The sequence below is a fragment of the Agriterribacter sp. genome, assembly GCF_035444585.1.
Taxonomy (GTDB): Bacteria; Bacteroidota; Bacteroidia; order Chitinophagales; family Chitinophagaceae; genus Agriterribacter.
This window is the reverse complement of the sequence record NZ_DAOMOZ010000001.1, coordinates 1-57,671: the sequence shown is the minus strand read 5'-3', so window position 1 is coordinate 57,671 and position 57,671 is coordinate 1. Positions and strand designations below refer to the sequence as shown.

Below are 57,671 nucleotides of genomic sequence, written 5' to 3'. Positions count from 1 at the left end.
CCTGAACACGATCCACCCGGTATAACCAACGGGTAATGTTTCAAGGGAGGCATGATGAACAGGATCAAAATTCAGGAACTTGTTCATCTGGTAACCTGTAGGACACCGGGTATGGGCAGGATCTGCTACCGTGGGCCTTTGAAAGTACGTTGTGTCTGAACCCACGGCCTGGAGCGGAAAACCGGGCGTAAAGATCGTTTGTGTAAACCTCGGATCCCGGTTGGCTGCTGTTTTTTCCAGTGTGCCGTCTCCCTCATACAGCGGGTTTTCGGCACCGTTACTCAAATAAATAGGTCTCCCGTCCTTACAGAGGTAAGCGTCAACAAACGACCTGGTCAACCCTATACCGCCGGATTTTCCCGTGGCGATCTGGAACTGAAAAGCATTTCCTTTTTTGAGGCTCAGGTCAAACTTTTCCCATAATAACACCTCAGGATTTGTGGCATAATCCACCCTGCTGAAAAGGTTAAAATAATCCCATTCAGGCTCACCAGTGGAATAAACAGCGTAGGTTCCCGATTCTATCACTGCCTTAGCCGACTGTGCCGCCAGTTCAAGATATTTCTGCGGCTGGGGATTGTCTACTTTAAATTCATCCTCCACATGGTATTTCTCCCAGGTACCTTCATATAAACAAACCCTCGATTTGAACAACAATGCAATTTCCCTGCTTAGTCTTGTAGCACCTTCCTGCTTACCTGCGGGGAGGAGCTCAATGGCCTCATCCAGGTCTGCAATGATCGAATCAACCACCTGGTTGCGCGGAGCACGGGGCATATACAGCTCTTCCGAATTGGTATTTAACGGGGTGCCAATATAAGGCACATCCCCATATTCTTTCACCAGGTTAAAATAAAAGAATGCCCGGAAGAAATAGGCCTCTCCAACATAATCTTTATAGCTGTTAAAAGGGTCTTCTACTTTATCGTAGTTCGCCATAAAAACATTCAGGGCGCGGATATTGGTATAACCCCATCCCCCCGTTGCAGGCACTACCCTTGAACCCTGCAGCCTGGGATTGGCGATCACGAGGCCTACATCATCGCTCTGGGCATCAGCAGCAAAATCTCCGTTTAGCTGATCACCCATAGGCTGGTTGAATGCGGCAGGATAAAACTGATTGACATATAATTTGAGGTCATTGCCTGTTTTCCAGAAATCCACCGTCGTGATCTGGTCAAGCGGGTACTTGTTCAAAAAATCTTTTTTACATCCAACCCCCACTGAAAGTAAAAGTAAAAGGCTGTATTTCCATATATTTATTTTCATAGCTTCAATTATTTAAAAGTTACATTAATACCTACTGAAAATATCCTGCGTAAGAAGTGCCCTTTGGCAACACCCCATCCTGCATTAAAAAGCGCTTCAGGATCTACCAGCTTCGTTAAAGGAGTGAACGTAAGCAGGTTTTCGCCGGATACATAGATCCTTGCATTTTCCACAGCCACTCTGCGTGTCAGGTCGGAAGGAACCGTGTAGCCGATCGTTAAACTTTTCAACCGGAAATAAGAAGCCTTCTGCATATACCGTGTTTGTATCTCCTTGTTCTTGTAATCCTCCGTTGAGAGATATGGTTTAGGATAATAAGCCCCGGTATTGGGACCAAGCATATTGGTTTCATCTTCCGGGCGCCAGTAGTCAAGCGTGGTATTATTTCCTTTATAGAATGCGTTCATCCCCCACCATTGCTGTCCGTTGAACCCGTAAAACGCATTGTCATTCGTAGTGGCAAATGCATAATCTCTTTTAAGGATGCCCTGCCAGAACATGCTGAAATCAATGTTTTTCCATCTCAATTCACCGTATAATCCTACCGGGTACCGGGAGCTGTTGTTCCCAATGATCGTGTAATCACCCGGGGCATCTGCTGTCCGGCTTCCGCGTGTGATCTTATTATCTCCGTCGAGGTCTTCGTACTGTATATCTCCTGCTTTCCAGGTAGGATAAAACAAGGTCTGGTCGGGGCCTTTGCCTGCGTCCTCCTCCGACTGATAGATCCCCACCGTTTTAAGACCCCATATTTCACCGAGCGTTTGTCCTTCATACCAGGTTGATAAAGATTTGGTTGGGTTATTGTATTCCAATACGGTTGTAACATTATCTGATATTGTTGCTCTTACGCTATATGTTATATTGGTGCCGATATGATCACGCCAGCCCAGGTCAAGATCGAAGCCTCTTGTTTTAATAGTGGCGTTATTGGTTTGAGGAACAGATGTACCAAGCGTAAGCGGCAGCGCTTCAGCGGGTCCAAACATATCGGATGTTATCCTGGTATAAAGATCAAAAGCCGCACTTAACCTGCCATTGAGGAAACCTGCATCGAAGCCGATGTTTTTTGTTGTAATGGTTTCCCACGTCAGATCTGCACTGGTGAGCCCGGGCGCCTGCACAAAGTCAGGTCTCACCGAACCCACGATCCAGTTCAGGTTGGTGCCCATTCCAATCGTGGGCAGGTACAGATAATTCGGCACCTGCTGATTCCCGAGCGAGCCCCATGAACCGCGGATCTTAAAAGTATTGACATACGGTTTCAATGCTTTCCAGAATGATTCCTGCGATAAGTTGTAGCCTACAGAAACAGACGGGAAGAAGCCCCAGCGGGAATCGTCGGCAAATCTGGAACTTCCGTCATACCTGCCGTTTATTTCCAACAGGTACTTTTCCCTGAAGTTGTAGCGGAACCTCCCGAAAAAGCTTTCTGAGGCCCAGTGCGATTTATTGTCGTTCAGGTTGATCGTGCCGGTTGATGTACTGATAGACGGCACACTGGAGGTGAGCATATCATTTTTACTTCCTGTTATGCCATTGAGAAGATCCGACTGACTTTCAAATCCGCCCATCACATAAAAATTATGTTTATCCAGGGCTATACTATAGGATGAAGTAATATTGAACAATGTATTGTTATCAGCAACAAAATTGGTTGTATAGGAACTGGTAGGATAGGCGTGCACATATTTTTGTCCCCGGGGATCGGTGCCATATATTGTCTTCTTATTATCATCATATCTGGAGTTGCTATTGGTATAATTATAGGAAATAACCGTTTCCCAGTTTTTTACAGGTTCAAGTATAGCGCCTAAAGACAGGATGTATTGTGAGCCGTATACATCAACTTTTCCTCCGTCAACGAGTGAAGGAATATCCGATATGTCTGAAAATTCGCCATTGGGAAGTATACGGGGCCTGAAGGAATTGGTCCGGTAAAAATCATGGTAAAAAGTATTCCTGTCATACCCTTCCTTGGTATTAAAATAGCGGTTCCTTTCATTGACGTATTTGCTGTTGAATTTAAAGGTCATCCAGTCTGTTGCTTTGGAAGTGACGTTGGCCGTTACATTGTACCTTTTATAAAACTGGCCGCCGTATCTCAGCTCATCCGGCTGGTCCCATAACCCTGCCGACACGTAATAGGAAGTTTTGTCGCCGCCGCCGCTGATATCAACATTATGCTTTTGCCGGGTTGTTACATCCTTATAAAATATATACATCCAGTCGTTGTTACCATTCCCTGCTATGCTCCATATCCCGTTACCCATCCAGTCGCTGCTATCGGGCATCAGCCAGGTTTCTTCTTTAATTTCACCTGCCATGTATTTTTCAATACGATCATAATTCTCCGGCGTAAAATTGGCTCCTAACCCTGCATTGATGCTTGCCTGATCAAAAGCCGTTATGTACTTCAGTGAATTCTCCATATGCGGACGCCCGATCGGGTTGGAAAAAGAAATATTATTTGAATATCGGATCTGTATCTTCTTTTTCCCGGAACCGCTGTTGGTGGTGATCAGGATAACGCCAAAAGCGCCTTTGGATCCATAGATCGCCGCTGCAGCCGCATCTTTCAATACCGTAATGGATTGAATGTCGCTGCTGTTAACTGCGTTTATATCCATAGGCACGCCGTCTACCAGCACATAAGGAGCATAATCACCCGTGAGCGTTCCGATCCCCCTGATGTTGATGCTCGGTTTGCCCCCAGGCTCACCCGCCGTTGTAGAGCCCGGCGTTATATTAAGATTCGGCGACACGCCCTGCAGCATCTCAGTAACATTTCCATTTCCCCTCGAAGTAATTTGCTTCGTATCAATAATATCAACTGCTGCCGTCAGGTTCTCTTTTCTTTGTGTTCCGTAACCAACCACCACCACCTGGCTCAATTCTGATGAAGAAACACTTAAAACCACGTTAACGTTGCTTCTACCGTTTACAGGAACCTCCTGCGTGGTATAACCAACATAAGAGAAAACAAGTGTATCAGACCCTGAAGCATTCAATTCATAGTGGCCTCTGGAATCTGTAGCTGTTCCCAACGGGTTGCTTTTCACCTGCACCGTAACGCCGGCGAGCAAATCACCGGAAGTACCGGTAACCGTACCCATAACACGGAACTGGGATTGTTGATCCGGTAAGGGTACATTTAAAAAGTTCATTTTATCTCCTGCCACTGAAGCATGCGCCATCATCAGCGAAAGCACTATGGCAAATACAAAATACCTGTAAAAAGTGTGAGCACATATTCTCATAACATTAAAGTTGAATTGGTTAAAAAATCCTGGTCTTAAACATATTCACTTTGTATACGAGCACAAGGATACGGACTAAAAGAAATCGGAATACAATATATTTTAACAATAACTTTATATATTTTAACATAAATGTATCTTTGCATATCATTTTATGTTAAATATCTTTTAAATGAAACCATTGTTCATAGATGTAGGGATCAATGAAAATCAACTGATCTATTTTAAAAAAATTGATACCGCTTACCTGGACACGCCATTTCACTTTCACCCCAACTGCGAGCTGGTATATATTGAAGAAGGGTACGGCAAAAAGGTGGTAGGAAACAGTGTAAGTACTTTCAACGAAGAGACGCTCATATTAATGGGGCCCGATACACCCCATATACTAACCAATGATGATATCTATTATAAGGGGAACAAGAACCTGCGATCTAAAGCCATTGTGATCTATTTTTCTCCTTCTTTGCTCAGGCTTTTTTTAACACCCAAAGATCTACAGCCTTTCAATACTTTGATCAATAAATCTTTGAGGGGACTTGAGATCACCGGAAAAACAAGAAATGTTATAAGGGAAAAAATGTCGGGCATTATGGAAAAGGAGGGGCTTTCGCGGTTAATCATTTTTTTCGGGATCCTGGAAATTCTGGCCTATACTACCGAGATCAAATATCTCTCCAGTAAAAATTTTGTAAATACTTTTAACGCAAAAGATACCGACAGGATAAATACAGTGTATCAGTTTTTAATGCAGAACTTCAAGCAGGAGATCCGCCTCGATGAAGTAGCGGCTATTGCGCATTTGGCGCCCACGGCATTTTGCAGGTTCTTCAGGCAACATACGGGTAAAACATTTTCAAGCTTTTTAAATGAACTGCGTGTAAGGCATGCGGGTGAACTGTTACATAATCACGAAAACAGCATTACACAAATATCTTACGAGTGTGGCTATCATAACCCTACTAATTTCAATAAGTTTTTTAAGGAAATTACCGGTATGACCCCTTCCGCTTATCGAAAAAAAATATTAGGATCCGCTTTAAACAGGTAACCCGGTTTTTATTCAACTTTAGTTAATGCTTCGGAATGCATTACAGGGCAAATGCCAACCCCCGTTTTTAAAATTGCAAATTGTCGATAAACCAATGCCTTCGAGACAGAATATTGCCGTACCGCCCGGAATCGTGTCGTTGAATTAAACATTCGGGAAATAGCATACGACCGATGCACCAAAGAGTGAAGAAAAATGGTTAACCGCGTATAAGCGCCCATCAATCTCCACCTGTGTACATCCATCTTTGTTTGTGCCCAGCTACATCTTGCATCTCTGCAAGAAATTTCCGGCGCCACTATTCCACTACTGTTAAATACTGGGCGTAGGAATAACCTTCTTCACCCGCATCTGTCCTGATCAGCCACCACTGGTCGTTTGCTTTGCTAACCAGGGTTACGGTTTCGTTATGCGCCGCTTTTCCAACAATGGGCTGATCGGTTCCCGGGCCTTTGCGGATATTAAGGTTAGATTTTTCGGTGGTTACTTTAGCCCTGGCGCCTGCAACGGCAGAAGCTACATTTATATTCATCACCACATCACCCGATAAAAAATTAGGGTCTATTTTTCCATATATGTCCCATAACTGGTCTTTTACACTTCCAGATGGCGCTTCTCCATCAATATACAGTACTCCGTCCTGTTCCCTTACCTGCAAATTGGCCACACCAGAAGCTGTTGCAGTATCAACCAACTGTTTGTATTTATCCTGTAATGCCATAAGATCTTTTTTTTTAGGTTAATTGATTTTTAAAGCAGTTGCATCAACTTTTTTAGATTTTAAACCATCCAATGCCATTTTAATTTTTTTCCAGTTGGCGGCCGTGGTTTCGCCGGTAACGGTAATTACCCCATCATTCGCAGTAGCTTTAACTGTTGGAAAATCTTTGAGCGCATCAGCAATGCCTTTTGTTAACGGGTCGTCGGCCGCAATTTCAACAGGTGCAGGCGCAGGCGCAATGGTTGTATTGTTTACAACTTCCTTTACTCCTTCTATACTTTTAACGGCAGCTTCGCTATTCGCCCTGTCGGCTTCATCTTTGGCTTCACCACTAAGCGTAACCACACCATCCTTTACGGTAACGGCAAGATGTGATAAAGCAGAATTCGATTGAATTTTAGCTTCAATGTCCTGGCCGCTTATTTTAGGTTTACACGAAAAAAGCCAGATGCTGGCCATTGCAACAACCATAGAAACCCGGAGCAAACGGTAAAGTGTTTTTTTCATACAATTTCTGATTTTAGATGAATAAAAAGATAATGGAATATCATGCCAATCCAAACTGTTCTTTAAAGATGGCTAATTTATTTTAATATTAAGAATAAAACCTATAACACATATCCTGGCAGGGCCTTGCTCATGTACGTACAATATAAGTTGCACCTTCAATGGCCAAATCCGTATTTGGAAAAACTTCGCGGGCTTCCGTAAGAAAATCATCCAGTGTTTCGTACCTGCTGCTGAAATGACCTATGAGCAATTTGTGTGCATTGGCTTTTAATGCAATGGCAGCAGCCTGCCGGCTTGTAGAATGCATCCGGCTCAGCGCTTTCTCTCTCTGATCGTCCAAATAGGTAGCCTCATGATACAACAGGCTTACCCCTTTACATTTTTCCGCTATGCCTTCATCATACAAAGTATCTGCGCAGTAGGCATAGCTTTGAGCAATTTCCGGCGGCTTTGTTACCCATTCATTTTTTATTGTTTCTCCTCCTTTGGTAATATAATCTTCACCTGTTTTAAGCTGCTGGTAAAATGAGGAAGGGATAGCATACTGCCGCAATTTTTCGCTGTTGAGTTTTAATGGTTTTTCCTTTTCCTTAAATAAAAAGCCCCAGCACGGAATGCGGTGACTAACCGCAAAACAACTTACCGTTATCTTCTTTTCATCTACAAGCACTCCATCTTTTTCTATAGCAACAAAATGCAGAGGATAAGGCAACAGGGTATCAGACGACCTGAACTGTATTTCTATGATCTCCTTCAACATGGGAGGCGAAAATATCCAGAGATCCTCTGTACGGCCGTTTAATCCATAGCTGGTGAGCAAACCCGGCAATCCAAAATAATGATCGCCATGTAAATGTGAAATAAAAATGTAGCGGATACGGTTACGGCGGATCTTGTAATTGTTCATTTGTATCTGCGTACCTTCGCCGCAGTCCACTAAAAAAAGATGCTCATTATAATGAACTACCTGCGCTGTAGGATGCCTGTTGTGCATGGGAAGCGCTGAATTATTGCCAAGTATGGTTACCGCAAACACATTATATGATTAAGTGATGCAAAAGTAGGATTAAGTTGATCATAATATGCAGGGGGGTTAAAGGTATAGGGTGTAAGGCATGAGGTGTAAGACACACCTTCAACCTTCCACCTTCCGCCTTCCACCCTATCCCCCGAAATCAAACAGCGTTGCCGTAAACACACCTCTTTCTCTTTTTTTAAAAACCACATCCCAGTTACCGGTATAACGCAATAATTTCGGAACCATGTAACCATTCGTTCTTGTCATTTCCACCTGCATCTGAACATCAAAATCATATATACCGGCTTTATAGCTCATGGCATAATTACGGGCAATAACTTCAAAGGTTTTTACATTAAACCAGGTTGTCATTTCATCAATAACCACCCGGTTTCTTTTTGCTCCGCTTAAACCGTCTTTAACTTTTACGGAAAATACATAACACAGCTCACCCAGGTGTTCCTGCAAATCGAGATGATATTCGTAAAATGGCGCCATGTCTTCTTCAAAAATGGCTGTTTTACCGCCTATAAAAGGTAGTCCGGGTATGGCTTTGCCCGGATTAAAAAAAAGCATTTTCAGTTGTTCTTTATGCTTTGCCATGCCTGATTTTCCTTTTACATTCAACTCCGCCCCCTTTACAATATTGGTTTCACCACAAATGGTGTCCGGGGCAAAAAAAAGACTGGCATATAATTCCGGAGTGTAATAATTATAATGACGGTCATGGTCATACATATCTCCCGTTACGTCTTCATGCAATATGGTAGTATGCCTGCAACCTTCGTTTGCCCATTGTGCGGTTTTGCTGTATAACGATGCTTTTACTTTCCCTTTTTTATTGAACATCCTGATATCATTCAGCGAAGTGAAGCTCAAAACACGGAGGTTGCGGAAGGCTTTGTAAAAAGTAGTATCGTTCTTTACCTTTTCAATAAAGGAAGGTATATCCACATTGTTGCGGATAATGATCTCTGAAAGTGTAATTACCTTTTTATCTATCAGCACTGTATCGCTCTCCTGTGCCGAAACAAATGCCGCAGGTATCAGTAAAAGTACCGGCAGCACTGTTAAAATAAGACGTATATGCGGGTATTTATTTTGCAAAAGACATTTTATAGTCTACACTTACTTTGCCTTTGGTTATATCATCCAGCTTACCTTTCATTAATCTGCGTTTAAAAGGTTTCAGGTAATCAATGAATAATTTTCCTTCTATATGGTCATATTCGTGCAGTATTACCCTTGCTGTTATTCCATTGAATGTTTGTATATGCGGTTGAAATTGTTCATCCATATACCCGATCGTTACTTCCTCGTTGCGGTAAATGTCTTCTCTTATTTTAGGAATACTCAGGCAGCCTTCATTATACGCCCATTCCTTACCATCCAGTTCTTTAACATGCGCATTGATAAAAACCTGTTTAATGCCGGGTGTATCGGGGTATTTCTTTCTTTCATTTTCATCCATACCGGCAAAAATCTGTGTGCTGTCCATAACAAAAAGCCTTACGTCGCGATTAATCTGGGGAGCAGCCAGCCCTACCCCGCTGGAAGCATACATGGTTTCCCACATATCATCTATTAACCTGTTCAGTTGAGGATAGTCGGGTGTTATATCCTTACACACTGTTCTCAGTACCGGGGCACCATATGCTATAATGGGTAAAATCATCGGCTTTACTTATTGATTCGCGTATTTTATGGCTGCAAATTTAGCTGAAATTCCTGAAATTCATACCCGTTATACACCGGCATACTGCAGTCGGATTTTCGCCTTTTGAAGCGCCCGTTTTAAGAACCCCCTTCAGTGATACCAACAATTTTTGATCGCTGCAGATTTTTTTTAGTAGCAGCCAGCCCAGCAAACACCTTATCTTTGTTTATCTTTAACCATAGGCTTGAAGTTACATGGCTAATAAATTAAAAAACAATAAGTCTAAATATCCTGATCCTGAAAAACTTACAAGTGATAAAGCAGAAAAGATCAAAGTAAAAGAGCTGGTGAAGGATGAACGCACCCATAAAATACTGGGAAGCGTGCTGCTGCTTATTGCTTTTTTTCTCTTTATAGCATTCACTTCTTATATTTTTACATGGCGCCAGGATCAGGACAAAGTATTACAGGGTTTTTCAGCATTCTTATTTGGCGATAGCATAAAAGCGGCCAACCTGCTTGGCCGTATAGGCGCTTACATATCCCATATGTTTTTTTACGAAGGCTTCGGCTTATCATCTTATCTTTTTTGCATTTTCTTTTTTATTATGGGCGTGAACCTGTTGTTCGGTGAAAAGATTTTCTCACCCTGGCGTAATTTCAGGTATATAGTGGTGGGGCTTATATTTTTCAGCACGGCATTGGCTTTCATTACACAGGGCAACGGCTTTCCGTGGGGCGGAGAAACAGGTAACATAACCAGCCACTGGCTGAGCGGTTTTTTAGGAAAACTGGGTACTGCAGCCCTCTTACTGGTTGGCGGCTTTTCCTATTTTATATGGCGGTTTAACCCGTCTTTCTCCCTGCCATCTAAAAAACAAAAATATAAAGACCAAAACGGGCACAGCAAACTGGTGCCGGTAGATAATTCCTTTACCGAAGAAGCAAGGCTGTTCACAGAGGAAAATACGATCAATGACGCTAAAGGCAATACCCTCAAACATCCCGGCGGCGTAGTGGTCATCAATCCGGCAGGGATAAACGACTCCGGCGGAAAAATAGTGTTGTCGGAAACCGGTCACGAACCGAAAACCACCATTATCCCCAAGTCACGTAAAAAAACGACAGCAGAGCTGGAATTGCAGATCAACGCGTTAAAAAGTACAGAAGAGCCTGATGATGCCGGCCTTCCTGACGATGAAGAAACACCCGTAAAAAGAGTTGAGAACCTGCCACCTTACGACCCTGTTCTTGATCTTAAGGATTACAGGTACCCGTCTCTTGATCTGCTGGAAACCCATGGAAGCGAAAAAATTGTGCTGGATGCTTCCGAGCTGGAAGCCAACAAGCACCAGATCATCAACACGCTGAAAAATTATGATATTGATATCCGGCAGATCTCCGCTACGGTAGGCCCCACTGTTACCCTATATGAAATTGTTCCCGCTGCAGGCGTTCGTATTTCGCGCATAAAAAACCTGGAAGATGATATTGCCTTAAGCCTTGCGGCCCTGGGTATACGCATCATTGCTCCCATTCCCGGGAAAGGGACTATTGGCATTGAAGTGCCCAATGTTAAAAAGTCTATCGTAAGCATGAAAGGACTTTTATCGTCGGATAAGTTTCAGCAGAACAAATTTTCACTGCCCATAGCTTTGGGCAAAAAAATAGACAATGAGCATTTTATTGTAGATCTTGCTACCATGCCCCACCTGTTAATGGCCGGCGCTACAGGACAGGGTAAATCGGTAGGCATTAACGCCATACTGGTATCGCTTCTGTATAAAAAACACCCATCACAGCTTAAACTGGTGATGGTAGACCCTAAAAAAGTTGAACTGAGCTTATACCGGGTAATTGAAAAGCATTTCCTCGCCAAGCTTCCCGGTGAAGAAGAATCCATTATTACCGACACCAAGAAAGTAGTACACTCGCTGAATGCCCTGTGTATTGAAATGGACAACCGATACGATCTGCTTAAAGAAGCAGGCTGCCGGAATATAAGGGAGAACAATGAAAAATTTGCAGCCCGCAGGCTCAATCCCGAAAAAGGCCACCAGTTTTTACCTTTTATGGTTCTGGTCATTGATGAGTTTGCCGACCTTATCATGACCGCAGGCAAAGAGATTGAAATGCCTATTGCGCGTTTGGCCCAATTGGCCAGGGCGGTGGGGATCCACCTTATCATTGCCACCCAACGCCCATCGGTTAATATCATTACCGGAACCATTAAAGCCAACTTCCCTGCAAGGGTTGCCTTTAAGGTTTCTTCTAAAATTGATTCCCGCACCATTTTAGATACGGGCGGCGCAGAACAGTTGATAGGCCGCGGAGATATGCTGGTGTCTTACAACGGCGAAGTAACCAGGTTGCAGTGCGCTTTTGTAGATACGCCTGAAGTAGAAAAAATTGTTGAATTCATTGGTGAACAAAGAGGATATCCCCAACCCTTTTATTTACCGGAATATATTGATGAAAAAGAGCTGGAAGGCAAAGATTTCGATTCAGGGAACCGCGATCCTTTGTTTGAAGAAGCCGCCCGGCTTATTGTTCAAAGCCAGATCGGATCTACTTCATTATTACAGCGCCGCATGAAGCTGGGATATAACCGCGCAGGCCGCTTAATGGATCAGTTGGAATCGGCAGGGATCGTAGGACCGAACCAGGGCAGCAAGGCAAGAGATGTAATATTTAAAACCGAAATGGAATTGGAAGAGTTTTTGCAGGCATTGTAAAATAAAAGCCGGTAACGGCAATATCACATTAAACTATATTGCTGTTGCAACAGTCTTTGAAATAACTATCTTTGCGCACCAATAAAAAACGAATGAAAGGAATATTAACTATTACAGCACTACTGGCTATGTTCTCCCTGACAGGAGTAGCACAAAATTCCGTTAAAACCCTTGGAACCAATGACCCCGACGCTAAAAGAGTACTGGACGGTGTAACCGCTAAATTTAAAACATACAATACTGTTAAAGCAGATTTTGTGTTGCAAATTGAAAATGCGGCAGGCAAGATCCAGGGCACAAAAAAAGGAACGGCCTATATGAAGGGCAACCAGTATAAAGTAGAACTGACCGACCAGGAGATTTTTTGCAATGCGCAGAAAATATGGACTTATGATAAAGGTGCAAATGAGGTTCAGGTGAGTAAATTTGATCCCGATGGCAGCAGCTTTACGCCTCAAAAGATATTCACAAATTTTTATGAAAAAGATTTTCTGTACAAGCTGAATGGCGAGAAAAAAGAAGGTAAAAAAACATTACAGGAAATAGAACTTACCCCTACTGATAAAAATAAAGCATTTTTTAAAATACTGGTATGTGTAGACAAGGCAACAAAGAACATCGTTTCAACCAGGCTGTTTGAAAAAAACGGCAACCGTTATGTGTATAAAGTTTCAAGCTTTATTCCCAACCCAAAAATAGACAACAGCTTTTTTGTTTTTAATGCTACCAAACATCCGGATGTTGAAGTAATAGATCTGCAGTAAGAGGGGACAAGGTATATAAGGTATGAGGTATAGGGTGTAAGGTATAAGTGTGTGAGGTGTGTTACGAACGGGATAACGATAGTAATTACAATCCGCTTCATCGCAGATCAGTGGAGGCAGGGTTTTGTCCGGCAGCACCGTTTCACAATCCATCCATTTTTCATTTACTTTTACTTTTCGGTAAACAAGCCGTATGCCACGACTGTAATCAACATGCCAGTTTACATGAACTGTATATAAGGGCTGTAGCAGGTTTGTCATTCAATAAATGGCACCCCGCGGGCTTAATTACAGTCATTGTATCGTTTTATGGATGATCCTGTGTAGGGTCCGCACTATTTGTACCCCAACGGAAGGAAGCAATACTAAATCCGCAAAGATCAAGTACCCTGTCTACCACGGTGGCGGCTACAGCTTCAATGGTTTGAGGACGGCTGTAAAAAGAAGGTGTAGCAGCACAAATGATGCCTCCGGCCAGGGTAACCGTTTCCATATTACGGATATGAATAAGGTTATACGGCGTGTCTCTCACAACGCAAATCAGCTTTCTTCTTTCTTTTAGTATTACATCGGCGGCTCTTGTGATCAGGTCATTTGAAACGCCTGTGGCTACCCGTCCTAAAGTGCCCATAGAACAGGGAATAATGATCATTGTATCAAATTGCCCTGAACCGGATGCAAAAGGAGCGTTAAAATCATTTTTCCCGTAAATATTAACAGCATATTTATCGAAAGGATCATCGCCGAGCTCCGTTTCCCACACCTGCCTGGCGTTGTCTGTAATTACCAGTGCAAGCTCATTCCATTGTTCGGGTATGGCCGATAACTTATCCACCAGTTGACGGGCGTACAAAGACCCGCTGGCGCCGGTAACTGCTACAACAATTTTTCGCTTCAATTGTGAGTTATATTTGTAAAAATAAACGAATCAAAATGCAAATATCCGGCATTTTTCTTTGTGTTGCTACCAGTATCCTGCTATATGGCATGAACACGCCTGCAGGCATCCCTTTTGATTATACAACAGATACAACTATAATCAACCCTGCAGAAAATGAGAAGCTGCAATGGCTAACACTTGCTGAAGCGGAAGCTAAAATTGCTTCCCAAAAAAAAGCCATTGTTATAGACCTGTATACCGATTGGTGTGGCTGGTGTAAGGTAATGGACAGGAACACCTATACAAACGCCCATGTTATTCAATATGTTCACAAAAACTTTTATCCGGTCAAATTAAATGCAGAAACGAAGGAAATACTTACCTGGCGCGGAAGACAATATAAATACAATGAAAATTACCGGGTAAATGATTATGCTATCCTGTTAACCGGCGGACAACTTTCTTATCCCTCTACAGTTATTTTACCCGCCGACGGTTCGGCGCCCCAGGTAATTCCCGGTTATTTAAAGCCGCCTGACATGGAGCTGATTTTGAAATATTTTGGCGAGGGCCATTACGGTAAAACACCTTTTGAACAATACAGAAAAAATTTTGTTCAAACCTGGAAATAATTTTTTGTTTGCAACAATATAAAAATCGGATATATCGTTATATGTCCGGTTTTTCATAGGATATTGGATTTAAAACGGGGCAGGATTTCCATCCAGCCCTTTTTTTATTAACCCATTTTTCGGACACTCTTTTTAATTCCTCTCTTCCAGAACATCCAAATTTAGCAACCTGCCACCGCCTTTCCTTTCAAATATTTGCTTTTTTTAAAATAAAATTAATGTGTTGTGCAACGTTTGCAGTATAATATTGGTCTCATTATTGGTTTTTCATAGGATATTGGATTTAGAAACGGGGCAGGATTTCCATCCAGCCCTTTTTTTATATGATCTCCGTTAATAAAAAAAATTCCCCCTTAAGTTGGTCATAACATTGATTCTCAACACTATCGCAACCATAAAATGACGCTTTGCCGGCTACGGCAGCCAGAAAAGAAAAAAATTTACGCCGTATAAATACTTAAATTAAAAAAACGATTTAAATTCGGCTTTTCATAGGATAAGGTTTAATGGTTAACGGTTAAAAGATTAGTGCCCCTCCCCCGATTTATCGGGAGGGGGTTTTTTATAGTATTTTGTTCCCGCGATACTTCTTTTTATGACCGTGTAAAATTTTTGAACAACACCACCGCCTGCACATATGCAAAGCGATCTTCTTTACCATATTGCGCTAACCATGGTTCCGCATATTGGCGATGTGCATGCAAAAGCATTGTTACAGCATTTTGGCAGTGCAGAAAGTATTTTTGCAGCCCGCAAATCCCTCCTTGATAAGTTTCCCGGAATAGGCATTATCCGGTCAAAAAGCATCAAAACATTTAATGCCTTCAGCAGAGCGGAAGAAGAACTTCGCTTCATTGAGAAATACAAAATAGCAACGCTCACACAAATAGACACAACCTACCCGAAGCGTTTATTGCATTGCTATGATGCGCCTTCTCTTTTATATTACAAGGGGAACGCCAATCTAAACCAGAACAGGGTCATATCCGTCATCGGTTCCCGCAATCACACCGAATACGGTAAAGAAATGACCTGCAGGATAATTGAAGATTTAGCTCAAAATGACGTGGTTATCGTGAGCGGGCTGGCTTACGGCATAGATGCTTTGGCACACCGGTGCGCGCTAAAAAACAAATTATTCACCATTGGGGTGCTCGCCCATGGGCTCGACCGCATTTATCCTGCCGCCAATAAAATACTCGCAAAAGAAATGACGGTAAATGGCGGGCTGCTTACAGATTTCATGTCGGGCACCAAACCGGATAAACAAAATTTTCCAAAAAGGAACCGCATTGTGGCGGGTATTTCTGATGCTACTGTAGTTATTGAAACCAATATCAACGGGGGAAGCATGATAACAGCAGAACTGGCCAATAACTATAACAAGGATGTGTTTGCGCTCCCCGGGAGGGCAACGGATAGCAAAAGCACAGGCTGCAATTACCTGATCAGGAGCAATAAAGCGGCTTTAATTACATCGGCAACGGATATCCTGCAGTTCATGAACTGGTCGGGCGCTCCTGAAAAGAAAAAGGTAATGCAGAAGGAATTGTTCACAGAACTGACGCCGCATGAACAAGCGATCCTGCAAATCATCCGGGAAAAAGAAACCGCCTCCATTGATGAGATCACCCCCGGTTGCGGCTTTAGCAGCAGCATGATTGCCGCTGCTATATTGAACCTTGAACTGCAGGGTATAATAACCTGCCTGCCGGGGAAAATATATAAACTTTTATAAGGGCAACAAAATTTGGAAGCTATTTATCCTCTCCCCTATCTTTGCACATGGCAACAATAATCAACTCCGCTAAAAACAAATTCCCTCAAAAATTTTTTGGTGAAGGTTTAACCTTCGATGATGTGCTGCTTATGCCGGCTTATTCGCAGGTGCTTCCACGCGAAGTAAGTATCAGTACAAAGCTCACCAAAAACATTGTACTGAACATACCGCTGCTTTCTGCAGCCATGGATACCGTAACAGAAGCAGATCTTGCCATAGCGTTGGCCAGGGAGGGCGGACTGGGAATTCTCCATAAAAACATGACAATTGAAAGGCAGGTTGAACAGGTACGAAAAGTAAAGCGCAGCGAAAGCGGGCTGATCCTTGATCCCATAACCCTGCAGGTAGATGCTACTATTGGAGATGCATTGAAGCTGATGCGGGAAAACAAGATAGGAGGAATCCCGATCATAGATGTTGATAAAAAACTCGTAGGTATTCTTACCAACCGTGACCTTCGTTTTGAAACTTCCCTGAAGAAAAAGGTGAGTGAAGTAATGACAACGGAAAACCTGATCACGGCCCCCGAAGGAACAGACCTTACCAAGGCCAAAAAAATACTCAGCCAGTATAAAATTGAAAAACTGCCGGTGGTAAATAAAAACGGGCAATTAACAGGACTCGTTACCTACCGTGATATTTTGCAATTGCAAAGTCATCCCAATGCGGTAAAAGACAGTTTTGGCCGTTTGCTTACCGGCGCTGCCCTGGGTATAACTGCCGACCTGATGGACAGAGCGGCTGCTTTACAGCAGATAGGTGTAGACGTGGTATGTTTAGACAGTGCCCACGGGCATAGTGCAAAAGTCATTGAATCACTAAGAAAGTTGAAAAAGAATTTTAAAAAATTACAGGTCATTGCCGGCAATATCGGAACGGCAGCAGGCGCCAAAGCCCTGGCTGAAGCAGGAGCAGATGCTGTAAAGGTAGGTATCGGTCCGGGTTCTATATGCACCACCCGGATCGTTGCCGGTGCAGGCGTTCCTCAAATTACGGCTATTATGGAAGCGGCTTCCGTACTTCACAAATTGAATATACCGCTCATTGCCGACGGCGGCATACGCTATACAGGAGATATGGTAAAAGCACTGGCAGCTGGCGCGGGTGCAGTAATGATGGGAAGCGTTTTTGCGGGAACAGAAGAAAGCCCCGGCGATACTATTATATATGAAGGCCGGAAGTTTAAGCAGTACCGGGGTATGGGCTCCCTGGGTGCAATGGGACAGGGAAGCGGTGACCGCTATTTCCAGGATGTGGAAGATGATATAAAAAAATATGTACCGGAAGGCATTGAAGGCCGGGTGGCATTTAAGGGTAACCTGAGCGAGATCGTATACCAGTATACAGGCGGATTAAGGTCGGGAATGGGTTATTGCGGAGCTGTTGATATTGCAGCACTGCAAAAAGCACAGTTCATTAAAATAACCAATGCCGGGATGAATGAAAGCCATGCCCACGACATAGAAATTACCAGGGAAGCTCCGAATTATACGAGGTGATGCTTGTGCCTGCAGGTTACAAGTTACAGGGCGGGCATGTTACAAGGTGCCACGTACAGCCAACTTGCAGCCTGAAACGCACAAACCTGAAACAACAACATGTAACCTGTACCCTACAATCCGCTCCCTGCTGTAAAAATTTCTTTCCCTGCCATTGAGTATATGTTTTCCTGCTCTCCTCTCTTAGTGATAATGAAACAGGAGGGTGCATATTACCGGGGCTTTACGGAAGAGGAATTTGCTGCAGATGAATATTTTCAGCAATGGGTGCTGCTGCCCGATGATGAAACCGAGCTGTACTGGAAATCATATGCCCAAAACCACCCCCATCAGCAAATAGCCATTACCAATGCTTTTAAGCTTGTACAGCATCTGGCTGAAACCGGGTTTCATATCCCTTTTTTATCGCAAAGCGAAAAACAGGCACTGAGAGATAATATCTTTCAGCAGATCAGCTTATCCCATAAAGCCATTGGAACAGCCCCCTCCCGCAAAAGAAGCAGATGGTGGGTATTGGCCGCAGCAGCAATGGCGCTTGTTACCATAAGCATTTTTTTCCCTTTTCATATCCCTGAACAAACAGCGGCTGTTGCCATGGTATTGCAAAAAACAGACTTAAAGGAAGTAAAAAAGATAATGCTGCCCGATAGTTCGGCAGTTGTCCTCAATGGCAATTCTTCCCTGCGGTACAACAGCGATTTTGCAACAGCTTCCGTAAGGGAAATTTTTCTGCAAGGCAATGCCTATTTCCGCGTAAAAAGAACGGCGAGCCTCACTCCTTTTATTGTACATGCCAACCAGTTGAAAATTTATGTAACCGGAACAGAGTTCAATGTAAATGCCCGTACCAGGGCCACCGACGTAGTACTCACCAGTGGCAAAGTGAATGTAACGCTTGAAAAAAATAAAAGAAAAACGGTGTATATGCAGGCCGGCTATACGCTCAATGTAGACACCGTCAACAATGAGCTGATCACTGCCAGGGCCGACACCAGCTTATATACTGCTGCATGGAAATTAGACGAATGGCATTTTGAGGAAACCAACCTGGTAACCGTTGCCCGGCTTATTAAAGAATACTATGGAATGGAAATGGTTTTCTCCTCCGAAGCGCAAAAACAGCTTATGATCACCGCGGTAGTATCGGTTAATGATTTCTCAACATTGATACAGGTAATAGAAAAAACCTTAAACATCAGCATACAAACACAAAATCAACAATTAATCATTATTAACCCTCAATCAAAACAGTTATGAAAAGAAAACCATCTTTTTCAAAACGCTGCTTAGGGACAATGTTAACGGCCGTATTGTTTTTACTTGCCGTAACAGGGGTATGGGCGCAGGATATAGCCGCACTTTCCCCCACCCCAGTAAACAAAACCAACCCCGCGGGAAGCGATCTGAAAACAACTTCCCTGCAGGAATTTATGCATGAATTTAAAAAAACGTATCAAAACATCTATTACAGCTACGAATCAAATGCCCTCAGATCGGTGAGCGTAAATTACGATGTGCTGGATGCTTCCCAACAAAGCGATCCCGACGTTGTATTGAACAAAGTGCTTCCCCCTGCAGGATTGATGTTTGAAAAAGTTAAGGAAGTATACGTTATAAAACAGGCCGTATTAAAAAATCGGGAAGAAAATTTTGCTGTTCCCGCTGCCCTGATCAGTACTGATGCTGCTGCCGCCGACTTTTCCGTAAGGGGCAGGGTAAGTGATGAAAACGGGGGTATTGCAGGCGCAACAGTAAGTGAGAAAGGAACATCGAACGCCACCAATACGGATAATGATGGAAATTTTTCGCTGAACGTAGCCAGCGCTTCAGCTATACTGGTAATCAGTTCGGTGGGTTATGCCACCCGGGAAGTGGCAGTTGACGGAAAAAGCCAAATCAATATCGTGCTGGCGTCGAATGTACAGGAACTGGAGGGAGTTGTAGTAACCGCTCTCGGTATTACCCGCGAAAAAAGGTCGCTTGGTTATAACGTGGGCCAGGTAAAAGGAGAAGACCTGACAAATGTGGCTAACGAAAGTATGCTCACGTCAATGGCGGGTCGTGTTTCCGGGGTAACAATTAACCAAACCAGCGGTGTGGGTTCTTCGATCAGTGTAATCATACGGGGAGCCTTTTCACTGAAAAACAATCAGCCGCTTTTTGTTGTGGATGGTGTGCCAATGGAGAGCTCAATAGCCAACGTAAGCGAAAAAGGAAGTAATAATAAGGTAGATTACGGCAATGCGATAAATGATATTAATCCGGATGATATCGAAAGCATGTCTGTACTGAAAGGACCCAGCGCAGCTGCACTGTATGGATCAAGGGCGAATAATGGAGTAATATTAATTACCACTAAATCTGCAAAAAAAGGTAAGGGATTTGGCGTTTCATTCTCTACATCCAATGTATGGGAAAAGCCATATCGTTTTCTTGACTTTCACTACAAATATGCCAATGGTGAAAGACCTTTCCAACTGGATGAGCTTTCCGCATACTGGGGTGGAATTCCCTTAGATAAAGGAAACACTGCTGTACAGTGGAATAGCCCGGTGGACGACAATGGCAATTCCATTCCTACAGAATTGGTATCGTACAAAGACAATATGAAAAACTTTTTGAACACCGGGTTTACCACAGACAATAACTTGTCGGTTTCGGGTTCTTCTGAAAAAACCACCTATCGTTTTTCATACAGTAACATGAGCAATAAAGGATTGATCCCTGGTCAGGATCTGTACAGGAACAGCCTTTCTTTTGCCGGCTCTTATGATATTGCAAAAGCACTTACCATTTCTACCAATGTAAACTTTGTTCGTTCACATTCAAACAGCAGGCCGCTTACTTCCGAAAGAAATGCCAATCCGTTGCAGGAAGTATATGCAATGCCACATGTAGATGTAAGGGATCTAAAAGGCATCTGGAAGCCCGGACTCGAAAACATTGAGCAGCTTTCTGCAGCTCCCGGAGAGTTTAATAACCCTTATTTTCTTGCCTATGGTATTCAAAACGGCTTTGTACGGGACAGGTTTTTTGGTAATATAAAGCTTGACTGGAAGATTTCAGAGGCGTTCTCTGCATTTGTTCGCGGAACAATGAATACAACCAACCAGTTCAATGAAACAAAAATTGCATGGAGCTATACTTCGCTCCCTACCGGAGGATATTATATAGACAATGGCTTTGGACAGGAGGTAAATACAGATTTCTTATTGTCGTATAAAAAGAAAGTAAGTGATTTTGATGTCAGCATCTCCGGTGGCGGAAACTATATGCAGGCAAGAGGGCATAGTGAATCAATGGGTGGAAGAAACCTGGTGGTTCCTAATTTATACCGGATCAGCAATATTGCCAGAGACAACCTGAATTATAGCAACTCTGCGTCGAAAAGATCCATCTACAGCTTATACGGTCTGGCTTCTCTCGGCTTTAAAAACCAGGTTTATCTGGACCTCACTGCAAGAAATGACTGGTCAAGTACCCTGCCCGCTCATAGTCGCTCGTATTTTTACCCGTCAGCATCTTTAAGCTGGCTGACAAATACAACATTTAACTTACCAGCTTCTGTTAATTTGCTCAAGTTGCGCGCAGGATGGGCACAAGCCGGTAAAGACGCTGATCCATATCAACTATATAACGTATTGGGTACAAGCTCATGGGGCGGATTGGTGACCACAGGAATTTCAGGAGTTTTATTGAACTCCGCATTAAAACCCGAAATATCTACTTCTATTGAAGGTGGTTTGGATTTGAACATGTTTAATAACAGGTTAAGGTTTGCCATAACGTATTACGACATGGTGAACACCAACCAGATATTTAATGTTAGCATGCCTGAATCTTCCGGTTTCTCAAGCAAACAGATCAACGGGGGCAAACTAAGAAGCAAAGGATGGGAAATTGATTTAGGAGGAACTGTAATGAGTTCGGGGAACTGGAACTGGGACCTGAATGCCAATTTCAGCCGCAACAGGGTTGTTCTTGAAGAGCTGTATGAAGGTGCTACTTTCCTCAACCAATGGAGTGAAGCCAGTGCAGGAGCCTATACTTTTGTAGGTGACCAGCTGGGTAATCTTTACAGCAGAGGCTATCCTAAAGTTGAAGATCCCAATTCTCCTTACTATTTATGGCCGATTATTGAATGGGACGGTTCATCAGGTGGTGCACAGTGGCAGGAGTTATCATCCGGTTCAGGAAACCCCAATAACGAAAAAGTGGGTAATTACAATCCGCGCTTTTTAATGGGGCTGCAATCATCCCTTAGCTGGAAACGCTGGTCTCTGGGCTTAAGCTTTGACTGGAGGAACGGTGGCGAATTTATGTCCTTCACTTATCGTTATGGTGAGTCGGACTGGAAATCTCAGCGGCAGATCGATAACCTGATCCCGGGAAATATGTCTAAAGAAGACCTGGTTGCACTGTTAAAATCAGATCCGGAAAAGTACATTATACCCAAAAATGGTAATTTCCCGCGCGTAGGCGGTCATACAGAGGAAACAGGCGGCCTGCCACTTGCTTTACCGGGAGGTGGTACAAGCTATGACGGCGCTTTTGTTCCCGGAGTGTGGCAGGATGCTGACGGAAACTATCACGAATGGTTAGGCGGAGATGGCACCGAATATCAGCCAATCACAAATGTTTATCCCTGGAGCTTCAACAAACAGGTTACATTCGATGCTTCCTTTATTAAATTAAGAGAAATCACCTTAAGCTACAGAATACCTAACCTGCTGAACATTACAAGAAATGCAACTTTTTCTGTGTATGCAAGAAATATTATGCTATGGAATGCTGCTAAAATTGGTATTGATCCGGAAAGAGCATTCTGGGCAGACCCGGGTGTCGGAGGTTTCAGACAAGGAATTGAAAGACAAAATATTTTACCCTGGACTATTCCCTTTGGGTTTAAACTAAATGTTGATTTCTAGTATAACACAAAACTTATTATTATGAAAAGATTACAATTCATTTATAAAATTGTTTTCATTTCCAGTTTGTTTTTTGCAGTTTCCTGTTCAAAAGACCTGGATAAAACAAATGAAAACCCCAATGGAGTGAATCCGTCCACTGCAAACCCCAATTTGCTGATGGCTGGTATTCAAAGCGGGTTTGCTAACAATTATCTTGGCCTGGGCTACGGCAAAATATCAGGTGTAATTCAGCACATGCAGGAGGATGGCTGGTATTCAGGTTATAACTCTTTCGACTGGAGCGAAGAAGACTGGAGCGGATACTATGGACTTTTGAGAAACAATGAATTCATGTATGAACGTGCCGTAGAACTTGGAAATAAGTTTCACGAAGGCGTAGCCTTAACCATGAGAGGCTTTATTTTTGGAACCATTGCTGATTTATGGGGAGATGCCCCGTATACCGATGCCCTGAAAGGAGATGAAGACTTACTGTATCCTTCTTACGATAGCCAGGAAACAATTTACAAAGGCGTTTTAGACGACCTGAAAGCTGCTGCAGGGGCTTTTGCGAGTACAGGAGATAACAGTAGCTATTATGCTTCGGGTTATGATATATATTATGATGGTAATGTTACTGCCTGGCAAAAGTTTACGAATTCTCTGATTTTAAGGTTTTCAATGCGTTTATCGGAAAAATTGCCAGATCTTGCAAAATCAAATATAGAAGCTGTATACAGTTCCGGCATTTATATCAAGGACCCATCGGAAGACGCAACGATGGATTTTGATGGAATCCCTCCCGGCAGCGCCTGGCCCGGAAATACAGAGAATGATCCCAGCGAATCCAATTGGAGGAGAAGAAAACCCTGCCAAACTTTAATAGCAAAGCTCAATGCTTATGATGACCCCAGAAGAGATGTGTGGTTCCAGCCGGTTCATTGCAGGTGGGTGGCGGACGCAACCTTGTCTGTACAGGTTGATCCTTATATTCGTGAGGGCGGTGTTTTGACCAGCCTGGTGTCTCTGCCGGAGAGTGATTTGAGTGGCGGCACCAACGGTTACAAACAACAAATTGCTGCGGGTAAAGTTTATACCCGTCGCTTTAATCCTAATACATATGTTCCTAACGCACCCTTCAACACTGAAGCTCCTGATACGAATGAATATGTAGGTATACCTCCGGCTCGTTTGTACCCCGACTATTACAATAACAACCCTACTTCCGGGCAAAGTGTACAGAATCAACACGTTTCACAGTTATCATATCTTTTTCAGAACAAAGATGACGGTAAAAATGGCTTCCTTAAGGCGCGTTTGGCAACTGCAGTAGAATCTGCATTCATTCTTGCAGAAGCAGCGCAAAAAGGCTGGGCTGCAGGTTCAGCAGAAAACCATTATAATGATGGCATCAGGTTTTCATTAACCAACTGGGGCGTTGAAGACGGATATGGTGATTATATTACTACTGCAGGCGTAGCTTTTGACGGATCACTTGCCCAGATTATTGAACAAAAATGGATTGCCGGTTTTACAAGTGCATTAGAACCATGGTTTGATTTTAGAAGAACAGGGTTCCCTGCACTTGTAGCCGGAAATGCTTCGGCAAGACCCCAGGTTGCGGTAAGGTTAATATATGGACAGAATGAGCTGAACAGAAATACTGAAAACTCCTCGGCCGCTATTAATGGTATTGAAAATAATTTTAGTACCGACCCACGTGGTAAAAACAGTCAATGGGGCAAACCATGGTTATTGCAGGGTACCGGTAAACCCTGGTAATAGTCAAGTTTACTTAAGATGTAATTTACAAAACCTGTGAGGCTTGCCTTGCAGGTTTTCTTTTTGATATTAAGCTTATTAAAAACCTATAACTCAAAGCTAATGGTTGACCCCCGATAGCCAGTTACGATTCTTTACAGATGCGGTCTGACCCTTCTTACATCGGGTACCGACCACATCTTTATTTCACCCGATATGAAAAATAAATTATTCCTTTTTTACTGTTTGCTCTTTTCAGGTGTTTCACAATATACCATTGCCCAGTTGTCTTATGCCCCCGCCGGCACCAAAGACACAGCCTTCTGGCAGGAATATCACGAAGCATACCGCGTAGGAAAAAATCCGGACGCCAATGAAATAAGAAGCATTGCAGTTGATCATGGATCGAATGTGTGGGTAGCTACTGCGGGAGGAATATATATGAAAAAGCCCGGAACATCTGCATGGGCAAGCATGATCTCCGGCAACGATAACGGTCCCGCATACGTGGTAACAACAAATGAACAGGCAGTATGGGCAGGAACATGGAATGGTGTGTATGTTTATAAAAGCAACATACTCAAAAAAATACCGGGAACAGCAGGCCCCGTTTCTGCATTGTGCGCTGCAAAAAAGGGGTTATACGCTTTTGGTCCTAAAGGCGTATGGATATTTGACCGGGGCCGGTTCCTGAAAAAAGATTACCCTATTGCCCGCTCCATACGGGATGCAGTTGCCGCTGCCAACAACAGTATATGGATAGCCAGTGATGTGGGATTGTACCATATTGTACAGGAACAGGTACAACATCTTACAGACAGCAGCCGGTTGCTCAGCGCTTACGTAAAGGGGTTGGCATTCGATGACAAACACCGGTTGTGGGCCGGTGGTTTGGGCGGTGTAAGCATCATCCGGGATAATAAAAAAACACATGCACTCCAGCCATCTAATGGCATGCCTTCCATTTACGTGAACTGCGTGGAAAAGTCGCCCGATGGAAGCATGTGGGTAGGAACAGATGCAGGCATAGTGCGTTACGCGCCAAATGGCTCACATACATTACGTTTCAGCAGGCGGTGGCTGCTGGATGATAAAGTAACTGATATTGCTTTTGACAAAGAAGGCAATGCATGGGTGGCTACGCCTAAAGGAGTAAGCGCTATCAAAAAAAGAAAAATGACCCTGGCGCAAAAACAGGATTTCTTTTATGATATAACCATGAAGCGCCATGTTCGCGAACCGTGGATAGTAGGCCCTGCCCGTTTAAAAGACCCCGAAGACGTGAACAAATGGCAACCGGAAGACGATGACAACGATGGGGAGTTTACGGCCAGCTACCTGGCTATGGAAAGTTTTCGCTATGCGGTAACCGGAAGTAAAGATGCCAGGGATAAAGCAAAGAAGGCCTTTGATTTTTTGAAGCTGTTGCAAACCATAACCGGCACCGATGGCTTTTTTGCCAGAACAATAGTGCCGGCAGGCTGGGGAAACAATGTGCATGACCCCAACAGGAAATATACGGAAAGAGAACTGGCGGAAGAACTGGTGAAAGAGCCACGGTTCAAACCTGTTGAAACGCGGTGGCATAAATCGAAAGACGGGAAATGGCTTTGGAAAGGAGATACGAGCAGCGATGAATGGTGCGGTCATATGATGGGTTATTACTTTTATTACGAGCTGGTGGCCGATGACAAAGAAAAACAAATCATCCGTGAACATGTTGCCCGCCTGGTTGATCATTTGATCAGCAACAATTTCAATATGACAGACATTGACGGCACCCATACCCGTTGGTCGGTATGGAGCCCGGATAAACTTAACCGCGATCCGGAATGGATGCCCGACCGGCACCAAAACTCAATGGAGTTGCTGACTTTTTTAAAACTGGCTTATTACATGACGGGAAGCGCCAGGTACCAGGATCATTACCTGAGGCTGATCAGGGAGGAAAACTACCTGGAGAACATGGCTAAGATCCCCGAACAAAATCCTGCTTTTTTTATTTATTTCGATGTGATCCTCCAGGCTTACCTCTACCCTGTTCTGATTGGATGTGAAAAGGATCGCGCACTGCTTGCCTTTTACGAAAAACACATGGATAACTGGATGGAAAAACGAAAGGGCGATAAAAGCCCGTTGATCAATTTTTTGTATTGCTATACACGCAATATAAAAGTGGAGCTCACCTCTTCCGTTGAGTTCCTGAAAGATACACCGCTTGACCTGGTGAACTGGAGGTTTGATCACAGCAAAAGGGAAGACGTAAGAATGGTGCACGAACCTGTGCTGGATGATCTGCAGGTAAATGAATTGCCGCCGGCCAGTATACGCACTGCGGTAAGGTGGGATAAGAACCCCTGGTCTGCTATAAACGGACATCCCGATATAGAAAGAGAACCGGTATTCTGGCTGCTGCCTTACTGGATAGGACGCTATTTGAAAATGATTGAATGAACTTATAAGAGGCGGGTACAAGGTGCAGGTTACAGGGTTGCAGGAATAATAAAGCAGATTGTGGGTAAAAAAGGAGAAAAAACCTATGCATTTTATTGTATTTTCTTTAGCTTGTAGTGGCTGTAAAACCCTGTTTGAAAAGATAAAACCCCTGCCATGCAATTCGGTCAGTACTTCTGCGCGTTTGTTATTTTCATATCAGCATTATTAACTTCCTACCACGATGAAAAGCCTGTTGTTGCGTTCACCGGCAACAACGCAAAGCATGGAGCTGCTGTCAAACACCAATCTTATACCGAAATACCGGATGTGCAGTATGGTGATGCAGATAATCATTACCAGCTTCTGGATGCCTATCTGCCGGATGACCGTAACCACAACACCAAAGTGATCGTATACATTCATGGCGGAAGCTGGGTACAGGGTGATAAAACCGAATTTCCAAAACCATTGATCGAAGAACTGGCAGGCAAACGAAAATATGCTTTGGCATCCTTAAACTACCGGTTGGTGAAAAATGGAAAAAACACTTTTCCCGCGCAGATAGAAGATGTACAAAAAGCACTGGCATTTATTTCGGCAAATGCCGCTGAATACAGGTATGATGGCAACAGTTTTGCATTAATAGGTGCAAGTGCCGGCGCTCACCTGGCTATGTTATGTGCTTATGGCTACGACAGTTTAAAGCAAGTAAAAACTGTTGTGGATATTTTTGGACCCTCGGACCTCTCGGATGAAACGGTGCGTAAACCGGGAACGGAAAGCAATGACATCATCGTCAATTTCCTGGGAACACCCGATACGTTCGCAAAGATCGTGAAACAGTCCAGCCCGTATTTTCACCTCACTCAAAAAACCGGCGTTCCTACTGTTTTATTTCACGGCACTGCAGACGATCTGGTTCCTGTTGACCAGTCGGAGAAATTGTACAAAAAATTACAGCAATTGGGTATTCCTTCAAAAATAAAATTATATCCGGGCGAGAAGCATGAATTACGGGCACCCATAGCTGCAGATGTATTTTCTACACTCATGGCATGGCTGGATGAGCATTATCCTGTGAAAAAATAAAGTGTACCGTTAAGGTTGAACAATAGTGAATAATTCATTCACCTTCTCAATTCACTATTCACACGCTTCTTGTTCGGCCTAACAGCATGCACCCCTATACACTATTTCAAATAGCCCGGCGGATAGTTTACTCTGGTTAAAAACAATCCGTGACCCGGCACGGCAAAATTGGCTTTTGAGCAATCCCTGTCCTCAATAATTTTCCGGAAAGCATTGATATCTGTTTTACCCCTGCCCACCTGCAGCATGGTGCCAACCAGGCCTCTTACCATGCCTCTCAGAAAACGATTGGCCTGCACATGATAAACAACATGATCATTTACCATTTTCCACCGGCTTTCCTGCACTCTGCATATAAAATTCTTAACCTGCGTATTGCGCTTGGAAAAGCTTGTAAAATCTGTATACTGTAATATTACCGATGCCGCCTCCTGTAGCCGATCGAAATCTATTGTATAGGGAAAATAATAAGCCCTGTCGCTCAGGAACGGATTTTTGGTTTTGTATACATAATACATGTATTCCCTGCCTATGGCGTCGAACCTGCAATGTGCGTTCACCTGCACGGGGATAATACGGCTTATTACGATTGCAGGAGGAAGTATGGCGTTGAGGTTATAAATATAGCGTTCCGGTATGGGTTGATCAAAGTCGAAGTGAAAAAAATTCTGCAATGCATTCACTTCCGCATCTGTTCGTGATGACCCGGTGAGCAATATATCCTGTTTAAAAAGAACAGCCATTGCCTTTTGAACCTCAGATTGAATGGTAACCGCATTATCCTGTATCTGAAACCCGGCATACCCCGCTCCTTTATATGCTATTTCAATAAAATATCGTTCCATTGATATATCCCATTAACCGGATGACTGCAAAGCTAAAAGAAAGAACCAGGAACTCAATAACAAATCGGTAGCTGAAAAAGCATTAAACAAAATTGTTCGACCCTTTCAGGGTCAGAATTCTTTTTATCGTATGGTAACCTTTTAGGATCAATACAGATCCTTATGCATAAAGTGACCGAACCAGGCGCAGAAATCGTTGTGCAGGGGTTTTATTCCTATCCTGAAAAGAGAAAGGTTTACGGAAGAAAAATCAGGATGCGCCGCGACCAGAACAATGCTTTCGTTATCACGCCCCGGAAGGTGAAACGACCAACAAAATACTTTTATTATGCTTTTCCCGTTGGAATACGGTGTAACTTCATTCGGAACACAGGCCTAAAACCGGATTTAATATATTTTAATATTTCTTTATGGCTGTGGCGGTTGGGGATTGGTATATTTGTGAACGAATTTAAAATCAATCTTATGAAAATCAATAAAGGCATTCTTTATTTAACCGCAGTTGCGTTCCTTTTTGTTTCTTCTTCCGCTCATGCCCAGTTGCTCAAAAAAGTACTGGGTGATAAAAAAGATTCTTCTTCATCAGCCGGTGTGCTCGGCAATGTTTTAGGAAAAGGCAGTAGTTTAAGCAAAGATGATATTGCGGCCGGACTCAAAGAGGCGTTGTCTGTTGGCGCAGAAAAAGCAGGCAAAAACCTGTCTTCCATTGATGGGTATTTTGCCAACGCCGCTATTAAAATATTAATGCCTGAAGAAGCCAAAAAAGCAGAGCAAAGACTAAGAGCCGTTGGATTGGGCAGGCAGGTAGATGAGGCCATACTTGCCATGAACCGCGCTGCGGAAGATGCAGCAAAATCGGCAGCTCCGATCTTTGTAGATGCCATCAAACAAATGAGCATCCAGGATGCGGCAGGCATATTAAAAGGGGGAGATTTTGCAGCAACCGATTACCTGAAAGGCAAAACCACAACAGCGCTTACCGCGTCTTTTCGGCCGGTGATAGAAAAATCACTCCAAAAAGTAGACGCCACCAAATACTGGAATACCGTATTTACTGCTTATAATAAGTTTTCAGCCGATAAGATCAATCCCGACCTTTCGGCCTATGTAACGGAAAAAGCCTTAAGCGGGATCTTTTACCAGGTAGCACAGGAAGAGCAGCAGATCAGGAAAGATCCTTTGGCCAGGACATCTGAAATACTGAAGAAAGTATTTGGCTCCGGTTAACGGCACATATCTTTAGTAAAAGGCATTACGGTAATCCTTTTCCGGCAGGGCCAAACTACCCGGCACAATTCATCCGGCAGATAGCGCTATTTTTTTCGTTGGCTTTGTCATAAGCTTTATTTCAGAAAAAAATAATAAATAACAGCCCAAATGGCAATAAAGAATAGCCCTGGTATAGTATGGCTTTAAGTTTTTTCATATCCTTTTTGATGAGCAAAAGATATAAAACATAAACAATAAATGCAGCTATTAGTCCTATCGGGATGAACGGGTATGTCATAATATTATTTCTTATATTTCATTCTGTTTCAGATCCTTTTTAGCGTCCGTCCGGCAAAGGATCGCATGATCCATTAACGGGTTCCGATCATAAATACTGCCGGAACTGGTCTTTGCTTTTTATCGGAAGGATGTATGGTTTCCCTGCCATTCACGAGCATGCAACTGCTGCCGCCGCCATCGAGGTTGAGCGCTTCCCAACAGCCCAGTTCCTTCAACAACTGCGCTTCCTGCAATAAGGTGGCACCTTCAGCAACACCTTTATTCCTGCCTTCTATTACCAGGATAATGAGCTTATTGTTCCTGGTATAGCCCATGCCTGTGCGGGGATGCTTATCTTCAATCGCTTTGCCTGCGAATTTTAATTCCTCGTTATTCGTGACCTTTATTTCACCTTCCTGCAATAATACAGGTCCGCCGCCTACCGCAGTTCTCATTTTCCATTTTACAGCGCCCGAATCGAGAATATTCACGGTATTTATTCCGGGTTTATAAAAGCTGTTTGAATCAGCAAATGCTTTTACCGGGTTTTGTAGGGCCAGCACTTTTCCCTCTGCACTATCGGTATACAGCCAGGCAATATCGGCCTTCCTGCGCCTGGAGATGCCTATAGCGCTGCCAAAGGTATGCAGGTAAGTTGATCCGTCTTTTTGTTTCCGGGAGTGCCTGTCGTAACCCACCAGTTTCCTGTTTTTGATTACAGGGTTCAGGTTTTGATTGGTGGCAAAAGAAAAAAAGTACAATTAACCACTACAACAGGGTTATTGTTCCTGGTATAGAACTGTTGCGGGGTCAGCCTCCTTTTATTGGTTGTATCTGAAGTAAAATTCAGTCTCCTGTCCTTAAGATCGGCTTCTATATAATATGCGATATTGGGTTTGCCATCCAGCGGGTCTGTTGTTCTATAAACATGCACGGATGCGGGCAGATCCCCAAACAACGAATCAACCCTCACCCATTTTATTTGTGCATCTAACTCAAATGCTATAAAAGCAAGGTAAACGATAAAGCATATTCTTTTCATTCGGTCCGGGTATTGTTGTTCACGAAAATTCTTTCACCGTACCATCGCTATAACCCACCACCACGGCAGAAGCCATTTTTACAAAAAGACCGTTTTCTACAACGCCGGGTATACTGTTGATTTGCTGTTGCAGTACAGCAGGATCTGAAATGGAACCGAAACGACAATCCAGTATATAATTCCCATTATCGGTTTTAAATGGCCCGGCTTCCTTTTGCCGCATTGCTGTTTGACAGCCCAGCAATGCCAGTCGCCTGGAGGTATGCTGCCACCCAAACGGGATGATCTCTACCGGCAGCGGGAACTGCCCAAGTATTTTCACCATCTTGCTCTCATCTGCTATAACAATAAAGGTTTTACTGCCTGCAGCTACAATTTTCTCTCTCAACAATGCGCCCCCCCCGCCTTTAATAAGATTAAGCCGGTGATCTATTTCGTCTGCACCGTCAATGTCTATATCAATATGATCAACAGCATCCATGTCACTGATCTTTATGCCGCATTGCAATGCCAGCCTTTCTGTTTGATCAGAAGTTGCTACTGCAGTGATCTGCATACCCTGTTTCACTCTTTCTCCCAGGTATTGAATAGCCCAGTAAGCTGTAGAGCCGGTGCCCAGTCCTACTATCATTCCATCTTTAATGTACTGTACTGCCTTGTGAGCCGCTGCCTGTTTTGCATTCATGTTATTTGAGTTTCCGGTAATATAAATTTCGTGCTTCCACCATCATACCCGGGTTATGGCACTGGATCGCGAATTTTCCTTTTTTATATTCACTATCGCTGTAACTCATCACCAATTGATCCTTCACCCATATATTTATACTGTCACCTATGGCTCTCACCTTCATCAGGAACCATTCTCCATCCCTGGTGAGCAACGCTGTAGCTTTACCGGTAGGCTTTCCCGGCTTCCAAAGCCAACCGGTATGCGCTTCCTGGTTATTGCATATTTGTGCTTCATAGCCGCGTGGAAAACCATCGGGGTTATCTTCCGGTTCGCTGGCTCTTATATACAAACCGCTGTTGGCGCCTTTACCCTGGCCGGTTATCCGGAATTCACCTTTCACCTCAAAATCTTCAACTACGGGTGCGGCATACAGGTGTCCCCGGCCATTTTGCCCAATGATCACGCCTTCCTTTACCTCCCATGTTGCATCACCTCTCGCTACCCACCCCGAAAGATCCTTTCCATTGAAAAGTGAAATCCACCGGGGTTGTATTGCCCATGAACCGGCAATAAAAGTCAGGCAAAGCATTATTGGTACGGTAAAGCGATCTCTCATTATTGAATTATTTTTTATAGTTATAGCATCATAAGCATAAAGAGACAGGTTTTACCGGTTTATACCGGAATTGGGTTCCAAAACTTCATCCCCGCATCATTCATTAGGTAGCAAGATATTTTACAACAATCCCTGTTATCACAGATATGGAAAAGCTGATCAGTGATCCGATCAGCACATATTCGGTTTTTTCTTCCTGCCTGTCTTTTTCGCTGAACCGGAGCAATCCCTTTGCCGTAATCAGAAGGCCGATCGCTGCATACTGATCCTGCAGTAAGAAAGTGAGGATAAGGATGCGTTCTAAAATACCGATCCACTTGCCTGCATTGGCAAGCCCGGCACTGCGGGGCAACTGGTCGCTCCATTTACGTGTCATTTGCCCGATCATAATGCCCGCCGGAAAGCTCAAAAATACATAGGCTGTTGTTATGATCCAGAAATGATGATTGTTGCCGGTTGCCTGCAACCATTCCTTTATATCCGCAATGGTATAAAAAGCATAATACCAGCAGGCTATAATAACCAGCAGGTGCATTAGCTGGTCTGTTAAGAAATACAATACAGTTTGAGGCCGGTACGATTTCCATCCGTCAATAAGGGTGTGCGATACAAAGATGACCAAAGCAAAATGCCAGTATTGAAAGCCCGTAAGCACCAGTGCCAATGCGGCAGCTATCAAAGTATGCAGGTAGAGCCAGGGAGAGGAAAAATGCCTCGAGCAGCGATCATTGACCCATTTTCGCGGTTGCAGTACAAAGTCTGCCAGCAGGTGCGACAGGATCAGTTTTATCAGCCAGATGGTGCTCATGCCGGATTAAATTGAATGATCATTTGATTGTATTCGTGCAATATCTTTTCTATTTCCGCCCACCCTGCCGACTGCGCATGTTTATTGATGGTAGACTGTTTTATTTTTAGCTTTTGGGATACCGCTGTCTGGGTCTGCTCCTTCAAAAGCTCCAGCACAACTTCAGCCTGTCTTGATGTTAACCGTTTTAGGATATAATCCGTGAAATATGCAATAACCCTAAAAGCAATATTCGCGTTTTCATTGGCCGACTGGATCCATAAGCGCTGATCATCTTTTAGCTGTTCAAACATTCTTCCCGATAAGATGAAAGCCTCACTGCTGGCAGTTCGCAAAGCTTGCACATTCCTGGCCGCTTTGCCTATTCCTATGCTGATGCGCACATCGTATATGCCGGAAAAACTTTTGGCCGCGGTTCTCAACCGGATGGCTAATTTTAATGCCGCTGAAGGATCTTTAACATACGCCTGGAAACTATCGCCGCGATAGAATTCGAATTTATAATTTTTTAAAACAGTGCTGAGCCGTGCTACCAGCTTCTTTCCCATGGCAGTTCCGGGAACCGTGGAGTTTACAATATCAGCGGTTATAACGGCGGCAAGAGACATATGCTATGGTTTTCATTTCAAATATAGCCTAAAAAGGCTATATTCTCAAAATATAGCCTAAAAAGGCTATATTTTTAAATTATAGCCTAAAAAGGCTATAATTGCAATATTGTGATTTTGAAATAAACCATCATAAAACAGAAAATATGATCTGATTTTCTGCGCAACCCCACTACCATTCTTCTTTTCTCAATCTTCCAGTCCCCATACTTTTCCTTTCATAACAGCAGGCACGCCTTCGCTCAGCCATTGTGCCGGGCGATGTCCTTTCAACTGCCAGTCAAAAAACTGCTGCTCTCTTATCTGCAAATCCTTCCTGTTCTTCCGCTCCATTACATTGTGCGCCTCACCATTATAATTGATCAGCCATACAGGTTTATTCAACCGGCGTAAGCCTGTAAACAACTCAATGCCCTGGTACCAGGGCACGGCCCCGTCGTTATCGTTGTGCATGATCACCAACGGTGTAGTTACCTTTGGCAGGTAAAACAAGGGCGAGTTTTCTATATACAATTGCGGCTTTTGCCATAAGGTGGCTCCTATGCGGCTTTGGGTTTTTTCATACTGGAACTGCCGGTTCATACCGGTTGACCACCGGATACCACCATACGCGCTCGTCATATTGCTCACCGGAGCCCCGGCCCATGCCGCTTTAAATAACCTGGTTCGCGTAATAACATAAGCTGCCTGATAACCGCCCCAGCTTTGCCCCTGGATTCCCAGCCGGGTACTGTCTATCCATCCTTTTTTAACCAATGCCCTTGCGCCGCTTACAATATAATTATATGCACTTCTGCCCGGGTAGCCGGTTGTATATGAAATATCCGGAACAAAAACAATATAGCCCCTGCTCACAAAAAAAGAAATATTCAACCGGCTGGGAGTAGGTGCCGGAGGAATATAGTGGTACAACCCATCACTAAGCTTTTCATAGAAATAACAGATGGCAGGATATTTTTTCTTAGGATCAAAGTCTTCGGGCTTATATACAATACCTGTTGCCTGCCTGCCGTTATAGGCTTTCCATTTAAACAGCTCTGCAGTGCCCCAGTTATAATCGGCCTGCTGCGGATTAATGGCACTTAACCTGGTTTCCTGTTGCCATCCGGCATTTATATACAGGTCTGGCGGATCTATATAGCTCTCCTTTGTATAAACATAAATGTTGCTATCCCTCGCTTTAGCTATCCTGTTGCTGCTGATGGCAAAAGGCCCGTTAACAACAGTAACAGGTTTTGCCGTGCTCAATACTTTATAGGTAGCTAAACCAGCATGTTTATTACCTTCAGCAAACATATGCAGCAGTATCTCCTCGGAAGGCGTAATGAATTTTTTTTCGGGATCGGTACGAACATATCTGTACGTTATTTTATTTTTTCGTCCTTCGCCTGCGGTAACATTAAGAGGAGCAACAACCTTGTCGGGGTCCAGTTGCCAGATATCAAATTTGTCGTATACCATAACAGACAGATCGCTTTGCGTCCAGGCCATCACACCGTAAGAAGAAGGGTCGGTTGGCATATCAAAGTCCTCATCGTATAATTTTGTGCGGATGCCTGAAGAAATATTCTTTGTTTTGCCGTCTCGCCAGGTAAAATACTGGTGCGCTTTTGCATCATACCACAGCACATACTTACCGGCAGGCGACACGGTAACATATCCCGAAAGATCTTTCCTGATCAATTCCCGGGTTCCGTCTCCCGGTTGTATGATATAAATATCTTTCAGGGTTCTCCCCTCCCACTGCAAAGCGGCGCGTTTACCCGCATCCGTGACACCTACAAAAAAATCACCGTCTCCCTCATTGCCGGAAATAATATTTTCAACCTGCCTGTCTGCAAGCTGAACAAATTTTCTATCATCCAGATCAATCATTGCTGTGTAACTCTTTTTAAGATCCTTATCCAGGTTCTTCAATTGTATGGGTTGAAGGTACTCGTCTTTATAATTCCAGATATCAACTTTCACCAGGTCAATACTTATCAGGGATGTATCCCTGGGCGGCTGAACAGGCGCGGATCCTGCAAAAAGCCGTTTCCCCGACTTACTAAAATGCACACTTCCATTTTCACTGATACTCCAGCCAACAGGCATCCCTTCAATATTTTTATCGGCGATCATTACTGCACTGTCATAACCGTTTTGCCAATACCACAATTTGTAGAATTTCTGAAGTGCCTTCTCACTGCTGTCTCTTTCAGCAACAAAAGCAACCTGGTATCCCTGTTCGTCAATAGCATAATTCCTGAAATCGTTCCCGCCTTTCATGACCGTATCAAACCGGTTCTCAACTGTTCTGAAGATACATACTGCGGCCTTGCGCAAACTGTCTTTTTTGACCGGCATCGTTTCTGTTATTAAAACATTTCCGGTCTTGCTCCATACATATTCACTTACAAAATCAAGCGTTCGCTGCACGCTGTCGCGCAGGTTAAAAATAACCAGCGCTGTACCTTCTTCTTTCTTTTTGCCCGGATCCGTCCTCTCATTGGCATCACAGTAAGAAACCGCAGTATCATTCAAAAAAATTGCATTATCATTTTTAATAACAGGCGGGTTGGTGATCCGTTGTCTTTTCTTTGCCTGTTCGGGGGTAGGTTCTGTAACCGATCTTTTTAATGAGTCTATCCGCTTTGCCAATGAATCGGATGCAGCTCCTTTTTTGGAAGAATCGGCTATTGGTTTTTCCAGTTGCCAGGCTATCCACTGGGCATTCTTTTCCGGGATTTTATACGACTTAACTCTTGCTGCTTTCACAACCACACCTTTACCCAATTCCACAACGGCCAATGAATCTTTGGGAAACTGATCGGGTGTTTTGTTTTGAATGCGGGCCTGCCTTATACCTGCATAAGGCGGTTTTATTTTAAAAACAGCATACCTGCTGTCTTCCGTAATGGCAATATTATAACCCCTTGCAATTGTTTCCCGGTACTTTGAATCGGCAGATTGAATAACAAGCGTTCCGTCTCCTTCCTGAACGTCAATTGTATACACAACCCATTTGCCGTTATTGCTTATCTCCCTCTCACCAATAGCTTGCCAGCCATCATATACCGTATGATCAAGAGGCTTTTTATGTTGTGCATTTACCTTTACCGCCAGTAATATGACTATAATGAAAAAGATCTTTCTCATATTCTTTTATATTTTTCTGATCAGTTCGCAAGATAAGATTAAACTTCTTTCATGCCCTCCTGTAGTACAGCCTCCGGGTTTGCAAAGCTACTGTTAACAATATCAATGACAATCCGCAATAAAAACCACTGCTTAAATATTCATGCTCATCATACACAATAAAGGCGAGTATAATACCATATACCGGCTCAAGATTATAGCTGAGGTTTACAGTAAAGGGGGATATTTTTTTCAATGCCTGAAGCGACAGGTTAAAAGCAAGGACTGTACAAAACCAACCCAATACCAGCAGCCAGAGAAAATCTCCGGCAGTAGGCATGACATGATCTTCCGGAAAAAAGCCGAGGTAAAAAGGCATGCTTAAAGTTAATACAATGAGCCCGCCTGTAAGCTCATAAAACGTAAGGCTTTGAGGAGATATATGCCTAATTATTTTTTTATTGAGCACAGGAAATAAGGCGGCAAACAATGAAGAGATAATGCCCAGCAGTATCCCCAGTTTATATTGCTTATCGAAATGAAAGATCAACCAGATCCCTGCAATGGCCAATGTGCCGTACAGCACTTCAACCCAATCTATTTTTCTATGCAGTATCAACGGCTCCAGGAAAGCAGAAAAAAAACCAATGGCAGAAAAACACACCAGGGCAACAGATACATTGGCATATTTAATACTGCCATAAAAAAGCACCCAGTGCAAAGCAACAACAGCGCCCGTTGCAAGTATACGCAAATGCAAAGAAAGGGCAACTTTCTGCAAGCCGCCCGTAAACAAAAAGATCATTGCGAGGGTACATGAGGTGATAAAAAGCCGCCACCATACCAGTAATCCTTCGTTTAATGTTATAAGCCTGCCCAGTATGCCCGAAAAACCTGCCAGGAATATTGCTGCATGTAAAGACAATAAAGCCTTCTTCATTAAAAAAATAAAATTAGTCAATACACACGGAAGCACACTTCTGTAACACGCACTCTACGGGCAGCACAGATTTAACTCAATACCTCTTTAACTCAATACCTCAGCCCGGAGCGTTGATGTGGGAATAAAACTATTACGTACTTTTCTGCGGTAATTTTTAAACATGCTTTGCCACTGTATCTTAAGCACTCCCAATATACCTTCTTTTACAATATTCTTATTCATTTTTGAGGTACCGAATTTGCGGTCAACAAAGGTGATAGGTATTTCAACAACCTTAAAGCCAAGTTTCCATGCGGCAAATTTCATTTCTATCTGGAAAGCATACCCGACGAAATTGATCTGATCGAAATTAATGGTTTCCAGCACTTCTTTTCTGTAACAGATGAAGCCCGCCGTGGGATCTTTAACGGGCATCCAGGTTAAAATACGTGTATACAATGCCCCGCCCTTGGAAAGTATGTTCCTGTAGCGGCTCCAGTTTACTGTTTTGCCTCCTTTTACATACCGTGAACCAACCACAACATCGGCTCTGTATGCGCATGCCTGGTACAATCGTTCAAGGTCTTCAGGATTATGAGAGAAATCGGCATCCATTTCAAAAATATACCGGTACCCCCTGTCTATTGCCCATTTGAACCCGTCAATATAGGCAGTGCCCAGCCCCTGTTTACCTTCACGTACCCGGAGGAACAACTGACCAGGATACCCTTTTTGCATTTCCCGCACCAAAGCGGCAGTACCATCGGGGGAATTATCATCAACAACCAGCACATGAAAATTAAGATCCATTCCGAAAATAGCGTGAAGGATGGACTTTATATTTTCATTTTCATTGTAAGTAGGTATGACCACCAGCTTTTCCAACAGAGATTGTATTTTTTGTACTATAAAATTACTTTATGCTCTTTTTTTAAAAATGAATTTACGCTTTCTTTAACAAGGTCCGGTTAAGAATTTCGGTAAGCTTTTGTTTGGTATGCATAGGAAAATCGCCCTTCATCATCCAATCGTAATACTGAGGTTCAGCTTTAAGCACTTCGGTTACAGGCCTACCCTTATGTTTTCCGAAATTAAAGATTTCTATTTCATTTTCCATGATAAAACGCCGGGCGAAATCCACAATTTGTTCCTGTCCGGTAAACTTAATAACCGATTCCACAGTTGTACCCACCTGGGTATATTTCTCCAATTGCGACTCCAGTATTTCAAAAGTTGCGACAGCATCTGCCTCAGCACTATGCGCGTTATCAAGATCTTTCCCGCAATAAAATTTATACGCTGCACTCAATGTGCGCGGCTCCATCATATGATAAAGCTTTTGAACGTCCAGTAAATGCCGGTTGGTAACATCAAATTCCAGCCCCGAACGCAAGAATTCTTCTACCAGCATAGGAATATCAAAACGGTTGGAATTGTATCCTGCCAAATCACAGTTGTATAAAAACTGGCGTATTTCATTGGCGATCTGTTTAAAAGAAGGTGCATCCTTAACCATATCATCGGTGATGCCATGCACATCGGAAGATGCTTTAGGAATCGGCATCTGAGGATTAACCAGCTTTCTCTTCACTACCCGGCTACCGTCTGGCTGCACTTTTACTATAGCTAATTCAACAATACGGTCAACCGCCAGGTTCGTTCCGGTCGTTTCCAGGTCAATAACAGCCAACGGGCGGGTTAATTGTAATGGCATAAGCGTGAACAATAATTGTTTTGATGCGGCAAAATAGCTAAAATTATAATACTATTGGCGTTCTGTTAACATAAGTCAAACAATTTTGCTTCCAAAGAAAAGCAATTTATAAAATTTGTTTATTCAGGGTAATGTTTGTTTATTTGCACATCTCGCTAAGTACATTCTGTGTATTTCCAATTCCCCTTTTGAAGAATAACATTATCTCCTACTCCTACGGGCACCATGCTTGGAAAATGTTATTGTTTTACCTAAAAACTTCAAAAATGAAAAAAGTTTTCGCTATCGCTCTGCTCGTTATTACTTTGGGTGCTGCTTTTGCTTCCTGCACCTCCTCCAGAGGAGGATGTAAAGCTACACAAGGAATGGTTGGTTACAGATAAGCTTTTTGCTTTTTATATTATTTTATAAAGGTTATCGCTTCGGTAACCTTTTTTATTTCTCGTTCAGGCAGCAACGCAGGAGTTGGTATGTACAACTGTCGGAAAGTGACAGGTTCCCTGCTGCGTCTATTTCCCTTCCTGTTGTTGCACCACACAAAGAACCCCGGCTCGCTGGCCGGGGTTCTTCAATCTTCAGAAATTTATAGTCAATTTAATTATAGTGTAGTTTCAGGTCTACCCGACGGTTTTTAGCACGACCCGCTGCTGTTTTATTATCAGCTACAGGCTGGTCCTGACCAAAGCCTGCGGATATAAGGCGCGATGGATCAACACCGCTCTTTGTAGTTAGATAATCCACCACAGACTGGGCTCTCTGCTCACTCAGGATCTGGTTTCTATCCGGCTTGCCGGTGTTATCGGTATGTCCTTCTACATCTAATTTGAGATTGGGATCTTCATTGAGGATTTTGGCTACTTCATCAAGCGATTTGAACGATTTTGCCAGGAGTTTGGAGCTACCTGTAGCAAAAAATACATTCTTCGCTGCCACATCAATACGTTTCTTCACTTCTTCCTTAATTTCGGGGCAACCCTGATTGCTTGCGGGTCCGGCCAGCGCAGGACACTTATCTTCTTCATCATTTACACCATCTCCATCGGTATCCGGTACAGGGCAACCCTGGTATTTGGCTATACCCGCTTCGTTAGGGCATTTGTCTTCTTCATCATTTATTCCGTCGCTATCGGTATCGGGTATCGGACAACCATCGTATTTTTCAAGTCCCTTTATGTTAGGGCATTTATCATCCTTATCCGGAATACCGTCTCCATCGGTATCAGGACAGCCATTGAACCGGGCCAAACCAGCAACATCCGGGCAGGCATCCAAAGAGTCCACAATACCATCATTGTCTGTATCTGCCGGTGGCGGCGGCGGTGGAATAGCTTTAGGCTCCTTTTTGTCAAACAAAGAACCCGCAACTCCCAGGCTGTAAAACAAATGATTGGCAGTGGTTGCTGTAGTTACAGCAACGCGGTATTGCGCATTAAAATTAATAAAAGCCTGGTCTAACAGATTAACCTGCACACCCAAACCCAGTGGCACATAGGCGCCCCAATAACCATTCCATTGAGAGCCGCCAATACCGGCGGTTAAATAAGGGGTAACCCAATACCTGTCGCTCAGCAGCTTCGCATTGATATTCGCGTCTAACTCGGCCAACAGTTTGTCGTTACCGCCCTGTGGCTTATCCGGCACAGGATATCCGGTAAAAGTTCCCCCCAACCGGGCCATGAAATCAAGATGATCGGTGAGTCCCTGAAAATAAGACAGCGCTAAACCGGGACTCATACGCCCTGTTTTATACCATTGCTTGTCTTTCAGAACCTGATTAAGTGAGGTGTTCTTTAAATCCTGCGCAGTTTGAAAATCATGAAAAGTAAATGAAAAGCCAAATGCCGGTTTCTTTTTGTAAGGATTTTTTATGGCATTTTCCTGGGTGAAAGCGGTGCTGAACAGGCATATTGCCAATAAGCTCAATAACGGTTTTCTCATAAAATGTATTTTGATTAAAAGTTGTATAAAGGTATGCGGATGATAAATAACAATCAAATTATTTATGATGTTTGTCACACTGTTCATCAGTGTGTTATGGCTTTAAAATGACCTCAACCTTTACTTTTGTAAGCCCTTTTCTTAAAAAAGCCAGTTTTTTTGCAGCTGCTTTTGAAAGATCAATAAGCCGCTTGTTTTTGGGGTGCATACGGTCGGTAATTTGAACTATGACGATTTTTTTATTTGAAAGGTTGCTTACTTTTACCCACGTACCCAGGGCAAAGCGATTACTCGCTGCCGTCAGTTTATGCTTATCATACTTTTTCCCATTGGCCATAAGCCTTCCATGAAATTTATCCGCGTAAAAACTGGCTATCCCCTGCTGAACTGCCGGATATTTAGCTGCTTTCTTTGCAGCAGCATGCTGAGCCGTTGCCCATGTACAAATGCAAAGAGAGATAAACACTAGCAGGAATTGTTTCATTGCAACCGGTTTTCTGACAGCAGAGCGGGAATAATTCTGCAAATCTGAGACCATAATTATTTTCACTGGTCTTATCCCATACGATGGTGGTGATACATATAAACAAATAACCGGGGCATCAATCAACTGATTTACCCGGATAGTTACGCGAAACCCAGCGGCTATAACGTTAACAGGGTATGTTTATTGCTAAACCAGTTTTGCCTTGCGATCTTATCTTCGGCATAAACGTCGTCAAAAAAAACCACTTTCCCATCTCTTGCTTCGCAGGTAAAGTAGCGGATAAATATGGGTATTTTGCGGGAGAAATTAACGGTGTGTTTTTCTTTCCTTTTCATCCATGCGGCAAGGGTATCCGGCTTATAACGGATGCTATCGTTTTTTACCAGGTAGTCAGATAATTTTTGCCATTGCTGTACCCGCACACAACCATGACTGAGCGCCCTGTTCGTTTTTGAAAAGAGCCAGCGGGCATTTGTATCATGCAGGTATACACTATACTTGTTCCTGAAATTAAACTTAATTACACCCAGCGAATTGTCATCGCCTTCGCGTTGCTTCAGTAAATAAGGGAAATATTTTTTATTCAGCCGGAACCAGTTAATACTGTCGGGCGCTATTATACTGTCATTTTTGTCAACTACCATCAGGTTTTGCTCATCAAGATATCCCACATCTTCACGGATTTTAGGCAGCATTTCCTTAAATATAATACTAAAAGGCACTGTCCATTGAGGAAAGACAATAAAATTAGTAAGGGTACTGTTAAGCAGCGGAGTTCTTGTCAGCGGCCTGCCCACAATTATTTTTGATTCGAGTTTTAATGTATCGGTATCCCATAAACGTAACCGGTACGAAGGGATATTTACCCACACATACCGCGCCGGCATGGTATCAGGCAATTGCTTGTAACGATCTAAGTTAATGGCTACGGTCTTAAATTTTTCCTGGTCGTTATCATTGAGTGATTTAACTACCATTGGGCCGGCTATACCATCTACCTTAAGATCATTTTGTGCCTGGTATGCTTTTACTGCAGCGGTTAATTCTGAAGTATCCGCAGGCCTATCATTAAACGGCAAAAATCCGCTTTCATACAAACGGGTTTGCAGGTTTTTAAGGAACGCTATTGAATCCGATGGAATTTCAAAGGGATAAGACAGGTAAGTATAGTTCGTTCTGTCCATTGAATCAATAAAATTCCTCAATGCCGTCCTTAGCTGCATATACCCTTCATGGCGCGGCTCAAGTTCTTCAAGGAGCTGCGTCAATTCTTTTTTTTCAAATACATTTTTTAGCAGCGATATATAAAAGGAATCCGTAAGCAAAGTATCTTTCCTGAGTGTAACGCTGTCTGTTGTGAGCCTTCCTAATTTAATATCTTTTGCTATTTGCATAAATGCATCGGTAAATAAAAGGTCGGCACGTGCCCACATGGCCGCATCAAGCATCGCAAGAGAATCCGTTTTTAGCTCGTGATATATGAGGTTTAACGGGTGCAGATGATAATCGGAGGGAAACAAACCATATCTTTCGCTATGCCTGATGAATGTATACAATGAATCGGCAATCCATAACCATTCTTCACGATTGCTCCACGTGCGCTGCGAATCGCGTGTATTGTACCAGGCCTTAACGGCCGGCAGCATGCTAAACGATAAACTGTCATAAAGCTTTCCATCATTCTCCGAGGCAAAAGCAATACCGATAACAATGTTTTCACCGGTCTTCCTGTTCAGGTTTTCCGGCTTGCGCACAATCTCTACATTTTTAGGCTTCTGGGAGGTTTCATTACACGAAAACAGGAACACTGCCGGCAGGAGTATCCGGCATAAGTATGTACAGCACTTCTTTATCATAAGTCCGGGTGAATTGAAATGAAGGCGCTTCAGTTTGATCACAGCCTGAGTGTAAATTGCATAATAATGTCTGAAATAACAAAAGCTGCTGATCATTATTGTATACAAATCCGTCTTTTTTTTATGTGATTTCATAACCAGTTCTGCTATAAAAGACTTTCGCAAAAATGTGTCCATTTTTGAGGCATGAGTTACAACAGCTTTCTGAATGCGCATTAAATCCGCCATTGCTTTCTGTATATCGGTTAACCGCCAGCACATGACAGCACATGACAGCTTTAACAAGGCTATGGTATACTTTTGACCACAGATTGTTTCCACCACTTGAAAAGACAAATGAATGCAGGTAATTTTAGGAATTGTTTATCATTTTATAGGAGGTTTCGCGTCAGGCAGTTTTTATACACCGTTTAAGAAAGTCAAGGGCTGGGCATGGGAAAGCTACTGGATAGCAGGCGGCATTTTTTCATGGTTAATCGTTCCCCCGCTGGCTGCTTATTTAACGATTCCCGGTTTTGCCGAAATCATTAAAAGCACTGATGGCAGTATTTTAGGCATTACTTATTTGTTTGGCGTGCTTTGGGGCATCGGAGGATTGACCTATGGATTGGGTGTACGTTACTTAGGCATTTCGCTGGGTACCAGCATCATCCTGGGGTTAACCATGGTTTTCGGGTCACTTATCCCTTCCATATACTATAATTTTTTCCCTAAAGAAGGTAAAGACACTTTCAGTATGCTGATCCATTCCACATGGGGGCTGTATGTACTGGCCGGACTGGCAGTGTGTATACTGGGCACTGTTCTTTGCGGCAAAGCGGGAACATGGAAAGAAAAAGAGCTTGCCCGTTCGGGAAACAACGCACAGGATATAAAGCAGAAGACCGAATACAAGTTTGGGCTGGGTTTACTGGTATCCATTGTATCCGGTATCCTAAGTGCCTGCTTTAATTTTGGCATAGAATCGGGAAAGTCAATGGCGCATACCGCCAATGAAATATGGAAAACAGCACACCCCGGGCAAGGCGAATTCTTGTTCCAGAATAACGTAATTTTCGTTGTAATACTCTGGGGGGGACTTACTACCAATTTTATTTGGTGTATGATCTTAAATACACGCAATAAAACCTTTGGAGATTATACGAATGCAAAAACACCACTACTGTCTAATTATTTTTTCTCTGCTTTGGCCGGCATTACCTGGTTTCTGCAGTTTTTCTTTTACGGCATGGGCGAAAGTAAAATGGGTAATGGCGCCAGTTCCTGGATACTGCATATGGCGTTTATTATTTTAATAGCCAACTTTTGGGGCATTGTGCTGAAAGAATGGAAAGGGGTAAATGCCAAAACCAAAACCATGATCACACTGGGAATTGTAACTATAATAATAGCTGTATTGCTGGTTGGATACGGTAATTCGTTAAAATGAATTTATTAAAACACTAAATTAAAAAATATGCCTTCTGTTACAACAAATGAATTTAAGCATGTGAGTTATTTATGGGATGATGCAAAAGCTGCAGCGCTTGCAGGAGATGAAGTGGGCTTACTGATCTATCGTTCCAATTTATTAGGCGCCGATCTCCGGTTAACCAATTACGGCGGCGGTAACACATCGTGCAAAGCAATGGCTAAGGATCCGCTTACAGGAAAGGAAACAGAAGTGATGTGGGTCAAGGGTTCAGGAGGCGACCTGGGCACTTTGAAGAAAAGCGGGCTGGCGGCTTTGTATGTAGAACGTTTAAGAAGTCTTACCAATGTGTACCGCGGTATTGATCATGAAGATGAGATGGTAGAACTTTTTAACCATTGCATTTTCGATCTCAGTTCCAAAGCACCCTCTATAGATACGCCGCTGCATGGCTTTCTGCCTTTTAAGCACATTGATCACCTGCACCCCGACGCCGCTATCGCCATTGCCGCCGCTAAAGACGGCAAACGCATTACACAGGAACTTTTTAATGGTACCATTGGCTGGGTAGAATGGCAGCGGCCGGGCTTTGACCTTGGATTGAAATTAAAAAAATGTCTTGATGAAAATCCGGGGATACGAGGCATCATGCTTGGTTCGCATGGTTTGTTCACATGGGGCGATACGGCATTTGAAAGCTATATCACTACGCTGGAAGTGATTGAACGCTGCGCAACTTATCTCGAAGAGAACATACAAAACAAACCGGTCTTTGGCGGTGCCAGACTGGAATCGCTGCCGAAGGAAGAAAGGCTCGACAAAGCAGCTCTTTTGGCACCGGTGCTGAGGGGATTTTGCTCTTCCAACGTAAAGATGATCGGTCATTTTACAGACGACAACAGGGTACTGGAATATATAAATTCCAATGAGCTGAAAAGATTAGCGCCCATGGGTACCAGTTGCCCCGACCATTTTTTGAGGACCAAGATCAGCCCGCTGGTGCTGGATCTTACTCCCGCTGAAAACCTTACGGATATTGCAGCCATAAAAGAAAAGCTGAAGCCGCAGTTTGAGAACTATCGCAAAATGTATACGGAATACTATGAAAAATGCAGGCATGCCGATAGTCCTGCTATCCGCGACGCCAATCCGGTGGTGATACTATACCCTGGTGTGGGCATGTTCACCTTTGCGAAAGACAAGCAAACAGCGAGGGTAGCCGCCGAATTCTATATTAACGCTATCAATGTAATGAAAGGTGCTGAAGCCATTTCCGAATACACTTCCCTGCCACGGCAGGAGGCTTTTAACATTGAATACTGGCTGCTGGAAGAAGCTAAACTGCAGCGCATGCCAAAGCCCAAAGCGTTATCGGGACGGATCGCCCTGGTAACAGGCAGCGCAGGAGGAATTGGCAAAGCCATCGCTAAAAAGTTTGCAGATGAAGGCGCGGTGGTTATGGTAAATGATAACGACGCGGATAGATTATCCAATGCAAAAAAAGATTTTGCAGCCTATTACAGTAAAGATGTTTTTTCCACAGAACTATTGGATGTTACGGACGCAAACTCCATTCGCAAAGCTTTTAAAGCTACGGCATTGGCCTTTGGCGGCGTTGATATTGTGGTGAACTGTGCCGGCTTATCCATCTCCAAACCACTGGAAGAGCATACAGAAAAAGACTGGGATCTGTTATATGATGTACTGGTAAAAGGACAGTTCCTTATTACACAGGAAGGCGTAAATATTATGCGCAAGCAGGATATGGGCGGGGATGTTATCAATATTGTAAGCAAAAATGCCCTGGTGAGCGGACCCAACAATGCAGGCTATGGCTCAGCTAAGGCGGCACAGTTACACCTCAGCCGTTTAAATGCCGTTGAATTAGGGAAAGATCATATCCGTGTTAACGTGGTAAACCCCGATGCAGTTATTTCCGACAGTAAAATATGGGCCGGCGCATGGGCACAGGGACGTGCCAAAGCATACGGTATAACGGTTGAAGAACTGCCGGCCTTTTATGCCAGACGCACCTTGCTGAATGAAATCATTCTGCCCGGGGATATAGCCAATGCCTGCTTTGCTTTTACCGGCGGACTATTGAACAAGGCCACCGGCAATGTGCTGAATATTGATGGCGGCATTGCTATGGCTTTTGTAAGATAGGAGGGCGAAAAGAAACAAATAACAAGTTTGAAATCCGAAAGGTTCACAAACTACAAACAACAGGTACAAATCTCAAATCTCAAATCTCAAACCCCTGTATGCATCGTATTGCCTTTAAAATGAAACTGCACAACGGCTTTGAAGCGGAATACCAAAAGCGGCATGACGCGATATGGCCCGAATTGCAGTCGTTATTAAAAGAAAGCGGCATACAGGAATATTCAATTTTTTTAGAGAAAGCAACAGGGAATTTGTTTGGTTATTTACAGGTCAGCGACCCGGCCGCTATGGATGCATTGCCCCATCAACACGTTATGAAACGCTGGTGGCACTACATGAAAGATATCATGGACGTAAACGATGACGAATCCCCTGTAAGCATTCCGCTCAAAGAAGTGTTTTACATGAAATAAAAATAAGATCATGCAAATAGAAAAATATAAAATTGAAAGCCATAACGAATCTTTGCTGAAAGTGCATCGCAGCAAATTTGAGCATAGCAGAGCAACTATTGAAAAAACGGAAAGCATCCTGCAAAAGCTTACAGACTTCCAGGTAGCCATCCCGAGCTGGGCCTTAGGAACAGGGGGTACAAGGTTTGGAAGATTTTCGGGTGGCGGTGAGCCCCGCAACCTGGAAGAAAAAATTGAAGACATTGGTTTGCTGCACGCCCTCAACAGATCGAGCGGCGCCATATCGTTGCATATTCCATGGGATATCCCCGAAAATCCTTCGCATATCAAAGCCCTTGCGGCACAGAACGGGCTACAGTTCGATGCCATGAATTCCAATACTTTCCAGGATCAGCCGAACCAGCCACTGAGCTACAAGTACGGGTCGCTGCAAAATGTTAACGCAGCAGTTCGCCGCCAGGCAATTGATCACAATATTGAAGTGATCCGTTATGGTGAAGAGCTGGGCTCAACCTCTTTAACCGTATGGCTTTCCGACGGCTCCTGTTTTCCGGGACAACTCAATTTCAGGGAAGCATTTCAAAACACATTAAGCGGGTTGCAGGAAATTTACAAAGCCTTGCCGAACAACTGGAAGATATTTGTGGAATACAAAGCATTTGAACCCAATTTCTATTCAACTACTGTTGGCGACTGGGGACAATCGTATTTGTATACCAGTAAACTGGGTGATAAAGCATATACACTGGTAGACCTGGGGCATCACCTGCCTAACGCCAATATTGAACAGATCGTTTCACTTTTACTGATGGAAGGAAAACTGGGCGGTTTTCATTTCAACGATTCCAAATACGGAGATGACGACCTCACTGCGGGAAGCATTAAACCTTACCAGCTTTTTCTTATATTCAATGAGCTGGTAGAGGGAATGGATGCCAAAGGAATGAACCATGCCACAGATCTGGGCTGGATGATTGACGCATCGCACAATGTAAAAGATCCGCTGGAAGATCTGGCACAATCTGTAGAGGCCATACTCATTGCTTATGCGCAGGCTTTATTAACCGATAGCAGCGCGTTACGGCAGGCCCGACACGACAATGATGTAGTAAAGGCACAGGAAATATTACAGGATGCTTTCCGTACAGATGTACGCCCCTTAGTAGCCGAAGCAAGGCTGCGTGCGGGAGCAGCATTGGATCCTGTAGCCCTGTTCCGCAAAGAAAAAATACGCGAACAACTCATCAAAGACCGGGGAACAAAAACGGTAGCTACCGGACTGTAAGAAGAATATGGAAGCGGCGGTGAGTAGTGAATGGTGAATAGCGAATGAATGACAGTTTGGATGGAATTGGCGGAGTGATCCCTCTTCCGCATGCATACTCTTTTTACACGCCGGTTTTTGTCTTTCAGCCCCCTACCGCTTACCTTTACAGTTATGAGTAGCAGTTTGCCCGTTATTGCCATTTACGATATTGGCAAAACCAACAAAAAAGTATTTCTGTTCAATGAAGCATACGAAGTAGTATACGAAAAAAACGCCACCCTTCCCGAAACAACAGACGAGGATGGCTATCCGTGTGAAAACCTCGAACTGCTTACACAATGGGTCAGGGAGTCGTTCACTGAAATAACCGGGCTGAAGGAATTTAATATCGTGGCTGTTAATTTTACTTCCTACGGCGCCAGTTTTGTACATATTGATAAGAACGGAAAGCCTTTAACGCCTTTGTACAATTACCTTAAGCCCTATCCCGAAGAACTAAAAAAGAAATTCTATAGCCGTTATGGAGGAGAGATCATGCTTTCCATGCATACAGCCTCCCCGGTATTGGGCAGCTTAAATTCGGGTATGCAACTGTACCGCTTAAAATATGAGCAAAAAGCGGTGTTCGACCAGATCGCATATTCCCTGCATCTTCCGCAATACATCAGTTATTTGCTTACCGGCAAAGCCTGTTCGGATATTACCAGCATCGGCTGCCATACCAACCTGTGGAATTTCCCGCAAAACAATTATCACGAATGGGTGTACAGGGAAGGGCTGATAAGTAAATTTCCACCTGTTTTTGCTTCAGATAAAGTAAAAACGCTAATGCTTTCAGGAAAGAAGATCGTGGCAGGCGTGGGCCTTCACGATAGCTCTGCAGCACTTATACCCTATCTCACCAATTTCAGGGAACCCTTTATATTGCTCTCAACCGGCACGTGGTCCATCAGCTTTAACCCATTCAATAATATCCCCCTTACAGTAGAAGAGCTGCAGCAGGATTGTTTGTGTTATATGACCTATCGTGGGGCTCCGGTAAAAGCTTCGCGATTATTTGCAGGATACGAACATGAGCAGCAGATAAAAAGACTGGCCGAACATTTTAACAAAGGCACAGACCATTATATTACTGTGCAATTTGACAAAAATATTGTTGCTGCATTGCGGTCGCGGCCGGAAGCCCCTGCAAAAAAAGCGTCTTCCATAACGGCTTTTTCTGAAAGAGACCTCAGCTCATTCAACAACTATGAAGAGGCCTATCACCAGCTTATACTCGATATCATCAGTCGCCAGATCAGTTCTACCAACCTGGTGCTGGAGGGCACTAACGTAAAAAGGATCTTTGTGGATGGGGGATTTGGCAAAAACCCGCTGTATATGCATTTGCTGGCAGAAGCCTTTCGGGGTATAGAAGTATACGCCGCATCTGTAGCACAGGCAACTGCCCTGGGTACGGCACTTGCCCTACATCCGCACTGGAACAGGAAGCCAACTCCTGCCGATACAATTAAGTTAATGTATTATAATACGGGCGTCTTTTAGCTAACAGGATCAACAATTCATGACCAGGCTATTATGTACCGGGATCTATCCCTATTTTCATTTCATTAACGCTTCCTTTACTGTTTGTTCACCTGCTGTGGAAAAAAAGAATAGGAGATATCCGTTTGCACAACCGATATTTATCAAAATTCTTTTACAATAAAAGACAGATTCATGCGTCTATACCTTATTCGTAGTTCCCATGGAAGAAACCCGTGAAATAAACGCTTTGCTGCATCTTATAGATGATCCCGACAATGAAGTATTTGATACGGTGAGCAACCGGATCGTGAGCTACGGCAGGCCCATCATTCCCAACCTGGAGCAGTTATGGGAAAACACGCCTGACGAAATGGTCCAGGAAAAGATTGAGTTGCTCATCCACCGGCTCCATTTTCATGAATTACAGGCCGATATTTCAGGATATGCCAAAGCAACGCACCATGATCTGCTGGAAGGAGCATTGCTTGTGGCAAAATATCAGTATCCCCACCTGGCAGACACACCGGTTTTACAGGAAATAGAAAAAATAAAACGCAATATCTGGCTCGAACTCAACAGCTATCTTACCGCGCTGGAACAGGTAAATATCATCAATCGTATTTTCTTTAGCTATTATAAATTTAAAGGTGTTGAAGTTTCTTACCAGCACCCCGAAGAATTCCTGATCAACAAAGTGCTTGAAACAAAACGCGGCAATTCGATAATGAACGGTATCATATACCAGTTGCTATGCGGACTCCTTGATATTCCCGTAAAGGCAATTAACATCCCACGCCAGTACCTGCTCGCGTATTTTGACACTTCCTACGACTATTTTAATCCTAAAAAGGAAAACAACAATAATATACATTTTTATGTTGACCCTATGAACGGTCACGTATATACGCATAAAGATGTAGAAAATTATTTCAAAAAAATAGGCGTCCCCATCACTACATCCTATTTCAAGCCAATGGACCACAGGCTCATTTTGCAGTTTCTTCTGGAAGAACTGGCCAAATGTTTTGATACCGGCGACAATCTGTACAAGCAAACGGAATTGCTTGCGCTTGCCGATGTTATGGGCATGATAATATCTTAAAATGAAAAAGAAAAGTTTTACCCGGTACGTCATTTTACTACTGGTAAGCTGCGCATTGCTCTGGTTGTATTACCACAATGATCCGATCCGGCAGGGTGTAGTAAAAGACAGCAGCTTTAACCGGAATCTCAAACCACTTATTTATACGCGCCATGCCCGGTGCAGAATGGGCTGCAGGCATATTGACGATGCCGAAGTAAAAGAGATACTGCAAAAAGGAGAGATCAATTACAGTAAAAGTGATCTGCATTCGAAACCGGATCCCAAATATGCTCTGGAAGGGATAACGAATGATGGTCAGCACGTACGCATTGTTTTTGCACCTTCAAAACGGGGAATGGCAGTTATTACCTGTATAGATATGAATGAAGAATGGGAATGCAATTGCAATTGATATAACGATCAGCTAACGATAATGTACCGCATTCCTATGCCTGAGATAAAAAGAGAGAAGTGAAAGAAAGGTCTGTTCGCATATACTGTTTTTACAGATGCCCGTGTACCGCTTAAACCATTCAGGGAACGATCCGTTTTTTACTTTTGTTATGTCACCTCTCACAAAAAGATACCGTATATTACAATTAGCTCGTTATTTATCACAACAAGAATATGACCGGTCATGACCCTGCCCGTTAAAGCGCTGCTATGGCTCTATAATATATATGCAATGCTCCTCTTTGCATTGCTTATGTTTATTGTATTTCCGTTTGTGCTCATTGCTTCTTTTATGGGACCTGTACAGGGCGGGAATGCTATATACCGCATCTGCATGTTGTGGGGCGATATATGGTTCCCGCTGGTAGGCATTGTCCATAAGAATATTTATGAATCGCAGCACGATAAAAAGAGGGCATATATTTTTGTTACCAATCATATTTCCTTTCTCGACGCTGCTGTAATTGTAAAAGCCTACCGGCAACCCATACGTGCCTTAGGGAAAAAGGAAACTGCCGGCATTCCGGTATTTGGCTATATCTATAAAAATGCTATAGTAACGGTAAACCGCAGCAATGCGGCAGACCGCTTAAAAAGTGTAAGCAGGTTAAAAGCTGTGCTGAGAAAACATATTTCCATCTTAATATTCCCCGAAGGAACATTCAATGAAACCGGTAATGCGCTCAAGTTTTTTTTTGATGGCGCCTTCCGCATAGCCATTGAAACACAAACTCCCATTAAACCCGTTTTGTTCCTGGATGTATACAACAGAATGCCTTATGGAAAACCATTCACCCTTACACCAGGCAAAAGCAGGGCAGTTTTTATGAAAGAGATTGCGGTAAGCGGCTTAACTTTAAACGATATAGAAATGTTGAAACAAAAAGTGTATAAACAAATGGAAGAACGGCTGCTGTATTATGGAGTGAGTTGGGTGAAGCGGGGTTGAAGGCTACAGCTAATACAGGCTTTCACTATTCACCAACAACTTTTGATTACCGCTGTACATTCCGCCATCGAAATGAGCCGACGTTGTTTGGGTGGCATAGAGTACAATATTGCTGGTTTCAATCGCTGAAAACTGTAGATTTTCTTTTTCAATCAACATACTGTCACCCGTTTTTAAAATGATATTTCCATCCAGGGATACGCTGCCGGAGAACACGTAAAACAGAAAGGCGATATCGCTATCCGATGGTTCGGGTAATTCTATTTGTTTGCCTTTTTCCAACCGTAAGTCCCATATCTGCGTTCGACTTCTGATGGTTAACGGTGCATCCTCTTTATGTCCTGCTATTTTCCGCCATTGGTTGATACTATAAACTTCATCCAATTCCAAAAACTGAACCTTGGGTTGGAGTGATGCTTTTTCCGGGCGGATAAAGATTTGTAACCCTTGTAAGATTCCACCTTCTTCCAACACCAATTCTTCGTGAAAGAAGCTGACTCCCGCATTCATCAGCATTAGTTTATGATTGGAAATGGTTTCGCTAATCCCTTCCGAATCAAGGTGGTTTACCTTTCCGCTTCGCAGATAAGTGAGTATTTCATCATCTATATGCGGATGCATCGGAATCAAGGCGCCGGGTAAAATCCTGGCGTGGTCTATCCGACCTATCGTTGCAAATCCTGTGTCGGTTGATTGCGGCAGACTGAGGCCGGGATACAGAATTTGTATCCCGAAACCGCCGCGTTGTCTTCCCATTCGTTGGGTTTTATCAATTTTTATTTTCATTTCGAATTGTTTTTTGATTAAATAAAACTTCTGCCGCCATCTACGCTGATGGTTTGACCGGTGATAAATGAGGCATCTTCGGAAGCTAAAAAGGTTGTAATGCCCACTAAATCTTCTGCAGTTTGCCGTCTTTTGATGGCACCGTGCTCCGCTAATTTATCTATCAGCTCACCGGGGAAGGATTGCAGCACAATGGGTGTTGCCGTCAATCCCGGAGCTATCGCATTGACGGTGATATTATAGTCACCCAATTCTACGGCAAGTGCTCTCGTGAGTCCGATGATACCGGCCTTTGCAGCTACATAATGGGCTTGCCCGACCGGTGGATCAAAAAAACTGCCCGAAGCGGTATTGATGATTCTGCCGGCGGTACTTTGTTTGAGCATCGGCAATAAGCTTTTAATGACCAGAAACCCACCATCCAAGTTGATGTCCATCACTTTTCGCCAATCGCCATAAGTCATTTTTTCAAACTCTAAAAAAGGAAACCAACCGGCATTATTGATGATGATATCCACCGAATCCCATTTGTCTTTTATCTGTTGGTACAATTGCTGCGTACTGTCTTCACTGCTGATATTGGTTTTTGCCAGCAATAAATTTTCCGGATTCCCCATTTTGGAAGCCAATTTTTCAAGTGCTTCTGTTGAGATATCTACGGCTGCTACTCGTGTTCCTTCGTCTAAAAAGCGTTGGGTGATTGCTGTGCCAATCCCGCCGGCTGCACCGGTGATGACGGCTGTTTTATTGATAAATTTCATTTTGAACTGTTTTTTGGGTTATTAAAGATTCGATGACCGGATAATCGATGTATCCTAAAGATCCCGGGGTGTAGAGATGAGCATAATCCACCGGATTGAGTGTTTCCCCGTTTTTTATTTTTTCTGCAAAATCGGGATTGGACAAAAAAGAACGACCAAAGGCAACCAAATCGGCGAACCCTGCGTGCAAAGCAGCTTCACCGGTTTCGGATGTTAATCCGTTGCTCAGGATAATGGTTCCTGAAAAATTATTTCTGAGCGCCCGAAACGTTTTTTCTCCAATGGACGCATTGACTGCAATATGGAGGTAGGCTATGTCCAACTCATTTAAGTTTTGGGCCAACCAGGCATAGGTTGCTGTCGTTTCCTCTTCATCATAAAGTGCCAAATCGCCTAATTTTGAAAAAGGAGAAAAACGAATGCCGGCTTTTTCTTCACCGATGGCATCGGCAATTGCCCGGGCAACTTCAATGGTAAACCTGCTGCGGTTTTCTACGCTTCCACCATACTCATCATTACGGTTATTTACATTCGGATTCAGGAATTGTTCCAAAAGATATCCGTTGGCGCCGTGGATTTCCACACCGTCAAAACCTGCCTTGATAGCATTTTGTGAAGCCAATACAAAACCGTCTTTCACTTGTTTGATTCCGTCTTTTGTGAGTGCAATCGGTTCTGAAAAATCCTGCAATCCCTTGGTGTCGGTAAATATTTGCCCGTTTGCTTTGATGCCTGTCGGACTGACCAAAGAAAAGCCCTTCGGCAGATTATCCACGTGTCCTATACGGCCGGTGTGCATCAGCTGTACGAATATTTTTGTTCCGTCACGGTGCACCTTTTCCGTAATGGGTTTCCAGCCTTCCACTTGTTCCCGGCTGAATATGCCGGGTATCCTTGGGTAGCTCAAGGCTTCCGGAGCCGGTGCAGTTCCTTCCGTTACGATCAAGCCTGCTCCGGTTCGCTGTCCGTAATAGGAAGCCATCAGTGCGTTTGGAAGATTATCAATGGCACGGCTGCGGGTCATCGGAGCCATCACCAAATGATTTTTTAATTCGAGTTTGCCTTTCGTAAAAGGCGTTAATAGCTTTTTCATCTTTACTATATTTTAAATTTAATACAGCAAAAATAAATGGCAATAACAGTACAAAATAGCCGTATTTAGCTATAAAATAGTCCTATCCGTTAATTGTATATTTTTTAGGGGTCATTCCGAAATGCTTTTTAAACAGACGGCTGAAGTGGCTCAGGTTGGAAAAACCGAGTTCATAGCCGGTTTCGGAAACGGAGCGATTGGATTGTTTCAGCAAAAAAGCAGCTTCCTCCATTCTTGCGGTTTGGAAGTAATTATAGACAGAATCGCCGAAGGTTTGTTTGAACAGTTGATTTAGCTTGGTTTCGCTCATGGCGGCCATTTTTGCCAGTTCATTCAATACCGGTGGGGAACTTAAATCTTGCAAAACTTCATTTCTAATCATCACCAGCTTTTCTGCATCGGTGTTGTTGATACTCCTGTAAGTTTTGTTTTCCCGAATGGACAATCGCCTGAAAAGCAGATACAAGAGCTCCAACACCTTTACTTGTATGTAAAAATAGCTCAATGCATCCGTCATCGTAGTATTGGAAACATTTTTTAGCAGCAACTTCATTTCAGCAGCCATACTTTCAAAAAATAAAAAGGAGGCTTTTTCTGTAGTAATGGTTTTTATAGTGGAATTGGCATTCTCGATAGACAACAGTGTTTTAAGCTTGGATGCGGTAATTCCAACCACCATATATTGAGTGGGCGTATTGGCCGGAAAACGAATGGTAGAACTGAAATCGTTAGTGGTAACCTGCACGGCAGAATTGCTGCTTTGAGAAAACGGTACATAGCCAACTTCATTGTACTTCATTTCCAATGACTGCTCATTGTTGTAAAAGAATATACTCAGCAAATCATTCTTTTCGACGGCAGGGTCACGTTGGATGATAAAATCTTCTTTCAGCGTATAATGGTGCATCAACAATCTGAAATCGTTGTCAAATGTTATTCTGCGGACAAAACCTTCGCCGAGATTTTTGGGAATTTCCAAAAGATTTTCCCTGATGGGCGTGTTGATTATTTCCGCAAACTGAGTGATAAAATCAAAATCGGATGATGCTGTGAAGCGGAGAATCATAAAGGGTCATTCTATTGTATTAAGTCTGCTATTCGATATAAAGATACAAGAGGCATTAAATTTAAATCATTTCTGCTTTTATCTGGTACTCATTGGGGTTTCCTATAACGTTACAGGTTGGCGAAGTGCGGATAATAGCATTCCGTCCCGCCCGGCATACTGAAGTTGATTATTTAGTTGAAGTACAGATTATTAAATTTTGCCGATTGAGCTCGGTCAGCCATTTTAATTGCATAGATGTATTTATTTCCATACAAATCTCCTAACTTTCTTGTCATAATCAGAGGCTATTAAAGAATCAAGCCCATCTCCGCTAAGTCTTATTGTCCGCAAGGGGATTTTATTTAATTCTGTCGCGTTAATGTGAGTATAGACAATATAGTTCAGAGATTGGTATACCAAAATAGAGTCTGATTTTACTTGATAATATATAACCATTGAACTGTCTCCTTGGTAACAGTAAGCTTCAGCAAAATTAAATTCATCTTTTTCGTAAGGTCTTAAAGAGACATACAATTTTCTTCCGTTTAGTTTCCTTCCCCAATTGTAGCCGACTAAGTAAATAGTTTTGGCTTTTGTTACTTGTATTGAGTCCGAAGAATTAAAAGTATC

The 57,671-nt window shown here is 43.3% G+C and carries 48 protein-coding genes (1 of these 48 running past the window's edge); 20 read left to right on the top strand and 28 right to left on the bottom strand.

Annotated features, from left to right (window positions below):
* Positions 1-1,269, bottom strand: partial view of a RagB/SusD family nutrient uptake outer membrane protein gene (locus PLH26_RS00240; protein ID WP_324583955.1) — the 5' portion only. It extends 483 nt beyond the left edge of the window; only the first 1,269 of its 1,752 coding nucleotides appear in the window; it begins with the start codon at positions 1,267-1,269; the stop codon falls past the left edge of the window.
* An 8-nt stretch (positions 1,270-1,277) separates the two neighbouring features.
* Complete coding sequence (locus PLH26_RS00235; RefSeq protein WP_324583954.1) at positions 1,278-4,529, bottom strand: SusC/RagA family TonB-linked outer membrane protein; 3,252 nt, start codon at positions 4,527-4,529, stop codon at positions 1,278-1,280.
* A 172-nt stretch (positions 4,530-4,701) separates the two neighbouring features.
* Here PLH26_RS00235 and PLH26_RS00230 point away from each other — a divergent pair, with 172 nt between their 5' ends.
* Positions 4,702-5,580 (top strand): AraC family transcriptional regulator, encoded by an 879-nt coding sequence (locus PLH26_RS00230; RefSeq protein WP_324583953.1) that lies wholly within the window; start codon positions 4,702-4,704, stop codon positions 5,578-5,580.
* 298 nt (positions 5,581-5,878) lie between these two features.
* Here PLH26_RS00230 and PLH26_RS00225 read toward each other — a convergent pair whose 3' ends face one another.
* The 5 genes from PLH26_RS00225 to def form a co-directional block, all read right to left on the bottom strand.
* Positions 5,879-6,301 (bottom strand): SH3 domain-containing protein, encoded by a 423-nt coding sequence (locus tag PLH26_RS00225; protein ID WP_324583952.1) that lies wholly within the window; start codon positions 6,299-6,301, stop codon positions 5,879-5,881.
* Between the two features lie 18 nt (positions 6,302-6,319).
* Positions 6,320-6,808: a BON domain-containing protein gene (locus PLH26_RS00220; RefSeq protein WP_324583951.1), complete on the bottom strand. Its 489-nt coding sequence runs from the start codon at positions 6,806-6,808 to the stop codon at positions 6,320-6,322.
* Between the two features lie 130 nt (positions 6,809-6,938).
* The gene (locus PLH26_RS00215) at positions 6,939-7,847 is read right to left on the bottom strand and encodes a ribonuclease Z (protein WP_324583950.1); all 909 of its coding nucleotides are present in this window, start codon (positions 7,845-7,847) and stop codon (positions 6,939-6,941) included.
* A 126-nt stretch (positions 7,848-7,973) separates the two neighbouring features.
* Positions 7,974-8,936 carry a hypothetical protein gene (locus PLH26_RS00210; RefSeq protein ID WP_324583949.1) on the bottom strand — a complete coding sequence of 321 codons (963 nt, stop codon included), beginning with the start codon at positions 8,934-8,936 and terminating at the stop codon, positions 7,974-7,976.
* On the bottom strand, positions 8,926-9,504 hold the full coding sequence (def, locus tag PLH26_RS00205) for a peptide deformylase (RefSeq protein WP_324583948.1): 579 nt from the start codon (positions 9,502-9,504) through the stop codon (positions 8,926-8,928). The genes PLH26_RS00210 and def overlap by 11 nt, the downstream gene beginning before the upstream one ends.
* A gap of 236 nt (positions 9,505-9,740) precedes the next feature.
* Here def and PLH26_RS00200 point away from each other — a divergent pair, with 236 nt between their 5' ends.
* Both PLH26_RS00200 and lolA1 read left to right on the top strand, forming a co-directional pair.
* Positions 9,741-12,221 carry an FtsK/SpoIIIE family DNA translocase gene (locus tag PLH26_RS00200; RefSeq protein WP_324583947.1) on the top strand — a complete coding sequence of 827 codons (2,481 nt, stop codon included), beginning with the start codon at positions 9,741-9,743 and terminating at the stop codon, positions 12,219-12,221.
* Positions 12,222-12,313: 92 nt separating this feature from the next.
* Positions 12,314-12,985: an outer membrane lipoprotein periplasmic chaperone LolA1 gene (gene lolA1, locus PLH26_RS00195; RefSeq protein ID WP_324583946.1), complete on the top strand. Its 672-nt coding sequence runs from the start codon at positions 12,314-12,316 to the stop codon at positions 12,983-12,985.
* 307 nt (positions 12,986-13,292) lie between these two features.
* On the opposite strand, the gene PLH26_RS00190 is transcribed toward lolA1, so the two are convergent.
* Entirely contained in the window at positions 13,293-13,883 is a 591-nt protein-coding gene (locus PLH26_RS00190) for a UbiX family flavin prenyltransferase (RefSeq protein ID WP_324583945.1), read from the bottom strand.
* Between the two features lie 35 nt (positions 13,884-13,918).
* Here PLH26_RS00190 and PLH26_RS00185 point away from each other — a divergent pair, with 35 nt between their 5' ends.
* The 8 genes from PLH26_RS00185 (at position 13,919) to PLH26_RS00150 (ending at position 27,972) form a co-directional block, all read left to right on the top strand.
* Complete coding sequence (locus PLH26_RS00185) at positions 13,919-14,497, top strand: thioredoxin family protein (RefSeq protein WP_324583944.1); 579 nt, start codon at positions 13,919-13,921, stop codon at positions 14,495-14,497.
* Positions 14,498-15,134: 637 nt separating this feature from the next.
* Complete coding sequence (dprA, locus tag PLH26_RS00180) at positions 15,135-16,235, top strand: DNA-processing protein DprA (RefSeq protein WP_324583943.1); 1,101 nt, start codon at positions 15,135-15,137, stop codon at positions 16,233-16,235.
* Between the two features lie 47 nt (positions 16,236-16,282).
* Positions 16,283-17,776, top strand: a complete 1,494-nt coding sequence (guaB, locus tag PLH26_RS00175) for an IMP dehydrogenase (protein WP_324583942.1) — start codon at positions 16,283-16,285, stop codon at positions 17,774-17,776.
* 192 nt (positions 17,777-17,968) lie between these two features.
* Positions 17,969-19,033 carry a FecR family protein gene (locus tag PLH26_RS00170; protein WP_324583941.1) on the top strand — a complete coding sequence of 355 codons (1,065 nt, stop codon included), beginning with the start codon at positions 17,969-17,971 and terminating at the stop codon, positions 19,031-19,033.
* A 38-nt stretch (positions 19,034-19,071) separates the two neighbouring features.
* Entirely contained in the window at positions 19,072-22,704 is a 3,633-nt protein-coding gene (locus tag PLH26_RS00165) for a SusC/RagA family TonB-linked outer membrane protein (protein ID WP_324583940.1), read from the top strand.
* Positions 22,705-22,725: 21 nt separating this feature from the next.
* On the top strand, positions 22,726-24,468 hold the full coding sequence (locus tag PLH26_RS00160; RefSeq protein WP_324583939.1) for a SusD/RagB family nutrient-binding outer membrane lipoprotein: 1,743 nt from the start codon (positions 22,726-22,728) through the stop codon (positions 24,466-24,468).
* 195 nt (positions 24,469-24,663) lie between these two features.
* On the top strand, positions 24,664-26,901 hold the full coding sequence (locus PLH26_RS00155; RefSeq protein WP_324583938.1) for a ligand-binding sensor domain-containing protein: 2,238 nt from the start codon (positions 24,664-24,666) through the stop codon (positions 26,899-26,901).
* Positions 26,902-27,057: 156 nt separating this feature from the next.
* Entirely contained in the window at positions 27,058-27,972 is a 915-nt protein-coding gene (locus tag PLH26_RS00150; protein WP_324583937.1) for an alpha/beta hydrolase fold domain-containing protein, read from the top strand.
* A 101-nt stretch (positions 27,973-28,073) separates the two neighbouring features.
* Here PLH26_RS00150 and truA read toward each other — a convergent pair whose 3' ends face one another.
* Positions 28,074-28,817 carry a tRNA pseudouridine(38-40) synthase TruA gene (gene truA, locus PLH26_RS00145; protein WP_324583936.1) on the bottom strand — a complete coding sequence of 248 codons (744 nt, stop codon included), beginning with the start codon at positions 28,815-28,817 and terminating at the stop codon, positions 28,074-28,076.
* Positions 28,818-29,282: 465 nt separating this feature from the next.
* On the opposite strand from truA, the gene PLH26_RS00140 reads away from it, so the two are divergent.
* Positions 29,283-30,044, top strand: coding sequence for a DUF4197 domain-containing protein (locus tag PLH26_RS00140; RefSeq protein ID WP_324583935.1), 762 nt, complete (start codon positions 29,283-29,285; stop codon positions 30,042-30,044).
* Positions 30,045-30,165: 121 nt separating this feature from the next.
* On the opposite strand, the gene PLH26_RS00135 is transcribed toward PLH26_RS00140, so the two are convergent.
* The 14 genes from PLH26_RS00135 to PLH26_RS00070 form a co-directional block, all read right to left on the bottom strand.
* Positions 30,166-30,324: a hypothetical protein gene (locus PLH26_RS00135; protein ID WP_324583934.1), complete on the bottom strand. Its 159-nt coding sequence runs from the start codon at positions 30,322-30,324 to the stop codon at positions 30,166-30,168.
* A 73-nt stretch (positions 30,325-30,397) separates the two neighbouring features.
* Positions 30,398-31,003, bottom strand: coding sequence for a phosphodiester glycosidase family protein (locus PLH26_RS00130; protein ID WP_324583933.1), 606 nt, complete (start codon positions 31,001-31,003; stop codon positions 30,398-30,400).
* Positions 31,004-31,029: 26 nt separating this feature from the next.
* The gene (locus tag PLH26_RS00125; RefSeq protein WP_324583932.1) at positions 31,030-31,347 is read right to left on the bottom strand and encodes a hypothetical protein; all 318 of its coding nucleotides are present in this window, start codon (positions 31,345-31,347) and stop codon (positions 31,030-31,032) included.
* A gap of 19 nt (positions 31,348-31,366) precedes the next feature.
* Complete coding sequence (gene rpiA, locus PLH26_RS00120) at positions 31,367-32,032, bottom strand: ribose-5-phosphate isomerase RpiA (protein ID WP_324583931.1); 666 nt, start codon at positions 32,030-32,032, stop codon at positions 31,367-31,369.
* Between the two features lies 1 nt (position 32,033).
* Positions 32,034-32,633, bottom strand: coding sequence for a 3-keto-disaccharide hydrolase (locus PLH26_RS00115; protein WP_324583930.1), 600 nt, complete (start codon positions 32,631-32,633; stop codon positions 32,034-32,036).
* Positions 32,634-32,736: 103 nt separating this feature from the next.
* On the bottom strand, positions 32,737-33,441 hold the full coding sequence (locus PLH26_RS00110) for a DUF3307 domain-containing protein (protein ID WP_324583929.1): 705 nt from the start codon (positions 33,439-33,441) through the stop codon (positions 32,737-32,739).
* Positions 33,438-34,049, bottom strand: coding sequence for a nucleotidyl cyclase domain-containing protein (locus tag PLH26_RS00105; RefSeq protein ID WP_324583928.1), 612 nt, complete (start codon positions 34,047-34,049; stop codon positions 33,438-33,440). Before PLH26_RS00105 ends, PLH26_RS00110 begins: the two co-directional genes overlap by 4 nt.
* A 189-nt stretch (positions 34,050-34,238) precedes the next feature.
* Positions 34,239-37,187: an alpha/beta hydrolase family protein gene (locus tag PLH26_RS00100; protein WP_324583927.1), complete on the bottom strand. Its 2,949-nt coding sequence runs from the start codon at positions 37,185-37,187 to the stop codon at positions 34,239-34,241.
* 49 nt (positions 37,188-37,236) lie between these two features.
* Positions 37,237-38,106 carry a DMT family transporter gene (locus PLH26_RS00095; RefSeq protein WP_324583926.1) on the bottom strand — a complete coding sequence of 290 codons (870 nt, stop codon included), beginning with the start codon at positions 38,104-38,106 and terminating at the stop codon, positions 37,237-37,239.
* Between the two features lie 87 nt (positions 38,107-38,193).
* Positions 38,194-38,973: a polyprenol monophosphomannose synthase gene (locus PLH26_RS00090; protein ID WP_324583925.1), complete on the bottom strand. Its 780-nt coding sequence runs from the start codon at positions 38,971-38,973 to the stop codon at positions 38,194-38,196.
* Positions 38,974-39,031: 58 nt separating this feature from the next.
* Complete coding sequence (locus PLH26_RS00085; protein WP_324583924.1) at positions 39,032-39,802, bottom strand: exonuclease domain-containing protein; 771 nt, start codon at positions 39,800-39,802, stop codon at positions 39,032-39,034.
* Positions 39,803-40,396: 594 nt separating this feature from the next.
* Positions 40,397-41,740, bottom strand: coding sequence for an OmpA family protein (locus PLH26_RS00080; RefSeq protein WP_324583923.1), 1,344 nt, complete (start codon positions 41,738-41,740; stop codon positions 40,397-40,399).
* Between the two features lie 94 nt (positions 41,741-41,834).
* The gene (locus PLH26_RS00075; RefSeq protein ID WP_324583922.1) at positions 41,835-42,290 is read right to left on the bottom strand and encodes a septal ring lytic transglycosylase RlpA family protein; all 456 of its coding nucleotides are present in this window, start codon (positions 42,288-42,290) and stop codon (positions 41,835-41,837) included.
* Positions 42,291-42,385: 95 nt separating this feature from the next.
* Positions 42,386-43,981, bottom strand: coding sequence for a L,D-transpeptidase family protein (locus tag PLH26_RS00070; RefSeq protein ID WP_324583921.1), 1,596 nt, complete (start codon positions 43,979-43,981; stop codon positions 42,386-42,388).
* 442 nt (positions 43,982-44,423) lie between these two features.
* Between PLH26_RS00070 and rhaT the strand changes: the two genes are divergently transcribed.
* The 8 genes from rhaT to PLH26_RS00030 all read left to right on the top strand — a co-directional run bounded on the left by rhaT (position 44,424) and on the right by PLH26_RS00030 (position 53,353).
* Positions 44,424-45,512 carry an L-rhamnose/proton symporter RhaT gene (gene rhaT, locus PLH26_RS00065; protein WP_324583920.1) on the top strand — a complete coding sequence of 363 codons (1,089 nt, stop codon included), beginning with the start codon at positions 44,424-44,426 and terminating at the stop codon, positions 45,510-45,512.
* Between the two features lie 27 nt (positions 45,513-45,539).
* Entirely contained in the window at positions 45,540-47,660 is a 2,121-nt protein-coding gene (locus tag PLH26_RS00060) for a bifunctional aldolase/short-chain dehydrogenase (protein WP_324583919.1), read from the top strand.
* 98 nt (positions 47,661-47,758) lie between these two features.
* Positions 47,759-48,073: an L-rhamnose mutarotase gene (gene rhaM / locus PLH26_RS00055; protein ID WP_324583918.1), complete on the top strand. Its 315-nt coding sequence runs from the start codon at positions 47,759-47,761 to the stop codon at positions 48,071-48,073.
* A gap of 10 nt (positions 48,074-48,083) precedes the next feature.
* On the top strand, positions 48,084-49,358 hold the full coding sequence (locus PLH26_RS00050) for a sugar isomerase (RefSeq protein WP_324583917.1): 1,275 nt from the start codon (positions 48,084-48,086) through the stop codon (positions 49,356-49,358).
* Between the two features lie 153 nt (positions 49,359-49,511).
* Positions 49,512-50,885 (top strand): FGGY-family carbohydrate kinase, encoded by a 1,374-nt coding sequence (locus PLH26_RS00045; RefSeq protein ID WP_324583916.1) that lies wholly within the window; start codon positions 49,512-49,514, stop codon positions 50,883-50,885.
* Positions 50,886-51,087: 202 nt separating this feature from the next.
* Positions 51,088-51,969, top strand: a complete 882-nt coding sequence (locus tag PLH26_RS00040) for a transglutaminase-like domain-containing protein (protein ID WP_324583915.1) — start codon at positions 51,088-51,090, stop codon at positions 51,967-51,969.
* A gap of 1 nt (position 51,970) precedes the next feature.
* A complete protein-coding gene (locus PLH26_RS00035; RefSeq protein WP_324583914.1) occupies positions 51,971-52,363 on the top strand; it encodes a DUF4258 domain-containing protein in 393 nt (130 codons plus the stop codon).
* Between the two features lie 225 nt (positions 52,364-52,588).
* Complete coding sequence (locus PLH26_RS00030; RefSeq protein ID WP_324583913.1) at positions 52,589-53,353, top strand: lysophospholipid acyltransferase family protein; 765 nt, start codon at positions 52,589-52,591, stop codon at positions 53,351-53,353.
* 9 nt (positions 53,354-53,362) lie between these two features.
* Here PLH26_RS00030 and PLH26_RS00025 read toward each other — a convergent pair whose 3' ends face one another.
* From PLH26_RS00025 to PLH26_RS00005, 5 genes are all read right to left on the bottom strand, one after another.
* Complete coding sequence (locus tag PLH26_RS00025; RefSeq protein WP_324583912.1) at positions 53,363-54,139, bottom strand: pirin family protein; 777 nt, start codon at positions 54,137-54,139, stop codon at positions 53,363-53,365.
* 17 nt (positions 54,140-54,156) lie between these two features.
* The gene (locus PLH26_RS00020) at positions 54,157-54,900 is read right to left on the bottom strand and encodes an SDR family NAD(P)-dependent oxidoreductase (protein ID WP_324583911.1); all 744 of its coding nucleotides are present in this window, start codon (positions 54,898-54,900) and stop codon (positions 54,157-54,159) included.
* A complete protein-coding gene (locus tag PLH26_RS00015) occupies positions 54,884-55,993 on the bottom strand; it encodes an alkene reductase (protein ID WP_324583910.1) in 1,110 nt (369 codons plus the stop codon). Before PLH26_RS00015 ends, PLH26_RS00020 begins: the two co-directional genes overlap by 17 nt.
* An 82-nt stretch (positions 55,994-56,075) precedes the next feature.
* A complete protein-coding gene (locus tag PLH26_RS00010; RefSeq protein ID WP_324583909.1) occupies positions 56,076-57,059 on the bottom strand; it encodes a helix-turn-helix domain-containing protein in 984 nt (327 codons plus the stop codon).
* A 243-nt stretch (positions 57,060-57,302) separates the two neighbouring features.
* A partial coding sequence (locus PLH26_RS00005; RefSeq protein WP_324583908.1) for a hypothetical protein occupies positions 57,303-57,671 on the bottom strand: 369 nt, incomplete at its 5' end.

Excerpts from the sequence above, each read along its gene's own strand:
- PLH26_RS00235 (WP_324583954.1), bottom strand. The coding sequence starts at position 4,529 with ATGAGAATATGTGCTCACACTTTTTACAGGTATTTTGTATTTGCCATA.
- PLH26_RS00230 (WP_324583953.1), top strand. The coding sequence starts at position 4,702 with ATGAAACCATTGTTCATAGATGTAGGGATCAATGAAAATCAACTGATC.
- PLH26_RS00225 (WP_324583952.1), bottom strand. The coding sequence starts at position 6,301 with ATGGCATTACAGGATAAATACAAACAGTTGGTTGATACTGCAACAGCT.
- PLH26_RS00220 (WP_324583951.1), bottom strand. The coding sequence starts at position 6,808 with ATGAAAAAAACACTTTACCGTTTGCTCCGGGTTTCTATGGTTGTTGCA.
- def (WP_324583948.1), bottom strand. The coding sequence starts at position 9,504 with ATGATTTTACCCATTATAGCATATGGTGCCCCGGTACTGAGAACAGTG.
- PLH26_RS00200 (WP_324583947.1), top strand. The coding sequence starts at position 9,741 with ATGGCTAATAAATTAAAAAACAATAAGTCTAAATATCCTGATCCTGAA.
- lolA1 (WP_324583946.1), top strand. The coding sequence starts at position 12,314 with ATGAAAGGAATATTAACTATTACAGCACTACTGGCTATGTTCTCCCTG.
- PLH26_RS00185 (WP_324583944.1), top strand. The coding sequence starts at position 13,919 with ATGCAAATATCCGGCATTTTTCTTTGTGTTGCTACCAGTATCCTGCTA.
- dprA (WP_324583943.1), top strand. The coding sequence starts at position 15,135 with ATGCAAAGCGATCTTCTTTACCATATTGCGCTAACCATGGTTCCGCAT.
- guaB (WP_324583942.1), top strand. The coding sequence starts at position 16,283 with ATGGCAACAATAATCAACTCCGCTAAAAACAAATTCCCTCAAAAATTT.
- PLH26_RS00170 (WP_324583941.1), top strand. The coding sequence starts at position 17,969 with ATGAAACAGGAGGGTGCATATTACCGGGGCTTTACGGAAGAGGAATTT.
- PLH26_RS00165 (WP_324583940.1), top strand. The coding sequence starts at position 19,072 with ATGTTAACGGCCGTATTGTTTTTACTTGCCGTAACAGGGGTATGGGCG.
- PLH26_RS00160 (WP_324583939.1), top strand. The coding sequence starts at position 22,726 with ATGAAAAGATTACAATTCATTTATAAAATTGTTTTCATTTCCAGTTTG.
- PLH26_RS00155 (WP_324583938.1), top strand. The coding sequence starts at position 24,664 with ATGAAAAATAAATTATTCCTTTTTTACTGTTTGCTCTTTTCAGGTGTT.
- PLH26_RS00150 (WP_324583937.1), top strand. The coding sequence starts at position 27,058 with ATGCAATTCGGTCAGTACTTCTGCGCGTTTGTTATTTTCATATCAGCA.
- truA (WP_324583936.1), bottom strand. The coding sequence starts at position 28,817 with ATGGAACGATATTTTATTGAAATAGCATATAAAGGAGCGGGGTATGCC.
- PLH26_RS00140 (WP_324583935.1), top strand. The coding sequence starts at position 29,283 with ATGAAAATCAATAAAGGCATTCTTTATTTAACCGCAGTTGCGTTCCTT.
- PLH26_RS00135 (WP_324583934.1), bottom strand. The coding sequence starts at position 30,324 with ATGACATACCCGTTCATCCCGATAGGACTAATAGCTGCATTTATTGTT.
- PLH26_RS00125 (WP_324583932.1), bottom strand. The coding sequence starts at position 31,347 with ATGAAAAGAATATGCTTTATCGTTTACCTTGCTTTTATAGCATTTGAG.
- rpiA (WP_324583931.1), bottom strand. The coding sequence starts at position 32,032 with ATGAATGCAAAACAGGCAGCGGCTCACAAGGCAGTACAGTACATTAAA.
- PLH26_RS00115 (WP_324583930.1), bottom strand. The coding sequence starts at position 32,633 with ATGAGAGATCGCTTTACCGTACCAATAATGCTTTGCCTGACTTTTATT.
- PLH26_RS00110 (WP_324583929.1), bottom strand. The coding sequence starts at position 33,441 with ATGAGCACCATCTGGCTGATAAAACTGATCCTGTCGCACCTGCTGGCA.
- PLH26_RS00105 (WP_324583928.1), bottom strand. The coding sequence starts at position 34,049 with ATGTCTCTTGCCGCCGTTATAACCGCTGATATTGTAAACTCCACGGTT.
- PLH26_RS00100 (WP_324583927.1), bottom strand. The coding sequence starts at position 37,187 with ATGAGAAAGATCTTTTTCATTATAGTCATATTACTGGCGGTAAAGGTA.
- PLH26_RS00095 (WP_324583926.1), bottom strand. The coding sequence starts at position 38,106 with ATGAAGAAGGCTTTATTGTCTTTACATGCAGCAATATTCCTGGCAGGT.
- PLH26_RS00085 (WP_324583924.1), bottom strand. The coding sequence starts at position 39,802 with ATGCCATTACAATTAACCCGCCCGTTGGCTGTTATTGACCTGGAAACG.
- PLH26_RS00080 (WP_324583923.1), bottom strand. The coding sequence starts at position 41,740 with ATGAGAAAACCGTTATTGAGCTTATTGGCAATATGCCTGTTCAGCACC.
- rhaT (WP_324583920.1), top strand. The coding sequence starts at position 44,424 with ATGCAGGTAATTTTAGGAATTGTTTATCATTTTATAGGAGGTTTCGCG.
- PLH26_RS00060 (WP_324583919.1), top strand. The coding sequence starts at position 45,540 with ATGCCTTCTGTTACAACAAATGAATTTAAGCATGTGAGTTATTTATGG.
- rhaM (WP_324583918.1), top strand. The coding sequence starts at position 47,759 with ATGCATCGTATTGCCTTTAAAATGAAACTGCACAACGGCTTTGAAGCG.
- PLH26_RS00050 (WP_324583917.1), top strand. The coding sequence starts at position 48,084 with ATGCAAATAGAAAAATATAAAATTGAAAGCCATAACGAATCTTTGCTG.
- PLH26_RS00045 (WP_324583916.1), top strand. The coding sequence starts at position 49,512 with ATGAGTAGCAGTTTGCCCGTTATTGCCATTTACGATATTGGCAAAACC.
- PLH26_RS00040 (WP_324583915.1), top strand. The coding sequence starts at position 51,088 with ATGGAAGAAACCCGTGAAATAAACGCTTTGCTGCATCTTATAGATGAT.
- PLH26_RS00035 (WP_324583914.1), top strand. The coding sequence starts at position 51,971 with ATGAAAAAGAAAAGTTTTACCCGGTACGTCATTTTACTACTGGTAAGC.
- PLH26_RS00030 (WP_324583913.1), top strand. The coding sequence starts at position 52,589 with ATGACCCTGCCCGTTAAAGCGCTGCTATGGCTCTATAATATATATGCA.
- PLH26_RS00025 (WP_324583912.1), bottom strand. The coding sequence starts at position 54,139 with ATGAAAATAAAAATTGATAAAACCCAACGAATGGGAAGACAACGCGGC.
- PLH26_RS00020 (WP_324583911.1), bottom strand. The coding sequence starts at position 54,900 with ATGAAATTTATCAATAAAACAGCCGTCATCACCGGTGCAGCCGGCGGG.
- PLH26_RS00015 (WP_324583910.1), bottom strand. The coding sequence starts at position 55,993 with ATGAAAAAGCTATTAACGCCTTTTACGAAAGGCAAACTCGAATTAAAA.
- PLH26_RS00010 (WP_324583909.1), bottom strand. The coding sequence starts at position 57,059 with ATGATTCTCCGCTTCACAGCATCATCCGATTTTGATTTTATCACTCAG.